Origin of the sequence: Pseudomonas poae RE*1-1-14 (assembly GCF_000336465.1) — a bacterium.
Taxonomy (GTDB): Bacteria; Pseudomonadota; Gammaproteobacteria; order Pseudomonadales; family Pseudomonadaceae; genus Aquipseudomonas; species Aquipseudomonas poae.
Genome location: NC_020209.1, coordinates 3,498,670 through 3,554,702 on the forward strand (window position 1 = coordinate 3,498,670; position 56,033 = coordinate 3,554,702).

Consider the following 56,033-nt stretch of genomic DNA (forward strand, 5'->3'; position numbering starts at 1 on the left):
ATTGGTTTGAAGCGCCGACCCATGAGGCCGCCGTTGAAATGATGCAAGCCGACGCCGTTGTGCCGTTCGGCACCGCGATGTGGCCGTTCTAACACCCGGCAGGCATTCGGCAGGTGCTGTGCACGGCACCTGCCCCCTTACCCAAGGCACAGAAGGACACACGTCATGGACAAGGCCCGCGCCGTCGAACACTTTCTCTACTACCTCGCGCACCATCCGGCCCTTGAAGGCCTGCGCTGCCCTACCGTGCTACTGGGCCACACCGAGCGCTACGACGCCATCGCCCAAGCCATCACCCAAGGCAACAATGCCCGTTTCAACTTCCAGGTGCAGCGCCTGGACCTGGCCGCCAGCGACGCCCTGGCCGAAGCCATCGAAGCCTGCGACCTGTACCTGTTTCTCTATGATTCCTCGACCTTGCCCAACCCGCGCGCCGAAGGCCCGGACTTCATCCGCGCCTTGCAGGGCATGATGGCTGAGCACTGGAAAAAATCCCTGCTGTTCAAGGACTATGGCGACTACTTCTACGACACGTTCAGCGTCGCGCCACAGCGCATTGCCGACCTCAACGCCACGCTGATCCGGCGCATGAGCCAGGCCAACGTGCTGAGTTTTACCGACAAGCACGGTTCACGCATTGAGGCGCCGATGAGCAGCATCAAGAAGTGGACCAATATCAACGGGGTCGGCAACCACGACCTGGCCCCCGGCGAGATCGCCACCCACAGTGAAGCCATCAATGGTCAGGTGCGCTTTGTCGGCACCTTTCTGAGCACCATCCCGTTTGCCCGCAAGTACGGCGTGCTGGAGTCCCCGCTGGAGCTGTGGATCGAGAACTCGACCATCTGCAGCGTGGCCAGCGAGGTGCCGGGGCTGGCAGAAGACTTCAACAAATACCTGAATGCCAACCCGTCCAATCGTCGCGTCGAAGAGCTGGGGATTGGCACCAATGAAGGGGTCAAGGACTTGTATGCACGCAATGCCGGTTTTGAGGAGCGCCACTGCGGTTTGCACTTGGGACTGGGCGGGGGGCAGAAAGGCAGCCACCACCTGGACCTGATCTTTGCCAGCGGCGTGTTGGCGCTGGATGACAAGCCGGTGTTTGATGGCACATTTGCGTTTTAACAGAACGTCAGGATGACGCAGGTCCGTGTGGGAGCCGGGCTTGCCCGCAAAAGCGGTGGATCAGTCAACATCATGTTTGCTGGACTACCGCCTTCGCAGGCAAGCCAGCTCCCACAGTGGAATGCATTGCAAATTCAGATCGAAAAAAAGCCAACCCTGGGGTTGGCTTTTTTATGCGCGGCTTAACGCATCACTGCGGCTTCTTGCGACCAAACCCAGGACGCTGTCCCGAACCAGCCGGGGCGCCACGGCGCTTGCCCGATGGCTCGTCGGCAACCAGTTTCGGGCCGGGCCGTTTGTTCGCCGCCGGCTTGGCCGGGCGCTTGGTGCTGGCGTTGTCGGCCGGACGGTCCGCTTCACCACGGTTACTGCGACCGCCGCTCGGCGCTTCGCCACGGGCTGGACGCGGGGTGCGGGGTGCACGCTCGCCTTCCTGACGCGACGGCGCGGTAGGACGACGCTCACCTTCGATGTGCGGCTGACGGGAGATACGCCCGCCGGTGGCCGGTGCATCCAGCGCCGGACGCAGGGTGCGTGCCACGCGTTCGGTGCGGGGCACCGGGCGCGACGACTTGCGCTGCATGCGCTCAAGCTTGTCTTTGCTCTTGGCGTTCATTTGCGGCATGGCGACCGGCGTCAGGCCGACTTCGGCGCTGAGGATGTCGACTTCGTACTGGCTCATTTCGCGCCAGCGGCCCATCGGCAGGTCGGAGTTGAGGAACACCGGGCCAAAACGCACGCGCTTCAGGCGGCTGACCACCAGGCCCTGGGATTCCCACAGGCGACGCACTTCACGGTTACGGCCTTCCATCACCACGCAGTGGTACCAGTGGTTGAAACCTTCGCCGCCGGGCGCCTGCTTGATGTCGGTGAACTTGGCCGGGCCGTCTTCGAGCACCACGCCCGCCTTGAGGCGTTCGATCATCTCGTCGTCGACTTCACCACGTACGCGCACCGCGTATTCGCGGTCCATCTCGTAGGACGGGTGCATCAGGCGGTTGGCCAGCTCACCGTCGGTGGTGAACATCAGCAAGCCGGTGGTGTTGATGTCCAGGCGGCCGATGTTGATCCAGCGGCCTTCCTTGGGCTTGGGCATCTTGTCGAACACGGTCGGACGGCCTTCAGGGTCGTCACGGGTGCATATCTCGCCGTCGGGCTTGTTGTACATGATCACCCGGCGCACCGATTCGGCGGCCTCTTCACGCTTGATGACCTTGCCATCGATGGTGATTGCGTCGTGCAGATCGACGCGCTGGCCGAGGGTGGCCTCGACGCCGTTGACCTTGATGCGCTTCTGGGTGATCCAGGCTTCGACGTCGCGGCGCGAGCCCACGCCGATACGCGCCAGCACCTTTTGCAGTTTTTCGCCTGCTGGGCCGATTTCCTGGCTGTCGTTCTGGTCTTTGTCGTTCATCTTAAGCACCTCCCGGTGGGTCGATTCAGGCGTGGCCTGAAGAGTGTTGAAAGCGGGGCTTTGCGCGACTGCATCGGCAAAGGGTCGCGAATCATACGCGTATGGCGAGCGTTGCGCATCACAGAGTAGTCGATAAGGACCTGGTCATTTGCTTTTCCGCCGACCGGTGGCGCCCAGCGCGAGCAGACGCAGCTCGGCTTCGGCCAGCACCGTGCGCTTGTCGACCTTGTCGAGTTTCTTCCAGGCCCGGATTTCGCGCTTGCTGCGGCCACAGCCGACGCAGATGTCGTCGCTGAATTTGCAGACACTGATGCAGGGGTCTTTGGTTGAACTCATGGGCAATCCTCCGTGAGCGCTGGCGGCATTCTTGCGCCAGCGACTACCACAGGAGGCACCTTACCCTAGATCACGGCAGAGGTTTGACACTGAATAGTTTGCCGGTCTTCGAGAGTTTGGCTTGCCAGGGCTTTCCATTGCAGTCGAGCTTGACCAGGACAGGGATAGTCGTGCCGTCGTCGTCCTTGAAATCCGTGGGTTTGCACCCAGCCGGCAGCGTGTTGCTGGCCCCAATGAATAACGCATCAGACGAACCCGGGCGGAAATACACGGGGCGCTCCACTCCGGTTGGCCCGGCACTCAAACCAACAGCGCCAGCGGGAGCGGCCCCAGCGATGATCTTGACGCTGACATCACCACCGAGCGGGTTATAGGTCGCCGCAAGCGCTTGAGCAGAAATCAATGCATCCAGGCCCATTAACGCTATCGCGCCCAATGACGCCACGAAGTATCGACGAGTGCTTTTCATAATGGATCATCCTTATCAAAAGGGAGGGACTGCCACCACCGCAGATGAAAAGGCACAAGCGCAATGGCATTTGCCAAGTAAACGCCGGGCACCGGGCTGGAACAACTGTCAGAACTAACAGGTAAAAAGGCGGGAAAATCAGGGCTCGAAAGAACGGCGCTCGTTTTCAATCGCTTCAGCCAAGGCCTGAGCTTCGGCCTCTTCGTCGCTCAATTGAGGGGGTTCCAGCGCCGCAACGGCGGCCAGAAGCTGCTCCCGAGCGGCGGCGACGCCGAGAATGTCTTCTTCGGCTTGTGCCTGGGCTTGAGGCTCAGTGCTCGGCGGGGATTCAGGCTCAACGGCCCCCTCTCGCAACAGGTCATCGAAATCGGTCTTGATGCCCTGCTCCATATCGTCCAGCTCCAGCAGCAAGGTATGGAAACTGGTTTCGTCCTTGGGCTCTTCGGGCTCCGCCGTGGCATCGGCCAGTTCCTGCAAGCTCGCCGGAACCGGCGCGTCGTCGAAATCGAGCACCGGCTCGGCTTCCATCTCGCGCAATTCGGCCAGCGGCGGTAGGTCGTCGAGGTTTTTCAGGTTGAAATGGTCGAGGAACACTTTGGTGGTGGCGAACATCGCCGGTTTACCAGGCACGTCGCGGTAGCCGACGATGCGGATCCATTCACGCTCCAGCAACGTTTTAACGATATGGCTGTTCACCGCCACGCCGCGCACATCCTCGATCTCGCCTCGGGTGATCGGCTGGCGATAGGCGATCAGCGCCATGGTTTCCAGCATCGCCCGTGAATAGCGTTGCGGGCGTTCCTCCCACAGACGGCCGACCCACGGGGAAAACTTCTCACGGATCTGCAGGCGATAACCCGACGCCACTTCGCGCAGTTCAAAAGCGCGGCCGTCGCAAGACTTGCGCAGGATCTCCAGCGCCTTCTTGAACACCGGCGGCTCAGGGCGTTCAGCCTCTTCAAATAATTCGAACAGGCGCTCAAGCGATTGCGGCTTGCCCGAAGCCAGGAGGAAGGCCTCCAGCAGCGGCGCCAGTTCACGGGGTTCAGTCAGATTCATCGATTCAGCTCTTTATTCGGCTCGCGCCCGCACGTGGATAGCCGCAAAAGGCTCATTTTGCACCAGCTCAACCAGCGATTCCTTGACCAGTTCCAGGATCGCCATAAACGTGACCACCACCCCCAGGCGCCCTTCCTCGGCGGTAAACAGCTCGACAAACGGCACAAATCCGCCGCCCTTGAGGCGCTCGAGCACATCGCTCATGCGCTCGCGGGTCGACAGTGCCTCACGGCTGACCTGATGGCTTTCAAACATGTCGCCTCGGCGCAGCACTTCGGCCATGGACATCAGCAATTCCTCCAGGCTCACGTCCGGCAGCAGCTTGCGCGCGCGGGCCTCGGGCGCGTCCAGTTTGGGCACCACCACGTCGCGGCCCACGCGGCTAAGGCCGTCGATGCCTTCGGCGGCCGCCTTGAAGCGTTCGTACTCCTGCAGGCGCCGGATCAACTCTGCGCGCGGATCGTCTTCCTCGGCCTCGACGGTTTCGGAGCGCGGCAGCAGCATGCGCGACTTGATCTCGGCGAGCATGGCGGCCATCACCAGGTACTCGGCAGCCAGCTCCAGGCGTACCGACTGCATCAGTTCGACATAGCCCATGTACTGGCGAGTGATTTCCGCCACGGGGATGTCGAGGATGTTGATGTTCTGCTTGCGGATCAGGTACAGCAGCAAGTCCAGCGGGCCCTCGAAGGCTTCAAGGAAGACTTCCAGGGCGTCCGGCGGGATGTACAGGTCCAGCGGCATTTCCATGACGGCCTGGCCGTAGACCATGGCAAATGGCAGTTCCTGCTGAGCGCCTGCCTGGGGATCGGCGGTTTCCACGGCCGACATTCAGGCCTCGACCATGAAGGGCGTGGGGTCGCCGCAACCGACGCGCACCACCTGCGGCTCACCGTCAGCCAGGTTGATCACGGTGGAGGCCTTGCCGCCGCCGAAGCCGCCGTCGATGATCAGGTCCACCTGCTTTTCCAGGAGCTGACGCATTTCATAGGGGTCTTCCAGCGGTTCAGTGTCGCCGGGCATGATCAACGACACGCTCATCAACGGCTCGCCCAGCTCGGCCAGCAACGCCAGGGCAATCGGGTGCTCGGGCACACGCAGGCCGATGGTGCGCTTCTTCGGGTGCAGCAGCAGGCGCGGCACTTCGCGGGTGGCGTTGAGAATAAAGGTGTAGGGCCCGGGCAGGTGGGCCTTGAGCAGGCGGAAAGTGCCGGTGTCGACCTTGGCGAACAGGCCCAACTGGGACAGGTCGCTGCAGATCAGCGCAAAGTTGTGGTTCTTGTCCAGGTCACGCAGGCGTCGTACACGTTCGACCGCGCTCTTGTCACCGATCTGGCAACCGATAGCGTAGGACGAGTCCGTGGGGTAGATCACCACGCCGCCGGCGCGGATGATCTCGACTGCCTGCTTGATCAGGCGCGCCTGGGGGTTTTCCGGATGAATCTGGAAGAATTGACTCACGTGCTCTACCTGTTCAGACGGTGGCAATAATGGGGTCATGCTTGAATCGCCCCCACAACAGCGGCAAATCTTCCGGGATGGCGCGGTACTCGCCAATCTCGGACCAGCCGCCTGGGCCATGAAAATCACTGCCGGCACTGACCAGCAGACCAAACTCGCGGGCAAGGATCGCCAGGCTGCCCACCTGATCGGCGGGTTGATGCCCGTTGACCACTTCAATCGCGTGGCCGCCGGCGCTTATATAGTCACCAATCAGCTTGCGACGCTTGCTGCGCGTGAAATCGTAATGCCAGGGATGCGCCAGGCTGACCCAGGCCCCGGCGGCCCGCAGGGTCTGCACGGTGTCTTCCAGGGTCGGCCAATGTTGCTTCACATCGCCCAGCTTGCCGGCGCCCAGCCATTTGCGGAACGCTTCGGCGCGGTCCTTCACGAAGCCCTCGCGCACCATCCAGTCGGCGAAGTGCGGCCGGGCCGGCGCATTGCCGCTGTCGCCCAGTTCCTGCTGAATGGCGCGGGCGCCGTCGAGGGCGCCGGGCATGCCCTTGAGGCTCAACTTGCGGCTTATTTCTTCGGACCGCAGCCAGCGGCCATCGTGCAATTGGGCGATGGCGGCGACCAGAGCCGGCGCGTTCTGGTCGAAACCGTAGCCCAGCACATGAATGGTGGCGCCGCCCCAGGTGCACGACAACTCCACGCCATTGACCAGTTGCATGCCCAGGCCCTGGGCTGTCGCGCGGGCCTCGTCGAGGCCTTCGACGGTATCGTGGTCGGTCAACGCCAGGACTCGCACGCCTTTTTCAAACGCACGCGCAACCAGTACCGCAGGCGCCAGGGCGCCGTCGGAGGCCGTGCTGTGGCAGTGCAAATCAACATTCACGGGGGTCTGTAACCTCAAGTCAGCTGGCGCTATCGCAACCAAGGATGTTTGTTATTATGCCGCCACATCCAGCTTCTGGCTCTTACTGTGAAACAATTCATCGACTTCATCCCGCTGTTGCTGTTTTTCATCGTTTACAAACTCGACCCTCGGGTCGTCGATCTGGCTGGCCACGAGCTCACCTTTGGCGGCATCTACAGCGCCACTGCTGTGCTGATCATCAGCTCTGTCGTGGTCTACGGCGCCATCTTCATCTCCCAGCGCAAACTGGAAAAAAGCCAATGGCTGACCCTGATCGCCTGCCTTGTCTTCGGCAGCCTGACCCTGGCCTTCCACAGCGAAACCTTCCTTAAATGGAAAGCCCCGGTGGTGAACTGGCTGTTCGCCCTGGCGTTTATCGGCAGCCACTTCATCGGCGATCGCCTGCTGATCAAGCGGATCATGGGCCACGCACTGACCCTGCCGGAGCCCGTGTGGACTCGCCTGAACGTGGCCTGGATTGTGTTTTTCCTGTTCTGCGGTGCCGCCAACCTGTTCGTCGCGTTCACGTTCCAGGACTACTGGGTCGACTTCAAAGTCTTCGGCAGCCTGGGCATGACCGTGCTGTTCCTGGTCGCCCAGGGCATCTACCTGTCGCGCCATCTGCATGACACCGACCCCACCACGCCGAAAACCGAGGACTGACATGCTCTACGCCATCATTGCCACCGACGTCGCCCACTCGCTGGAAAAACGCCTGTCCGTGCGCCCGGCCCATGTCGAGCGCTTGAAAGTGCTGCAAGCCGAAGGCCGGATCGTACTGGCCGGCCCTCACCCGGCGGTGGACAGCAATGACCCGGGCGACGCCGGTTTCACCGGCAGCCTGATCGTTGCCGAGTTCGCTTCACTGGCCGACGCCCAGGCCTGGGCCGACGCTGACCCGTACGTCACGGCGGGCGTGTATGCGAACGTCAACGTCAAACCATTCAAACAAGTCCTGCCTTGATTCAGGTGACGCCGAGCCTTATCGGTTCGGCGCGCTCCTAATTGCTCATTATTCCCGGTAACCTGCCGACAACTTTCTGAATATTCGTGTGGAATCAGGAGTTCCGATGCGCTTACCTCAGTTGTGTCTGTTGGCAGTGATCATGGCCGGGGCCACGGCCCACGCTGAAGAAACCTCGAACAATGGCAGCTCCACGCCGCTGTCCCTGAGTGCCGCCAGCCAGGTCAGCGAGTTGCAGCAGCGTTTGAAAGAAAGCGAACGGCTGCGTGAAGAATTGAGCAGACAACTGCAAACCGCGGACGCCAACCGCGAAAGCGCGCAACTGAGCCGTTTGCGCCAGGAGAACCAACGCCTGGCCCAGCAGCTCAAAGAAACACAGGGCGGGGCCTTGAGCCGCTGGCTCACCGAGCAGCAGCAGTGGTTTGTCACGGGCGCCGCCGTCGCCCTGATCGCCCTGCTGTGCGGGATCTTTGCCAGCGGTGGGCACCGTCGCCGTCGACAATGGCTAAATTGAGTGAGTCATGAGCGAGCTGTTACTGATAGACGATGACCAGGAGCTCTGTGAGCTGCTGACCAGTTGGTTAAGCCAGGAAGGTTTTCAAGTGCGCGCCTGCCACGATGGCTTGAGCGCCCGTAAAGCCTTGGCCGACAGCGCGCCCGCCGCCGTGGTGCTTGACGTGATGCTGCCCGACGGCAGCGGCCTGGAGCTGCTCAAGCAACTGCGCAACGACCACCCGGATCTGCCGGTGCTGATGCTCTCGGCCCGGGGCGAACCGCTGGACCGCATCCTCGGCCTGGAACTGGGCGCGGATGATTACCTGGCCAAGCCCTGCGACCCCCGCGAACTCACAGCCCGCCTGCGCGCGGTGCTGCGCCGCAGCCACCCGGCCGCCGTGTCCACCCAACTCGAACTCGGCGACCTGTGCTTCAGCCCGATACGCGGCGTGGTCAGCATCGACGAACAGGAATTTGCCCTCACCGTCTCCGAAAGCCGCCTGCTGGAAGCCTTGCTGCGCCAGCCCGGCGAACCGCTGGACAAGCAGGAGCTGGCGCAGATAGCCCTGGGCCGCAAGCTGACGCTGTACGATCGCAGCCTGGACATGCACGTCAGTAACCTGCGCAAAAAAATCGGTCCGCACCCGGATGGTCGGCCACGGATCGTGGCGTTGCGCAGCCGTGGTTACTACTACAGCCTCTAAATGCAACGCCGGTCTCTGTGAATCAGCGAATATCTCTGTGGCGAGCAGGCTTGTCCTGCGTTGGGCTGCGCAGCAGCCCCAAAACCAGGCGCTGAGCCGTATCAGGTACACCGCGTTTTGCTGGATAGGGGGCGCTTCGCACCCCAACGCGGGGCAAGCCCGCTCGCCACAATAAGCCTACAAACTTTCCTTAACTGAACGGCATCAGGGCAAGCCCGCTCGCCACAGGACAAGCCCCACCGCCACGAAACTGCCTCTCGCGCCATTCGCCGTGGCAGTTTTGTCAGGCGCCCGCCAAACTGTCTTTACCGAAGCCTTACCCTGCGCTGACAGCGGCTGACCTTGATCGCCGTACTCTACTCACATCCGGACTCACCGGAATAGAGACAGGAGAATCACCATGCGCAAGACCCTTATCGCTCTGATGTTCGCCACTGCCCTGCCCGCCGTTGCCATGGCTGCCATGCCCGAAGGTCCAGGCCCAGGCGCCGGCCCGATGGGCGGCCCTGAAGGTCGCATGATGGGCGGCCCAGGCCCTGGTGCCGATCATGGCCCACGTGGCCGCGGCGGTCCGTTGCGCGAACTGGACCTGACCCCCGAACAGCATCAGCAGATCGACCGCCTGATGCGCGAGCAGAGGGAAGGCCGTCGTGAGCTGGTTGAGAAGTACCTCGACAAAATGCCGGCCGCCGACCAGAAAGCCATGCAGGATGAGAAGGACGCCAGCCGCAAGAAAACCCAGAGCAGCATTCGCGCCGTGCTGACGCCCGAGCAGCAAAAGCAGTTCGACGAGATCGTCAAAAAGCAGGACCAGCGTCGTGCCGAATGGCGAGAATTCAAAGCCTGGAAAGCGCAACAGCCGCAAAAAGCGCAATAATGCCCTAGTGTTACACCCCCCAGCCCAGCGGCCGTGCGCCGCTGGGCTTTTCCTGTTTGAGGGTTTCCTGTGCGTTCATTGTTCTGGCGCATCCTGGCCAGTTTCTGGCTGGCCATCGCGTTGGTTGCCGGGTTGTCGCTGCTGCTTGGGCACATGCTCAATCAGGACGCCTGGATTCTCAGCCGTCATCCCGGCGTCAGCAACCTGGCCAAAGAGTGGACTCAACTGTACGAAGCCCAGGGCGAGGATGCCGCGCAGCAACTGCTGCAACAGCGCAAGCGCCAGTACCACATCGACGTGCAGGTGCTCAACGAAAGCGGCGAAGCGGTGGTGCGTGGCACCTTTCCAAAACGGGCCGCTGCGTTTGAAGCGCGCCAGACCGACGGACAGGGTGGCCCGCTGCCCTGGCGGCGCCTGACAGCCGAGTACACCAGCGAAAAGACCGGCGACACCTACCTCTTCATCTACCGGATTCCGCACCCCGAACTCGACCAATGGCACCGCAGTAGCCTGGCGTGGCCATTGAGCGCGCTGGCGATTGCCCTGGTGGTGCTGACCCTGTTCAGCCTGTTCGTGACGCTGTCCATCACGCGCCCGTTAAGCCGGCTGCGCGGCGCGGTGCATGACCTGGGCCAGGCCACCTATCAGCAGAACAGCCTGGCGCGCCTGGCCAATCGCCGCGATGAGTTCGGCGTGCTCGCCACCGACTTCAACCGTATGGGCGCCCGCCTGCAAAGCCTGATCGGCAGCCAGCGCCAACTGCTGCGCGATGTGTCCCACGAGCTGCGCTCGCCGCTGGCGCGCCTGCGTATCGCCCTGGCCCTGGCCGAACGTGCCGGCAGCGAAGAACGGGAAAAACTCTGGCCGCGCCTGACCCGCGAATGCGACCGCCTGGAAGCGCTGATCAGCGAGATTCTGGTACTGGCGCGGGTGGATGCCGACAACGCCAGCGTCGAGGACATCGACCTCAACCTGCTGCTCAAGACCCTGCAAAAAGACGCCCAACTGAGCGCGCCGGAACAAACGGTGCAGCTCACCGCCGCCGCCGACCTGCACCTCAAGGGCTGGCCGACCATGATTGAGCGCGCGGTGGATAACCTGCTGCGCAACGCCCAGCGCTTCAACCCGCCCGGGCAACCCATCGAGTTGCAGGCACAGCTTCAGGGCGAGCGCATCCTGATCAGCGTGCGCGACCACGGCCAGGGCGTCGACGCCGCGCACCTGAGCCAGCTCGGCGAGCCGTTCTACCGCGCGCCCGGCCAGACCGCCCAGGGCCACGGCCTGGGCCTGGCGATTGCGCGCCGTGCCGCCGAGCGTCATGGCGGAAACCTGATCCTGGCCAACCATGCCGATGGCGGGTTTATAGCGAGCATCGACCTGCCGTTGGTGCCCGGGGTTGTCACAGCGGTGTGATGATCTTCTATAGTGGCCCTTCTCTTACGGAGGGCCCTTGATGACTGACCTGCTCAACACCATCCAAGCCGCACTCGCACTGCCCGCCACCGCGCCGACCTTCAACGGGGCCGGCGCCCTGCCCTCGGCGTTCGCCGTCACTGACCTGGCCAGCGCCAGCATCGCCGCCGCAGGCCAGGCCATGGCCCGGTTGATCGAGCAACAGACCGGGCGCCTGCCCGGCGTGAGTGTCGATCGACGTCTGGCGTCCTTCTGGTTCGCGTCCTCGATCCGCCCGCAGGGTTGGCAGGTGCCGCCACTGTGGGATGCGGTCGCTGGCGACTACGCCAGCGCCGATGGCTGGATTCGCCTGCACACCAATGCGCCCCATCATCGCGCGGCGGCCGAACGGGTACTCGGCAAGGTGGCTGACCGCGCCGGCATGGCCGCGAACGTCGCCCGCTGGAATGCCGCCGAACTGGAAGAGGCGATTGTGCAGGCCGACGGTTGCGCCGCGCAGATGCGTTCCGTGCAGGACTGGCAACGTCACCCCCAGGGGTTGGCGGTTAACAGCGAGCCACTGGTACAGCGCCAGACCTTCGCCACTGCCCGTGAAACGCCATGGCTCGGCTCCATCGCGCGGCCGCTGGCCGGCATCAAGGTGCTGGACCTGACCCGGGTATTGGCCGGCCCCGTGGCCAGCCGCTTTCTCGCCGGCCTGGGCGCTGATGTGTTGCGCATCGACTCACCCACCTGGAACGAGCCGGGCGTGGTGCCGGAAATGACCCTGGGCAAACGCTGCGCCCGGCTGGACCTCAAACGCAGCGACGATCGCCAGGCGTTCGAAGGTTTGCTCAAGGACGCCGATATCCTGTTCCACGGCTACCGCGCCGATGCCTTGGAGCATTTGGGCTACACGACGGCTGAGTTGCAGATACTGGCCCCCGGCCTGATTGACGTCAGCCTCAACGCCTACGGCTGGAGCGGCCCGTGGCGCAATAGGCGTGGGTTCGACAGCCTGGTGCAGATGAGCTGCGGGATCGCCCAGGCGGGCATGGCCTGGAAACAGGCCGATACACCGGTACCGCTGCCGGTGCAGGCGCTGGATCACGCGACCGGTTACCTGATGGCAGCCAGTGCCCTGCAGGCCTTGAGCGAGCGCTTGCGATCCGGGCGTGGCGGTTCGGCACGCTTGTCGCTGGCACGAACGGCGAAGTGTTTACTGGAAGCGGGGCAAGTATCGGAGCAACCGGCGTTGCGCGCCGAAGAGCCCGGCGATCAAGGCCTCGTGGTGGAGCAGACCGCCTGGGGCCCGGCGCATCGGCTGCTGGCGCCGCTGAACATCAGCGGCACACCGTTGCAATGGGATTTGCCAGCGCAGGAATTGGGCTCGCACCGGGCGCAGTGGTAAATCAGGATCTGCTCCTATCGAATATCGACTGCGCATGAGTTATTTCAGGCAACCACATCCCTGTGGCGAGCAGGCTTGTCCTGCGTTGGGCTGCGCGGCAGCCCCAAAACCAGGCGCGCCGTATCAGGTACACCGCGGGGCAAGCCCGCTCCCCACAGAGTCTCTCTGTTTGGCGCGCGACAGCGTTAAGTCCAAACTTAGCGGAGAGTCCCACCTTCGGATCGCATTTCAATGGCCGTACGCGGTCACAACTGTGGGAGCGGTTCACCTATCTGTGACATAGAGGAGAGATGCCGATGGCTACCTTTGAACCCGGACACTTGCATGTCGAGCGCCATGCGCTCAACCAGGACGACTACAGCTACAACCTGCATATCGAATACACCGTCAGTCAGGACCCCAAGGAAGGCACGGGCATGCTGTTCAAGCTGCACGGTTCGGTGCAGGGCAAGGACCTCAACGAGGAATTCTTCCTGCCCAAAGACCAGGCCTTCGATTTTGCCCGGCACGCCATGCACATCACATACAAGTACGGCATGCCGAAAACGGCGGTCCTGAATGGCACGATGCATAAGCAATACGACCAGATGTTCGAGGATGTGCGCCATCAACTGGACCTGAAATCCGGTGACCCGGTCAAGCCCGAACACTTGGAGTAAGCACACCGCCGCTCCCACATTTTGATCTCCATCATCTGCAAGGCATACTTGCCGCCTCCCGCTCTCAAGAATTACTAGCGCCCCATGCGTATCCACGTCAGCTTTATCGACCGCGTCGGTATCACCCAGGAAGTCCTGGCCCTGCTCGGTGGGCGCAATCTCAATCTGGACGCGGTAGAGATGGTGCCGCCCAACGTGTATATCGACGCACCGACCCTCAGCGCCGCGGTGCTGGAAGAGTTGCGCGACGCGCTGTTCAGCGTGCAGGGCGTGCAGGCCGTGACGGTGGTCGACATCCTTCCCGGCCAGCGTCGGCACCTGCAGCTCGATGCCTTGCTGGCCGCCATGACCGACCCGGTGCTGGCCCTGGACAGCGCGGGCAAGATCCTGCTGGCCAACCCGGCGTTGATCGCGCTGTATGGACGCGAACCCGCCGGCGATAGCATCAGTGAGCTGTTCAATGACCCCGCGCTGCTCGACACCTTGCTCGAACACGGCTTTCGCCTGCCTTTGCGCGAGATCAGCGTGAACGGCCAGACCCTGCTGCTGGACGCCACGCCGATCACCGATGCGGGCGCGCTGCTGACCCTTTACCAGCCCAACCGCATCGGCGAGCAACTGTCGGCGCTGCACCATGACCATGCCGAAGGGTTCGATGCACTGCTGGGCGAATCCCCAGTGATCCGCACCCTGAAGGCGCGGGCGCAACGGGTGGCGGCGCTGGATGCACCGCTGCTGATCCAGGGCGAAACCGGCACCGGCAAGGAGCTGGTGGCCCGTGCCTGCCATGCGATCAGTGCGCGGCACAGTGCGCCGTTCCTGGCACTCAACTGCGCGGCGCTGCCGGAGAACCTCGCCGAAAGCGAGCTGTTCGGCTACGCCCCCGGTGCCTTCACCGGCGCCCAGCGCGGTGGCAAACCGGGACTGATGGAGCTGGCGAACCAGGGCACGGTATTTCTCGATGAGATCGGCGAAATGTCGCCGTATCTACAGGCCAAGCTGCTGCGTTTTCTCAATGACGGCAGCTTTCGCCGGGTGGGCGGTGATCGCGAAGTGAAGGTCAATGTGCGCATCCTCAGCGCCACGCACCGCGACCTGGAAAAAATGGTCGGCGAGGGCACCTTTCGCGAAGACCTGTTCTACCGCCTCAATGTGCTCAACGTCGAAGTGCCGCCATTGCGTGAGCGCGGCCAGGACATCCTGCTGCTGGCGCGCTACTTCATGCAGCAGGCCTGCGCGCAGATCCAGCGCCCGATGTGTCGCCTGGCGCCCGGCACCTACCCGGCCCTGCTCGACAACCGCTGGCCGGGTAACGTCAGGCAATTGCAGAACGTGATCTTTCGCGCTGCGGCCATTTGCGAAAGCAGCCTGGTGGACATCGGCGACCTGGATATCGCCGGCACGTCCGTGGCACGCCAGAGCGACGGCGAGGTGGAGAGCCTGGAACAGGCGGTGGAAGACTTCGAGCGCGACCTGCTGGACAAGCTGTACAGCCGCTACCCCTCGACCCGCCAACTGGCGAGCCGGTTGCAGACCTCCCACACGGCTATCGCCCATCGCCTGCGCAAGTACGGCATTCCCAACAAACCCTGAAGCCGCGCACCGATCAGACTGTGGGCGCTGTCAGTGCACTTGGGCGCTTCAATTTTTGGTCCAGGAACGACATCCAGTGTACTGAAAGCGCTACAGCGGAACGATATCGCTACAGTCATCGCTTAAACGCGTCCTGCAAGGCTTTGATCCACATAGGCTTTTTTTCACGGGCCGAGCCGTAACGATATCGCTACACACGTACCCTTTAACGTTATATCCATATTTATCAAGCCATTGATTTATATGAGCTTATTAACATTGGCCGCAATATTGCTAATCAACGCTCATCATTCCGATTCTGGCCCCAGGAGTTTCCATGAGCGAGTTGCGTTTCACTGAAGATCACGAATGGCTGCGCGCCGAAGCCGACGGCAGCGTCACCGTGGGTATCACCGCGTTCGCGCAGAACGCGCTGGGTGATGTGGTTTTCGTGCAACTGCCGGAGTTGCAGGCCTACGCCAAAGGCGCTGAAGCCTCCACCGTGGAGTCGGTAAAAGCGGCGAGCGGCGTGTACATGCCGCTGGACGGCGAAGTGCTGCAAGTGAACGACCAGCTCGATGGCAGCCCGGAGCTGGTCAACGAAGACCCGATGGGCGAAGGTTGGTTCTTCCGCTTCAAACCGGCCGATGCCGAAGCGGTCGCCAAATTGCTCGATCAGGACGCGTACGATCGCCTGATCAAAGCCAACGCTGAAGCTTGAGGAGCGCACCATGACCATCACTCTCGGCACTGCCAACGAATTCATCGCCCGCCATATCGGCCCGCGCCCGCAAGACGAGCAGCACATGCTCGCCAGCCTCGGTTTTGATTCCCTTGAAGCCCTGAGCGCCAGCGTGATCCCGGAAAGCATCAAGGGCACCAGCGTGCTCGGCCTGGAAGACGGCCTGAGCGAAGCCGAGGCCCTGACCAGGATCAAGGCCATCGCCGGCAAGAACCAGCTGTTCAAGACTTACATTGGTCAGGGCTACTACAACTGCCACACGCCGTCGCCGATCCTGCGCAACCTGCTGGAAAACCCGGCCTGGTACACCGCCTACACCCCTTACCAGCCGGAGATTTCCCAGGGCCGCCTGGAAGCGCTGCTGAACTTCCAGACCCTGATCAGCGACCTCACCGGCCTGCCGATCGCCAACGCCTCCCTGCTCGACGAAGCCACCGCCGCCGCCGAAGCCATGACGTTCTGCAAGCGCCTGAGCAAGAACAAGGGCAGCAACGCCTTCTTCGCGTCGATCCACAGCCACCCGCAAACCCTGGATGTGCTGCGCACCCGTGCCGAGCCACTGGGCATCGACGTGGTGGTGGGCGATGAGCGCGAGCTGAGCGACGTCAGCGCCTTCTTCGGCGCGCTGCTGCAATACCCCGCCAGCAACGGCGATGTGTTCGATTACCGTGAGCTGACCGAGCGCTTCCACGCCGCCAATGCGTTGGTGGCCGTAGCCGCCGACCTGCTGGCGCTGACCCTGCTGACCCCGCCGGGCGAGTTCGGCGCCGACGTCGCCATCGGCAGCGCGCAGCGCTTTGGCGTACCGCTGGGCTTTGGCGGCCCGCACGCGGCGTACTTCTCTACCAAGGATGCGTTCAAGCGCGACATGCCAGGCCGTCTGGTGGGTGTTTCCGTCGACCGCTTCGGCAAGCCGGCCCTGCGCCTGGCCATGCAGACCCGCGAGCAACATATTCGTCGCGAGAAAGCCACCAGCAACATCTGCACCGCCCAGGTGCTGCTGGCCAACATCGCCAGCATGTACGCCGTGTACCACGGGCCCAAAGGCCTGACCCAAATCGCCCAGCGCATTCATCACCTCACCGCGATTCTCGCCAAAGGCCTGACCGCCCTGGGCCTGACGGTGGAGCAGCAACACTTCTTCGACACCCTCACCCTCCGCACCGGCGCCAACACTGCCGCCCTGCACGACAAGGCGCACGCGCAGCGCATCAACCTGCGGTGGGTGGATGCCGAGCGTGTGGGCATTTCGGTCGACGAAACCACCACCCAGGCCGATATCGAAACCCTGTGGTCGCTCTTCGCCGACGGCAAGGACCTGCCGGTTTTCGCCCAGGCTCAAAGCACCCTGCCAGCAGCCTTGCTGCGCCAGTCACCGATCCTCAGCCATCCAGTGTTCAACCGTTATCACTCGGAAACCGAGCTGATGCGCTACCTGCGCAAACTGGCCGACAAGGACCTGGCACTGGACCGCACCATGATCCCGCTGGGCTCGTGCACCATGAAGCTCAACGCCGCCAGCGAAATGATCCCGGTGACCTGGGCCGAATTCGGTGCCCTGCACCCGTTCGCCCCGGCCGAGCAAAGCGCCGGCTATCTGGAGCTGACCTCCGACCTGGAAGCCATGCTCTGCGCGGCCACCGGCTACGACGCGATTTCGCTGCAACCGAACGCCGGCTCCCAGGGCGAATACGCAGGCCTGCTGGCCATTCGTGCCTATCACCAGAGCCGTGGCGATGAACGCCGCGACATCTGCCTGATCCCCTCGTCCGCCCACGGCACCAACCCCGCCACCGCCAACATGGCCGGCATGCGCGTGGTGGTCACCGCCTGCGACGCGCGCGGCAACGTCGATATCGACGACCTGCGCGCCAAGGCCATCGAGCACCGCGAGCACCTCGCCGCGCTGATGATCACCTACCCGTCCACCCACGGCGTGTTCGAGGAAGGCATCCGCGAAATCTGCGGCGTCATTCATGACAACGGCGGCCAGGTGTACATCGACGGCGCCAACATGAACGCGATGGTCGGCCTCTGCGCGCCAGGCAAATTCGGTGGCGACGTGTCCCACCTGAACCTGCACAAGACGTTCTGCATCCCCCACGGCGGCGGCGGTCCGGGCGTTGGCCCGATTGGCGTCAAGTCGCACCTGGCGCCGTTTTTGCCGGGCCACGCGGCCATGGCGCGCAAGGAAGGCGCGGTGTGCGCGGCGCCGTTCGGCAGCGCGAGCATTTTGCCGATCACCTGGATGTACATCAGCATGATGGGTGGCGCAGGCCTCAAGCGGGCTTCGCAGCTGGCGATCCTGAATGCCAACTACATTTCCCGTCGCCTCGAAGAGCACTATCCGGTGCTCTACACCGGCAGCAACGGACTGGTGGCCCACGAATGCATCCTTGACCTGCGTCCGCTCAAGGACAGCAGCGGCATTAGCGTGGATGACGTGGCCAAGCGCCTGATCGACTTTGGCTTCCATGCGCCAACCATGTCGTTCCCGGTGGCGGGCACGTTGATGATCGAGCCGACCGAAAGCGAATCACGGGAAGAACTGGACCGTTTCTGCGAGGCCATGATCGCCATCCGTGAAGAAATTCGCGCGGTGGAAAACGGCACGCTCGACAAGGACGACAACCCCCTGAAAAACGCCCCGCACACAGCGGCGGAGCTGGTTGGCGAATGGACCCACCCGTACAGCCGCGAACAGGCGGTGTACCCGGTTGCGTCGCTGATCGATGGCAAATACTGGCCGCCAGTTGGGCGCGTGGACAACGTGTTCGGCGATCGCAACCTCGTGTGCGCCTGCCCGTCAATCGAAAGCTACGCCTGAGATGAGAGGGAGCTTGCTCCCTCTCACACTTCGCCCTTTTTCAGGAGCTGAACATGTCCACTGACACTCTATTGAAAACCCCTTTGCACGCCCTGCACCTCGAACTTGGCGCGCGCATGGTGCCTTTCGCCGGCTACGACATGCCGGTGCAATACCCGCTGGGCGTGATGAAGGAACACCTGCACACCCGCGAACACGCCGGGTTGTTTGACGTGTCCCACATGGGCCAGATCCGCCTCAGCGGCGCCAATGCCGCCAAGGCCCTCGAAAGCCTGGTGCCGGTCGACATTATCGACCTGCCGGTGGGGATGCAGCGCTACGCGATGTTCACCAACGAACAGGGCGGCATTCTTGACGACCTGATGGTGGCCAACCTGGGCAATGACGAATTGTTCCTGGTGGTCAACGCCGCGTGCAAGGATCAGGACCTGGCACACCTGCGCAAACACATCGGTGAGCAATGCAGCATCGAGCCTCTGTTCGAAGCGCGCGCGCTGCTGGCCCTGCAAGGCCCGGCGGCGGTAAAGGTACTGGCACGCCTGGCGCCGGAAGTCACTCGGATGACGTTCATGCAGTTCGCCAGCGTTCGCCTGCTGGGGGTTGACTGCTATGTAAGCCGCTCGGGATACACCGGTGAGGATGGGTTTGAGATCTCCGTACCCGCCGCCAATGCCGAAAGCCTCGCGCGCAGTCTGCTGGCCGAAACCGAAGTGCAGCCGATTGGCCTCGGCGCCCGCGACTCCCTGCGCCTGGAAGCCGGCCTGTGCCTTTATGGCCATGACATGAACACCGAGACCACGCCGATTGAAGCGAGCCTGCTATGGGCCATCTCCAAGGCACGTCGTAGCGAAGGCGCACGCGCTGGCGGCTTCCCGGGCGCCGAGAAAATCTTCAGCCAGCAACAAACTGGCGTGACCCGCAAGCGTGTCGGCCTGCTGCCCCAGGAACGTACACCCGTGCGTGAAGGTGCAGAGGTCGTCGACGAACAGGGCTCCGTTATCGGCACCATCTGCAGCGGCGGCTTTGGGCCGAGCCTCGGTGGCCCTCTGGCAATGGGTTACCTGGACAACGCGTTCACCGCACTGGATACCGAGGTGTCTGCCTTGGTGCGTGGGAAAAAGGTGCCATTACGTGTAAGTAAAATGCCATTCGTACCGCAGCGTTACTACCGTGGCTGACTGGCTGTTTCTATAAGTAACGCGGCTGCGTTAACGTGCACTAAACTGTCACGCAGCCGCCATAAAACAGTGCATCACTGATAGGCTTTTTTATAGGCAAGCGCCTATAACAAGTGAACTTATCTATCGAATAAGACAGCAATACGTGGCGGGTCAAAGTGCCACAAAGCCGAGTAAACGCTGGGGGTTTTGCAGGACTTGTTTTTTCTGCGTTAGTTGGCGTAGAGTTTGTCCACTGTGTTTGCATGGGTCGCTTGGAACCTGGACCTGGGCAGTAGCTGAGGTAGTTTGCTACAACCCGTTCGACGTCTCTTACTTTCCTGCAACCCAGCCCAGTGCTCTTTCATGTGAAAGGGGCTGTCATTAATTTTTAGCGTCAAAGGAAAGAAGAAATGTCCACACGTCAGAGCGGTACCGTCAAGTGGTTCAATGACGAAAAAGGGTTTGGTTTTATCACACCAGAAAGCGGTCCGGATCTGTTCGTGCATTTCCGCGCTATCCAGGGCAACGGCTTCAAGAGCCTGAAAGAAGGCCAGAAAGTGACCTTCGTTGCCGTGCAGGGCCAGAAGGGCATGCAGGCTGACGAAGTACAAGCGGAAGGCTGATCCTTCCTGCAACAAAAAGCCCCTGATATGACATCAGGGGCTTTTTTATGGGCGCGATTCCGTAAACTGCGTATTTTCGTGCGAGAGCCCTGCCATGGCCCACCCCCTGCTGAGCCCTCAGGGCGCGTTCCCCGCTGCCAGCCTGGGTCGTCGCCTGGCAGCGATGCTTTATGACGCGTTGTTGTGTACCGCGCTGCTGATCGTCACCGCCTTTACCTACAAGCTGGTGTGGATCGCCTTCGTGGGTGAAGCACACATGCGCACCCTCACCGAATCCGGCACGCTGGACGGTGACCCAATACTGTCGACCCTCCTGCTGTTTGTGCTGTTCGGCTTCTTTGCCACGTTCTGGACTCACTCCGGGCAGACCCTGGGCATGCAGGTCTGGGGCGTGCGCGTGCAAAACGCCGACGGCTCGCGTATCAGCCTGTGGCAAGCGCTGCTGCGCTTTATGGTGTCGATTGCATCGTGGCTGTGCGTGGGGCTCGGGTTTGTGTGGTCATTGTTCGATAAGCACAAACGCTGCTGGCATGACATCTACTCGGATACGCAGCTGGTGCGAATCGCGCAGCAGAAAAAATAACCCTCATCAGGCATTGCCTGCCAGCTTGAGACGCGCAGCCTGGGTGAAATCCAGCATGCGCTTGAGCGGGCGCACCGCATGCGGGATCACTGACGGCTCAACGAATATCTCGTTACTGCCCTCACGCAGGCATTGCAACGTGCGCTCCAGGGTGTTCATCGCCATCCATGGGCAGTGCGCGCAACTGCGACATGCGGCGCCGTTACCGGCGGTGGGCGCTTCGACAAACACCTTGTCCGGGCACAGCTGCTGCATCTTGTAGAAAATGCCGCGATCCGTCGCCACGATGAAGGTCTTGTTCGGCAGGCGCTGCGCGGCGGCGATCAGTTGGCTGGTGGAACCCACCGCATCCGCCAGTTCGATCACGGCGGTAGGCGACTCGGGGTGCACCAGGATAGCAGCGTCCGGGTACAGCGCTTTCATGTCTTCGAGCTGCTTGGACTTGAACTCTTCGTGGACGATGCAGGCACCGTCCCACAGCAGCATGTCGGCGCCGGTCTGACGCTGAATATAGGTGCCCAGATGCTTGTCCGGGCCCCAGATGATGGTCTCGCCGTTGTCCATCAGGCTCTCGACGATTTCCAGCGCACAACTGGAAGTCACCACCCAGTCAGCCCGGGCCTTGACCGCCGCCGAGGTGTTGGCATACACCACCACGGTGCGCTCGGGATGCTGGTCGCAGAACGCCGAAAACTCATCCACCGGGCAGCCAAGGTCCAGGGAGCAGGTGGCTTCCAGGGTCGGCATGAGGATGCGTTTTTCAGGGGTAAGGATCTTCGCGGTCTCGCCCATGAAGCGCACGCCGGCCACCAGTACGGTTTTGGCCGGATGGGCCGCGCCGAAGCGGGCCATTTCCAGGGAATCGGAGACACAGCCACCGGTTTCTTCGGCCAGGGCCTGAATCACTGGATCGCAGTAAAAGTGGGCAACCAGCACCGCGTCCTGAGCGTTGAGCTCGGCGGCGATGGCAACGCGCAGGCCGGCTTCTTCTTCGGCGCTGAGGGCCTTGGGCTGCTTGGCGTCGAGATGGGCTTGAACCAGTAGGCGTTCGGAAATGTGCGTCATGTTCGCAAGACCTGCAGGCGCAGTTGCGCGAAAGTCGAGTGTACCACCGGCTCTGGAGCCCTTCGGGCGCCGCCGGACGAAGTGATTGTATTCATCAAGCACGGGTGAAGCTGCGCAAGGCTACAGAATATCGAATGGATTCAAAAGCCTAATCTGGGGCTGGCGTGCGTATCTGCCGGGCAAAAAACAGGAAAACCGGTTTTCTGTTTTTAAGGACACTGTCAGCGCGACAGTGCGCAGGGATCTTCCTGCAGCAGCACAGCAGCATGCATAGTTGTCAGTGCCTCCTTGAGCGTGGACTCCTCCAGCGCCTGCCTGGACTTAGTGCTTTCCCTTGCGGCGTGCTCCAGCAACGCCACGTAGTCATGCCTGGCCGAGGCGTGCCGGGGCACAAACGTCTCATCGACCTGCTTGCCCATCACGTATTTTTGCGTCCGGGTATCCTCGCTCGCGGACTGCGAGACAGAGGCATGGGTCAGCATGCCTTCCTTATACCCCAAGTGAGTCGAACTGCTGGCCTTGTCCTCGACCTGCACATACAGGTAATTCTGCGATTCGGCCGTGGTGCCAAGCGCCGGGTTTCTTGCGCCGGTCAGATCCTTGTGGAAACTGGCGGACAGGCTCGATTGCTGATACTGGGTCACAGTGCGATCCAACGTGCTGCTGCCGCCCACGCGGGTGTTCTGCGCCACGTCGTAGGCAAAGCTGTCGACTTCGGACGGACGCATTGGATTGGAAGCCTCGCGGGTCTGCTTGATCGACGCCTTGAAGTCGGCCAGGCCGCTCAGCAGGCGCTGGTCCGCCGCACTGCGGGTCAGCGCCTCGGGTGCGGCGCCGCCCTGAGGATAGTGGCTGTTCATGGCGCTGAACGCGTCCTTGAGCATGTCCATCAACGGTGCCTTGGCATTGCCTCGCTCCTGCACTCGATCAAACTGCGCCAGGTAGCTTTCCAGCGCTTTGGCCTGTTGTTGAGCTTCGCCAAGGATGGCCGCGTTTTTCAGGTCCACCGCCAGACTCAACTCGCCGTCCGCCCCGCTCATGCGGGTGGTGCGGCTCTGATTGTCGGCGTGAAACGCAAGGGTCTGCTGCTGGGCGTCCGCTAACTCCAATTTGGCGTCAAGGTCGACGGACGCCAATATTTTGGAGTCGAAACGGGTCAGGCCGCCCAGGTCGAGCTTGGGCGGCACAGCGGTGAGCCCGTCGACCGCTGCCTGGAAGGCGCTGCTCAATTGACCGACGGCCTTGAGCTCATCGTCGCTCAAGGTGCCGCCATCCACAGTGGCCTGAACGCCCAGGCCATCGTTCTGGCTGGATAAACTGAAGGTGATGGTCTTGCCGCTGGCGGTCTTGATGTTGAGGCTGACCAGATTGTCGGCCTTGCTGTGCAACAGCGCCTGACTGAGCTTGAGCTCGCCAGCATTGTCTGCGCCTGCATAGCGTACCGACTGGGAGATATCCGTATCGACCTCGGCAAACTGTGCCATCAGACTTTCGCCCAGGCCTTTGAAGCGGTTGGCAATGGATAATGCGTTGAAGTTGGTATTGATCGCCTTGCTCAGGGTGTCATGACTGTCACTTTCCCAAGCCAGCACCGGCGCCTGGCCGGGCAGTTGCCCACGCGGAGAGTAGGTGTTGGAGAGTGTGTCGGATGCCACGTTGCCCAGGCTGACGACGGATGAAGGTCGATCGGCAACAGGGGTATCGCGTGGCTGGGCGGCAAGTGGTTGACCCGGAGGACGCAGAATCTGGACGAGGCTGGAGCTGAGGGGTGAAAGCGTAGTCATGACGATCCCTGTCGTGAGTGAGCAGCCTCCAATTTAATCAAGATGGGGAGCGATTGACAGTGGGTTTACTTTGAGTTTTCAAGCACGCAAAAAAAAACCCGGAAATCCTCACTTTCGTGGGCCTTCCGGATTTTCTAAACCGCCAAATATGGTGGGTCGTGTGGGATTCGAACCTACGACCAATTGGTTAAAAGCCAACTGCTCTACCAACTGAGCTAACGACCCGCTGTGTGGTGGCGCGTATAATACTGATTTCTAAGGATTATTCAACACCTTATTTGAAATAAATCAGAAATACCGCGTTGCATCTGCAATTGTCGCCGTTTTCAGGCCCTCTCAGCGGCCAGGCTCGTCGTTCCACAGGTACTTGTGCAACTGCAATTGCAGACGCACCGGCAGGTTGTCCGCCACCACCCAGTCTGCCAGGTCGCGGGCGTTCAGGTCGTGATGGCTGGGGGAGAACAGCACCTCGCCAGCGCGACGGTCCAGGCCATATTGGATCAGCTTGGAGTTGGCCCAGTCATAGTCTTCGCGGGAACAGATAACGAATTTGACCTGATCATTGGCCGTCAGCAAATCCAGGTTCTCGTAGAGGTTACGATGTACTTCCCTGGAGCCCGGTGTTTTGAGGTCGACCACACGGCTTACACGCGGATCAACAGCCGAGATATCCAACGCACCACTGGTTTCCAGAGACACCTCATAACCGGCATCGCACAACTGCTTGAGCAAGGGAATGGCATTGGGTTGGGCCAGGGGCTCGCCGCCCGTCACACAGACATAGCGCGGTCGATAGCTGGCAACCTGTTCGAGAATGTCGTCAAGGGTACGCACAGTGCCGCCACTGAAGGCGTAAGCGCTGTCGCAGTACTGGCAACGCAACGGGCAACCGGTGAGTCGCACAAAAACCGTGGGCAGGCCGGCGGTTCGCGTTTCACCCTGCAACGAGTAAAAAACTTCGGTAATACGTAATGTGTCTTGCATAGTCGCCACGGGCGTAACAGCTAAACAGGCTGTCCGCCTCCGTCAGGCACTTCAAGGGGTTGCGCCAATGCGCCGACCCCAAAAAGCGGGTGTCATAAAAGGGCGTGGAGTCTAACGAAAAAACCCGCGCCAGGCGCGGGTTTCTTCTAAACGGGCTGCATGGCTTACAAGCGCTGCAAGTCCCGTTGGGCCAACTGTGCCGCTGAAGTACCCGGATATTGGGCCACTACTTGCTGCAGAATGCCTTTGACCTTGTCGGTATGACCCAGGCGGCGCTCCACGTCAGCGAGTTTGTACAGCGAATCCGGCACCTTGGCGTGCTTGGGGTACAGCTGGCTGACCTTGGCAAACGCCTGGCCGGCACCTTGCAGATCACCCTTGGCCAGGTTGACCTCACCCAACCAGTATTGGGCATTGCCCGCGTACTGGCTGTTTGGGTATTTGCGCAGGAAAGCGGCAAATGCCTGGCTGGCCTTGTCAAAATCCTTGGCCTTGATCAGGTCGAAGGCTGCATCGTAATACAGTTTTTCCTTCGCCGGATCGCCCGGTTCACTGCTCGCGGCAGGGGCCTGGCTGGCGGCCGCCCCTGCTGCTGCACCACCGGCAGCGGCGCTTGGCGCGCCACCGGCAGAAGAATTATCAGGAGTAGCGGCAGGTGTTACGCCGGCTCCAATACGTCGATCAAGATCCTGGTAACGCTCCAGGCCTTCTTGCTTGAGCTGATTCACTTGATTCTGCAGAACTTCAATGGTGCCTTGTTGCTGCGCCAGTTGATCCTGCATGCGTTGCAACTGATTGAACAGTTCGCCCTGTGCCGAAGGGGCGGACGTCGCCGCCCCCCCGGCATAGGCGCCGTTCGTGCCATAACCCGCTGGCGGATAGCTGCTCCCGCTATTGTTATAGCCTGAGTTGCTGTCCGTTACAGGAACCGCAGCCCACACCGCAAGCGGTGCGAGGCTGAGAGCCAATACAGTTAGAGCACGACGGCACGTTCGCATGACGAATTACTTACGCAGTTCGACGCGACGGTTTTGAGCCCAGGACTGCTCGTCGTGGCCAGTAGCAACTGGACGCTCTTTACCGTAGGAAACCAGTTCCAGTTGGCCTGGAGCAACACCTTGCAGTACCAGGTAGCGCTGAACGGCTTTCGCACGACGCTCGCCCAGTGCCATGTTGTACTCACGAGTACCACGTTCGTCGGTGTTACCTTCCAGAACAACGCGAGCGCCGTTAGCTTTCAGGTCCTTGGCGTGAACGTCCAGAGCGCGCATGGCTTCTGGTTTCAGGTCCGAACTGTCGTATTCGAAGTAGAAAGTGGTGATAGCGCGCAGAGCAGCTTCTTCGCTCAGGGAGCCGTCAACTGCACCTGTGTTAGCGCCGTAACCAGCGTTTGGATCAACAGCTGCGCCTTCACCGGCGTTGTCGCCGCCTTTGGACGAGCAACCAACGGCTACGGACAGAGCCAGAGCCAGAGCAGCAAACTTACCAAACTTCAGCATTTCCATCGTGAAACTCCTAATGAACCCCAGTGTGTTAAGCAAATCTCTTTTTTTGTAGCGCCGCGTCAGTTCAGGTAAGGGGACCAGGATGGTTCTCTGACTTCGCCTTGTGCGGTAGGAAGCGGGAGCCTTACGCGTCCATTAATGGACACGAGCATCAAGACTCCCCGGCCCTGCTGGCGGGTGGCGTAGATTACCATGGTGCCGTTGGGCGCAACAGTGGCTGACTCATCAAGGTTGGTATCTGTAAGGATTTTTACGGTTCCGCGCTGCAAATCCTGGGCCGCAACCCGGAAATTAGTGAAACCATCCTGACGGTGAATCATTACCAACGTCTTTTCATCGGCCGAAAGCTTCGGATTGGCATTGTAGTTGCCAATGAAGGTTACGCGTTCCGCACCACCACCACCCACGCTTGTTTTATAGATCTGTGGCTTGCCGCCCCGATCGGAGGTGAAGTAGATGGTCGAACCATCCTTGCCCCAGAACGGTTCAGTGTTGATGCCAGGACCGCTGGTCACGCGACTGATCTGGCGCGACGCCATGTTCATCACGTAGATATCCGGGTTGCCGTCCTTGGACAGCACGAATGCCAGGCGAGAACCATCCGGCGACCAGGCCGGTGCACCATTGAGGCCTTCGAAGTTGGTGATCTGCTCACGACGTCCTGTATCAATGTGCTGGACGAAGATGCGCGGGCGCTTCTGTTCGAACGACACATAGGCAATACGCTTGCCATCCGGCGCAAAACGCGGCGACAGGATCGGCTCACGCGATTGCAGCAGGGTCACGGCACGTGCACCGTCGTAATCCGAGCGCTGCAGCGTGTAACGGGTGTTGTCGACCGAAAAACGCTCCGCCGTGACATACAACAGGCGCGTGGAGAACGCCCCTTTGATGCCGGTGAGCTTTTCAAACGACTGGTCCGAGATGTAGTGGGCCATGTCACGCAGTTGCTCGGCGGTCCCCGACACGCTGCCGGTCAAGACCTGCTGCTCGGTGGCCACGTTGAACAACGTGTATTGGATCTGCAGGCGACCGCCGGCCGGCGTGATGCTGCCGACCATCAGGTACTGCGCGCCCACGGCCTTCCAGTCACGGAAGCTGACTTCGCTGGCCTGGGTCGGCTGGCTGATCATGTTGCCTTTTGGAATCGGTGCGTAGTAACCGGAGTTGCGCAGGTCGTCGCTGACGATCTGTGCCATGTCATCCGGCAGCACGCTGCCGCCCTGCCAGCCAAACGGTACTACTGCGATCGGGGTGGCCCGATCACTGCCGCTGGTTACCAGGATGTTCTTTTCATCCGCCGCCGCTATCCCTGCCATACAGCAAATAACGACAAGCATTCCTCGAAGAAGGTTTCTCACAAGGCTAGATCCTCAGGTGTGAATGTCATCTTGAATGAACGATAGGGAGCGAAGTCGCTTGGTTTCATTCCCTGCATCTCGGTCAACCGGCCAATGTTCTTGACCGCGGCAACCGCCGAACTGTCGAACGAACCGTCACCACTGGACTTGGCCACGCTGACCGAAGTCACCGTACCGTCCGGCAACATGCCGATCTGCAGCACTACTGTCATGCCTTTACGTGCCGAAGGTGGACGTGTCCAGCCTTCTGCTGCCCGTGCCCGAATCAGGTCATCGAAACTGCCCGCTACTTCATCACCACGCTCATCGGCCAAGGCTTGCTGACGCTGCGGCGTGTCGGAGAGCAAATCTGCCAGGGCCTGAGCCTTTTTCTCTTCGGCGGATTTACGCGCTGCTTCCTGGGCCTTTTTCTTGGTGGCATCGGCGGCAGCTTTCTTCTTCGCGTCGTCGGCGACTTTCTTCTTCGCCTCGTCTGCTTCAGCTTTTTTCTTGGCGTCTTCGGCGGCTTTCTTCTTCGCGTCTTCGACTATCTTCTTCTTGGCTTCTTCAGCGGCCTTTTTCTTGGCCTCTTCTTCAGCAGCTTTTTTCGCTTCTTCTTCAGATTTCTTCTTGGCTATATCAGCCAATTGTTTCTCTTCGGCTTTTTTAGCTTCGGCAGCCTTGTCGGCCTTTTTGGCTTCATCAGCCTTTTTGGCCTCGTCGGCTTTCTTCGCTTCGTCAGCCTTTTTCGATTCCTCGGCCTTTTGAGCCGCCTCTTCTTTCTTTTGTTCCGCAGCCGCCTTCACCGCTTCCTGCTCGACCTTCTTCTGTTCCATCTGCTCGACTTCGGTCTGGCGCGCGGCAGACTTCTGGGCCTCACCCGCAATCTTCTGATTGGTCTGGGTGGTGGCCTGACTTTTCGATTTCAGTTGATACAGGGTCGCCTGCACGATCGGCTTGGCCGGCGGCAGGTCCGGGGTCATGGCAAAGCTGACGAACAGCATGCCGAACACCAGAACGTGCAGGGCTATTGCCCACACGCCAGGCCAGAAGAAGCTTTCCGAGGCGGACGGCTCTCGCTGTTGCTGCATCAGGGCGCCTCGGTGATCAGGCCAACGTTACCGACGCCGGCCTTCTGCAGCCCGCCCATGGCGCCCATGACGGAGCCGTAGTCGACCGATTTGTCGCCGCGAATGAAGACCTGGGTGTGCTTGCCGCCTTCGTTGCCGGAGCGAATGATCTTGGTCACCGCATCAGTCATCGCCGGCAGGGTCAGGGCCTTGTCTTGCTGTTTCTGAGTGTCGACTTCGCTGCCAAGGTTCCAGTAATAGGTCTTGTCGGACTTGATCGAAATGGTCAGCACCTGCGTGTTGTTGTCCTGCGGCAAGGCTTCACTGGAAACCTTGGGCAGATCAACCTTCACGCCCTGGTTGAGCATCGGCGCAGTCACCATGAAAATTACCAGCAGCACCAGCATCACGTCGATGTAGGGCACTACGTTCATCTCGGCGACCGGCTTGCGCTTTTTGCGCGCTCGAGCGATTAAAGCCATTGGGAATTACCTGCTTATTCTTCGCTGGTGTGCACTTTACGGTGCAGGATCGCCTGGAATTCATCGGCGAAGGTGTAGTAACGGCCGATCAGCGTTTCGCTGGTGGCAGCAAAACGGTTGTAGGCAATCACTGCCGGGATCGCCGCGAACAGGCCAATCGCGGTGGCGATCAGGGCTTCGGCGATACCCGGGGCCACGGTGGCCAGGGTCGCTTGCTGGGCCTGGGCCAGACCGCGGAACGAGTTCATGATGCCCCACACGGTGCCGAACAGACCGATGTACGGGCTGACGGAACCCACGGTGGCCAAAAACGGCAAGCTTTGTTCAAGCTTCTCTTCTTCACGGGAAATGGCGACACGCATGGCACGCGCCACGCCTTCCATCACGGCTTCCGGGTCCACGCCAGGCTGCTGACGCAGACGGGAGAATTCCTTGAAACCGGCACGGAAGATCTGCTCCACGCCCGAATCCGGGTCCGGATTGCTGCCGGCCTGGCGGTACAGCTTGGACAGGTCGATACCCGACCAGAAGCGCTCCTCGAAGCTCTCCAGGGCACGTCGACCGGCACGCAGCATGTTGCTGCGCTGGAAAATCATGACCCAAGAGGTAACCGATGCGGCTACCAGGGTCAGCATGACCAGTTGAACCACAACACTGGCATTGCTGACCAGGCTCCACATGGAGGAATGGTCGACGACGGTAGGTTCCACGCTAAATCTCCTGCTCTGATTGTTTACCCGCGCCGCTCACGGCGGCAAAGGCCGCACGTAGAGTTTCGGGAATGGCCCGAGGTTTCAAACTGTTGGTGCGCACACACGCCACCAGAAACTGCCCCTCACAGAGCAGCGTTGCATCCGTTGCCCGCCTGACCTGCTGCTTGAAACGCAGGCTGGCACGGTTCAATTCGATTACTTGCGCACTGACCAGCAACTCATCGTCCAATCGCGCAGGTGAGTGGTAACGCGCCTCGCTGGAATGCACGACGAATAACAGGTCCTCCCCTGCCAGCTGGGATTGGGCAAAGCCCAGCTCCCTTAGCCGCTCGGTTCGAGCCCGCTCCATGAACTTGAGGTAATTGACGTAATACACGATGCCGCCGGCATCGGTGTCCTCGTAATAAACGCGACAGCGATGTACGAACGACTGATCCCCGTTTTGCGCGCGCATACTCTAGTGCTTACTCCTCAGGTTGCCAATCCGGCCCGCCACTGTTTTTTCATTCCTGTTCTTCATCCTGAAGAATATTTACAACGACTGAATGACGACGCCAGACACTGGGACAGCACAAACATCAGATAAATCGTGCGGCGCAAGCTTTTAATCGTCCACTGCATCGAGGAATTCGTCTACCACGGGCATCTCGCCCAATCGTGACGGAATATTTAGCCCGAAGTGCAGATAAGCATGACGCGTCACCACCCTACCCCTCGGCGTGCGCATGATGTAGCCCTGCTGGATAAGGTACGGCTCCAACACATCCTCGATGGTATGACGCTCCTCGCTGATGGCCGCGGCAAGGCTGTCCACCCCTACCGGGCCACCGTCGAACTTCTCGATCATGGTCAGCAGCAGGCGCCGATCCTGGTGATCGAAGCCGTGCTCGTCCACATCCAGCAGGTTCAGCGCCAGGTCCGCCACGGCCTTGGTGATATGCCCCTTGGCGCGCACCTCGGCAAAGTCGCGCACGCGGCGTAGCAGACGGTTGGCGATACGCGGCGTGCCGCGAGCCCGGCGGGCGATTTCAAACGCACCCTCAGGGTCCAGCGGCAGGCCGAGAATGCCTGCCGAGCGCATCACAATCGTCGCAAGGTCGGCCGTGCTGTAGAACTCCAGACGCTGAACGATACCGAAACGGTCGCGCAGCGGGTTGGTCAGCATGCCGGCACGGGTGGTCGCACCCACCAGGGTAAAGGGCGGCAGGTCGAGCTTGATCGAACGGGCAGCCGGGCCCTCGCCGATCATGATGTCGAGCTGGAAGTCCTCCATGGCCGGGTACAGCACTTCCTCGACAATCGGCGACAACCGGTGAATCTCGTCGATAAACAGCACGTCATGGGGTTCGAGGTTGGTCAGCAGCGCTGCCAGATCGCCGGGACGCTCCAGCACCGGGCCGGAGGTGGACTTGATCGACACGCCCATTTCATTGGCGATGATCATGGCCAGAGTGGTTTTACCCAGCCCCGGCGGACCGAAGATCAAGGTGTGGTCCAGGGACTCGCTGCGCCCGCGCGCGGCCTGGATGAATAGTTCCATCTGCTCGCGCACGGTGGGCTGGCCGATGTAGTCGGCCAGACTCAGCGGGCGGATGGCGCGATCCTGAACTTCTTCACGGTCGCGCGGGCCAGTGGCCGCAATCAGACGATCAGCTTCAATCACTTAAATCATTCCCTTCAGGGCTCGGCGGATCATGTCTTCGCTGCTCAGGTTCTTGTCCTTGATGGCCGATACCGCCTTGCTGGCCTCCTGCGGCTTGTAGCCCAGGGAAATCAGCGCACTGACTGCATCGCTTTCGGCGCTGGCGACCTGGCCTGCCGGCATGTCCGGCTGGTTCGGCACCAGCGCGAACATGCTCGGCACGACTTCCCAGGCCTTGAAGCGGTCCTTGAGTTCCACCAGCAGGCGCTCAGCGGTCTTCTTGCCCACCCCCGGCACCTTGGTCAGCGCCGAGGTGTCCTGGGCCGATACTGCACGTACCAGCTCATCCACTTCCAGGCTGGACATCAACGCCAGCGCCAGTTTCGGCCCTACGCCATTCAAACGAATCAGTTCACGAAAAAAGTCGCGGTCGCGCTTGCCGATGAAACCATAGAGCAATTGCGCGTCTTCGCGCACCACCAGATGAGTGTGCAGCGTAATCGGCTCGCCGACCGACGGTAGGCGGTACAAGGTGGTCATGGGCACTTCAAGCTCATACCCAAGCCCGTTTACATCCAGAATCAGGTGCGGCGGCTGTTTCTCAGCCAGGGTGCCGCGCAAGCGTCCAATCACGGTTCGGATCCTTAAAAAGCATAGGGTCAGATAGGCGCCTGACCGGAAATAACGCTGATGCTATCAGAGACGCAGGCGCCCGCCACGACTGCGTGCCGTGCCAAGCCCGTGGGGCAATAGACTGGATCGGGTGTGCGCATGGCAAATGGCAATGGCCAGGGCGTCGGAGGCGTCGATCTGCGGCTTGGCCGTGAGTTTGAGCATGTGCATCACCATCATCTGCACCTGCTCTTTATTCGCCCCACCCGTGCCGACCACGGCCTGCTTGACCTGGGTCGCGGTGTATTCGGCGATCTCCATACCCTCCTCGGCCCCCGCCACGATGGCGGCGCCACGAGCCTGACCAAGCTTGAGCGCGGAGTCGGCATTCTTGGCCATGAACACTTTCTCGATGCCCATGGTGACCGGGCCGTAGGTCTGGATGACTTCACGTACGCCGCGATAGACGATCTGCAGCCGCTCGGCGAGCTCGCCGGCACCGGTGCGGATGCAGCCCGAGGCGACATACACACAGCCGCGTGGAGTCTGCTGCACCACACCAAAACCGGTGATGCGCGAACCGGGGTCGATACCAAGGATTAAAGTCATAGCGCCTGCGGGTTGGATTTACAACGGTATGTGCCAGGCACACATTTGTGTAACAGCATAGAACCCTTGTGGGAGCTGGCTTGCCTGCGATGCGGACACCTCGGTGCTTCTGTCAAATCGAGGTGATGCTATCGCAGGCAAGCCAGCTACCACAGTGGATGTTCATCGTTCTCAAGTGAGCTGTTCGGCGACCGACTCAGGGATGTCGGCATTCGAATACACATTCTGCACATCATCCAGGTCTTCGAGCATGTCGAGCATCTTCAGCACCTTTTGCGCACCGTCCAGGTCCAGCTCGGCGCTTGTGGTCGGCAGCATCACGATTTCTGCGTCGGTGCCCTTGAAGCCGGCCGCCTCCAGCGCAGTGCGCACGGCATAGAAGCTGGCGAAGGAGGTGAAGACATCGATGGAACCGTCTTCGTTGGTCACCACGTCGTCGGCATCGGCCTCCATTGCAGCTTCGATCAGTGCATCTTCATCCACACCCGGCGCAAAGGATATCTGGCCCTTGCGCTCGAACAGGTAGGCCACCGAACCGTCGGTACCCAGATTGCCCCCGCACTTGCTGAACGCATGGCGCACGGCAGCGGCGGTACGGTTGCGGTTATCGGTCATGCACTCGACCATCACCGCCACGCCGCCCGGTCCGTAGCCTTCGTAGGTCAGTTCGACCATGTCGTCGGTATCGGCAGCTCCGGCGCCACGGGCCACGGCGCGGTCGATGATGTCGCGGCTCATGTTGGCGCCCAGCGCCTTGTCCAGCGCCAGGCGCAGGCGCGGGTTGGAGCCCGGATCGCCGCCGCCTTGGCGAGCAGCGACGGTCAGCTCACGGATCCACTTGGTGAAAATCTTGCCTTTCTTGGCATCCTGACGCTCTTTGCGGTGCTTGATGTTCGCCCACTTGGAATGGCCAGCCATAACACAACTCCAAAAATTCTCTAGAAACCTTATCAATCACGCTTCTGGCGCAATACAACCCTTGTAACGCAAAGGCGCATCCGAAGATGCGCCTTTTTTGACTGCGTAAACTTCAGTGCGCTTGCACGCAGCAACCTTACTCAGCCTTCGGCGTCTCGCGCAGACGAATGTGCAATTCGCGCAGTGCCTTGGCATCCACCACACCCGGCGCCTGGGTCATGACGTCGGCAGCGCTCTGGGTTTTCGGGAAGGCGATCACTTCACGAATCGACTGGGCGCCGGTCATCAGCATCACCAGGCGGTCCAGACCGAAGGCCAGGCCACCGTGGGGCGGCGCGCCGTACTTGAGGGCGTCGAGCAGGAAGCCGAACTTCTCTTCCTGTTCCGCTTCGTTGATGCCCAGCAGACGGAACACCGCTTGCTGCATCTCCTTGCGGTGGATACGGATCGAACCGCCCCCCAACTCGGTGCCGTTCAATACCATGTCGTAGGCACGGGACAAGGCGCCTGCCGGGTTGGCTTCCAGCTCGGCGGGCGAGCACTTGGGCGCGGTGAACGGGTGATGCAAGGCGCTGAAGCTGCCGTCGTCGTTCTCTTCGAACATCGGGAAGTCAACGACCCACATCGGGGCCCATTCGCAGGTCAGCAGGTTCAGGTCGTGACCGAGCTTGATACGCAATGCGCCCAAGGCTTCGCTGACGATCTTGGCCTTGTCGGCACCGAAGAACACGATGTCGCCATCGACGGCACCGACGCGGTCCAGAATCGCGTTGAGGTTGTCCATCGGAATGTTTTTCACGATAGGCGATTGCAGACCATCAACACCGTTGGCGCGCTCGTTGACCTTGATGTACGCCAGGCCCTTGGCACCGTAGATGCCGACGAACTTGGTGTAGTCGTCGATCTGCTTGCGCGGCATGCTTGCGCCGCCAGGCACACGCAGCGCGGCGATGCGGCATTTAGGGTCATTGGCCGGGCCGCTGAACACCTTGAAGTCGACTTCCTTGAGCTGATCGGCCACGTCCACCAGTTCCAGCGGGTTGCGCAGGTCCGGCTTGTCGGAACCGTAGCGGCGCATGGCTTCTTCGAAGGTCATGTGCGGGAACTCGCCGAATTCCAGGTCCAGCACTTCCTTGAACAGGTTGCGGATCATCTGCTCGGTCAGGCCCATGATCTCTTTCTCATCGAGGAAGCTGGTCTCGATGTCGATCTGGGTGAACTCGGGCTGGCGGTCGGCGCGCAGGTCTTCGTCACGGAAGCATTTGGCGATCTGGTAGTAACGGTCGAAGCCGGCCACCATCAGCAGTTGCTTGAACAGCTGCGGCGACTGCGGCAGGGCAAAGAACGAACCGGCGTGGGTACGGCTGGGCACCAGGTAGTCACGCGCGCCTTCCGGGGTGGCCCGGGTGAGGATCGGCGTTTCGACGTCGAGGAAGCCGTTTTCGTCGAGGAAGCGACGGATGCTGGTGGTCATGCGCGAACGCAGACGCAGCTTCTCGGCCATTTCCGGGCGACGCAGGTCAAGGAAGCGGTAGCGCAGGCGAGTTTCTTCGCCCACGTCGGAGTATTCATTGAGCGGGAACGGCGGGGTTTCCGACTCGTTCAGCACTTCGAGTTCATAGCCCAGCACTTCGATGCCGCCGGACGCCATGTTCTTGTTCACGGCACCGGCCGGACGCAGGCGTACCTTGCCGGTGATCTTCACGACGTATTCGCTGCGCACGCGATCGGCGGCGGCGAAGCTCTCGGCGCGATCCGGGTCGAACACCACCTGGGCCAGACCATCACGATCACGGATATCGAGGAAGATCACCCCGCCGTGGTCGCGGCGACGGTGAACCCATCCGCAAAGGGTGATTTCCTGACCTTCCAGGGTCTCGTTCAATTGGCCGCAATAGTGGCTGCGCATCATGGTCGTGGTTTCACTTCTCGTAATTCGAAATTCGGTGGAGGCCTGCCTCGTCACCGCACATTAAAGCAGGGGACGGATAATGCAGGAGCCTGCGCGTAGAGTTCAACTCAGTCTGCCTTGTCGCCGCCCGCCAGGTTCTTCTTGGCGCCGGTCTTGAAATCGGTCTCGTACCAACCGTTTCCGCTGAGGCGGAAGCCTGGCATGGACATCATTTTTTTCAATTCAGGTGCCTGGCAGGCTGGGCAATCGACCAACGGCGCGGCGCTGATCTTTTGAATGGCTTCCAACTGATGACCACAGGAAGCGCATTGATAGTCGTACATGGGCATTGGGATGTCTCGGCGGTCAAAACCTAATGCGCCACGCCCTGCCCTTGTGCATAAAGCCCGGCATGCGCAGCAAAGCGCGGGATTATATCTGGTAAATCGAGGCAGCGCAGCCGGCATTCTCCCCATGCGCCGACCCGCCTGAATGGCGGGCCGGTGCAAGGCACGCACGAACTATCCTGAGCAGGAGGGGGTGACGCAGCCGTTCAATACATGCACCACGCACACCACCCTCACCAGACCGCTGAAGTTCTTCACGCCGCCGTAGCGCAAATGCACTTCCCGATCGACATAGGACAACAGCGCGCTGACCGAGCAGGTATTGATCCTGGCAATTTCCGTGAGGATATTCCAATAGATCTGTTCGAGCCGCAGGCAGGTGGAAAACCCGTTGAGCCTCACTGACCGCGACAATGGCTTGGCCAGCCCCATATCGAACCCTTTTGCAAACGGGTCGACCTTTATCTTGTGAAAACCAGGGGTTTCCATCACTCCATTACCGAATCCACGTGACATACACCTGACACTCCATTGCCAAACAGCAGTCCATGGGACTTCCCATTGGACAGTGGCTCTATAAAACAGCAGGGCGCGGGAGGCAGCCAGAAGACGGGACGTAGATGGGCGTAGGACAACGCCAGGAAGTGCGTGGAAACACGCAGGTGGCGCCAGCACGGCGCCACCGGTGTACGACGTTTACTGATTTTCGAGCAGGGAACGCAGCATCCACGCGGTTTTCTCGTGCACCTGCATGCGCTGGGTCAACAGGTCTGCCGTCGGCTCATCGCTGACTTTGTCGAGCAACGGGAAAATGCCACGAGCGGTACGCGTGACGGCTTCCTGGCCTGCGACCAACTGCTTGATCATCTCCTCGGCGCTGGGCACACCCTCTTCTTCCTTGATCGAGGACAGGCGAGCGTAGATCGAGTAGGCTCCCGGCGCCGGGAAACCCAGGGCGCGGATACGCTCGGCAATGGAATCCACCGCCAGCGCCAGCTCGTTGTACTGCTCTTCAAACATCAAGTGCAGCGTGCGAAACATGGGGCCGGTGACGTTCCAATGGAAATTGTGGGTCTTCAGATACAGTACGTAGGTATCGGACAGCAGCCGTGAAAGACCGTCGACGATGGATTTACGATCTTCTTCACTGATACCAATATCGATTGCCATGTGTTTCCCCTTCAATTGACGAGTATTCGTTGATCAAATGAACGGCCACTCTAGCAAGAAATGCCTGAGCGCCGCTCGAAAAGCCTGCATCCGTCTAGCACAAGCGTTTGATGCAGAAATGCCGTGCTACCCGCAAGCCCCCGACAGGCTTGATTTGAGTAGGCACAGCCTTTGCTGTTAAATAGGCGCCGTGTGGCTGCCGTTCATCTGTGCGGCACGTCACATAGGCTGATCCCCGCGCACGTGCTCAACGCCTCCCATTGTTCAGAAGCGAACCGTGCCAGTCAGCTCTTCCTCGTGATCCGTCTTAAAGTGAGTTAATCAAAATGTTGAAAATCGTCCACCTGCTAACGGGCGTTGCAGCGTTGCTGCTGTCCTTTATCCCGAGCCTGCAGCCTGAAAGCCTGCCCTACCTGCAACAGCATGATGCTCTGTACCTGGCCTTGTTCGGCCTGCTCAACCTGACGCTCGCACCGGTAGTGCCTTACTGGAACAAAGGCACGCGTCATCAACTGCAAAACCTGGTCAGCGCACTGCTGGTGCTGGCTGTTGTCGTGCAAACCCTCACCCTCCTGGCCCCCATGCCTGAAGTCGGCGGCCACCCGGCCATCCTGCTCAGCCTGGTCATCGCTGTGGTCGCCATCGTTCTTCACCTGGCCATCAGCTTCTACCGTTCGTCCCCAGCGGCCGCGTCGCAAAATTACGACATGACCAACCGGGATACCGGGACCGTCAAGTGGTTCAATACCTCCAAGGGCTTCGGCTTTATTTCCCGCGATTCGGGCGATGATATTTTCGTCCACTTCCGGGCCATCCGTGGCGAAGGCCATCGCGTTCTGGTCGAAGGCCAGCGTGTGGAATTCTCGGTAATGAACCGCGACAAAGGCCTGCAAGCCGAAGATGTGATCGCCGCGCTGCCGCGTCGCTGATTCACAAGCCTTCGCAGCAAAAAAACCGCGATCCGGCATTGGCCGGGTCGCGGTTTTTTATTGCATGCCCATTAATAGTGAGGCGGCGGTGCCTCTTCTTCGGATGATTCGAACTGGCCGCCCATTTCTTCCTGGCGCTTGAGCAGGGCAGCTATCTGCAGTTGCAGGCGCTCGACGGCGCGTTGCTGGCTGACCAGGATGTCGTTGAGGGTCTCGATGGTGTCGTCCTGGAAGGCCAGGCGGCTTTCCAGGTCGGTGACGCGGTCTTGCAGGTCCATGATTCAGTCCTGGGTGAAGATGAAGTCGGCAGGCAGCAGGTCGCGAAGCCGCGCACGAATGGCCGTCACTTGCTCAGGTGTGTAAGGGAGCGCCGGATGCTTGCCCCAAACCGGCGCGGGCCAGGCGGCGTCATCACGCTTGCGCACGATGACGTGCACATGCAGCTGGCTGACGACATTACCCAATGCGCCAATATTCATCTTGTCGGCGCCAAGGCCCTCATTCAGCAATTGCGCCAGGGCTGTGGTTTCCTGCCACAGCACCTGCTGGTCAGCGACATCCAGCTGAAACACTTCACTGATACCGTCGATACGCGGCACCAGAATGAACCAGGGGTAGTTCGAGTCATTGGACAGCAGTAGCCGGCACAGCGGGAAATCCCCGAGGGTCAGCGTGTCTTGTTGCAGGCGTTGATCCAGTGCGAACACCGCAGGCACTCCATTGAACAGGTCAGGTTTTGCGCGCCAGCATACCTTCGATTGCGCAAGGCTTCACGGCGAATGCGGGAAGGCGGCGGCGCAGGACGGTAAAAAACACGCACCCTTTCGAGGCAAGCCCGGATGCGAGCTACGCTGGAACGGGCCTCCACAGGACGCACCAAAATGGTCCGCCTGTGCTTCAAAGAGATCCACCGAGTACCCACTCGTTGGGGTGAACCGGTAACGTTTTGCCACGATTCGGGTTTCGTGTAACGCACAACGCGGGCGAGCGATGCGCACTTGGCCCAAGCCAAACCGCCCAAGAAGCCCGTCTTTATGCAGCGTTTACAGGCTTTTCACCTTTTTCACGAAAAAATGACATTCGATCACCGGTTTGTGCACGCTTGTTGCAAGCTCCTGCCTATCGTCGGCAACGACACCCTTGGATGCGGGTGTTTCGCGATAAGAACAGCAGCGATTCAATGCGCATCAGGGAAGGGTTCAAACTTTGAACCGGTTTGAAGGAAGACAGTATTGAAGTTGTCAGTCCAGTTACAGTTGGACTGTGAATTTGCGACAGGGAGCTAGCGATTTACGACAGCCTCGTAAAGAAGCTGAAAGGAAAGTTGGGTAAGTATCGTCAATAGAGTCTGCGTGATATAACTTTGCGCCGACACAAAAAAGAAAGAGCCGCCCAGATAAAAATACAGGTGGGACGGCAGTACTCTTCCTAAAACCAAAGGAGCAAATCACGATGCGCGTGATGAAGTGGAGCATGATGGCCCTCGCTGTTTCAGCAGGCACCTCGCAGTTCGCAATGGCGTCCGCCCAGGACGATTCCAAGGGCTTTGTTGAAGACAGCACGTTCAGCATCAATACTCGCGCCCTGTACTTCAGCCGCGATTTCCGTAACAACCCGTCGGGTCCAGGCTCCAAGAGCCGTGCAGAAGAATCCGGCCTTGGCTTCAACGCCCTGTACGAATCGGGCTTCACCCAAGGCACCATAGGCGTCGGTGTTGATGTGATCGGTCTGATGGGCCTCAAACTCGACAGCGGCAAGGGCCGTGCCGGCACCGGCCTGTTCCCGACCGGCTCCGATGGTCGCTCACAGGACGAGTATTCCAAAGGCGGCGGCGCGGTCAAGTTCCGCATCTCCAACACTGTGCTAAAGATTGGTGACCAGTACACCACAGCGCCTGTGTTCGCCTCCGACGACAGCCGCCTGTTGCCAGAGCTGCCACAAGGTATCTCGATCACCAGCAACGAAATCAAGGGCCTGAAACTCGAGGGTGGTCACTTCACCTCCAGCGTGGCGCAGAACCAGACCTTCCATGACAGCCTGGGCCTGACCAAGACAGACTTCGTGGGCGGCGTCTACTCCTTCACGCCAGAGTTCACCGGTAGCCTGTACTACGCGAAGACCGAAGACTACTTCCGTAAGTACTACAACAACCTGAACTGGACCCACGCGCTAGGTGACAATCAGTCCTTCGCCCTGGACTTCAACCTCTACGACACCAAGAGCGAAGGCGCCGGCCTGCAGCGCGCCGAGAAAGATGGCACCACCAAGCTCGACAACCGCGCGTTCAGCTTGCAGGGTGCCTACACCATTGGCGCTCACACCTTTACGCTGGCAGCCCAGAAGGTCACCGGCGACGGCGACTACGGCTACGGTGTAGACGGTGGCGGCTCCGTATTCCTGGCCAACTCCGTGGCGCGTTCCGACTTCAACGCCGAAGGCGAGAAGTCCTACCAGGCTCGTTACGATATCAACATGGCAACCTTCGGCGTTCCTGGTCTGAGTTTCATGACCCGTTACGTAACCGGCAGCGGCGCCAACACCGCCACCACCTCGAACGGTAAAGAGTGGGAACGCGATATCGAAGCCAAGTATGTGGTCCAGAGCGGTCCGGCCAAAAACCTGAGCCTGCGCCTGCGTCAAGCGACGTATCGTTCGGGTGATGGCGTTTACTACGGTTCGCCCTCGATCGACGAACTGCGCCTGATCGCAAACTACCCGTTGAACATCTTGTAATTCGCCGTTTGATTACAACGATGATTTGAGGCTTCTGCCTTAAACAAAAAAGCCGCTCCCTTTTATTGAAGGGAGCGGCTTTTTTATTGCACTATTATTTCAGATGAATATAACTAGCAAGCTAAGCAACTAAGGTCGGCTGTCGCATTTAACCTGACCTAACGGCCAAGTTAAACGCAACACTTCCCTATTACTTCGCCGGCGCTTCCTGCATCACACGAATAACCCGCTGTGGAAACGGAATATCAATCCCCGCCCCTTTCAAACGGTCGCGCGCCAGTTCATTGAGCATGAACACCACATCCCAATAATCCGGCGTGTTGGTCCAGCAGCGCAGCGAAACAGTGATCGAGCTGTCACCCAAGGTCGAAACCACCGCCGCCGGCGCAGGATCAGCCAGCACACGCGGATCCTTTGCCAGCTCCAGCAGCACTTCACGGGCTTTCTGCAGGTCGGCCTCATAGTCCACGCCCACGTCGAACACCACCTTGCGGGTCGGTTGGCGGTTGGTGTTGGTAATGATGCCGTTGGACAAGATGCCATTGGGCACGATCACGGTCTTGTTGTCACCGGTGCGCAACACGGTGTGGAAGATCTGGATGCTGTCCACCGTGCCGGAGGTGCCCTGGGCTTCGATCCAGTCGCCGATGCGAAACGGACGGAACAGCAGAATCAGCACACCACCGGCAAAGTTGGCCAGGCTGCCTTGCAAGGCCAGGCCGATGGCCAGGGTTGCGGCACCGATGGCAGCAACGAACGAGGTGGTCGCCACGCCGATCATCGAGGCCACGCTGACCACCAGCATCACTTTCAGCGCGATGTTCGCCAGGCTGGTGATGAAGTGCTGCAGCGCCAGGTCCGCTTTACGCAGGGCCAGCAAGCGCCCGACGCGATTGGTAAAGACATTGATCAGCCACCAGCCAATGGCCAGGGTAATCACGGCCAGCAACACGCGGCTGCCGTATTCCATGATCATCGGGATCCAGGACTGCGAGGTCTTGATCAAGTGATCCATTTCAGCGTTCAAATCCATCTATCTTCTCCTTTGCAATCAGTCGCGGAAGTTATTGAACTGCAGCGGCATGTCGAACGTCTTGGCGCGCAGGGCCGCAATGGCCTCTTGCAGGTCGTCACGTTTCTTGCCGGTGATCCGCACCTGCTCACCCTGAATGGCGGCCTGCACCTTGAGCTTGGCATCCTTGACGTGAGCGACGATCTTCTTCGCCAGCTCCTTGTCGATGCCTTCCTTGAGCACAGCTTCCTGTTTCATCAGCTTGCCGGAGGCGTAGGCGTCCTTGATTTCAAGGCACTGCGCGTCGATCTTGCGCTTGACCAGCGACAGCTTGAGGATCTCGATCATCGCTTCCAGCTGGAAATCGGCTTCAGCGGTCAGGTTGACGGTCAATTCCTTTTCCTTGAACTCGAAGCTGCCCTTGCCTTTCAGGTCATAGCGGCGGTCCAGTTCCTTGACGGCGTTCTCGACGGCGTTGGTGACTTCGTGTTTGTCCAGTTCGGATACCACGTCGAACGAAGGCATGTCATTTCTCCAATATAAGGGGCAGACTCAGTAAAGATGGAGCGCGCCCGAGCTAAAATGCCGGGGCATTATAGCGACTCTTTCGTCCCGTTCATCGCAGTCGACCCAATGGAGCACAAACCGATGCCAACCACCTGGCACATTCTCGGCGCGGGCAGTCTTGGCACCCTCTGGGCCACACGCCTGGCGCGTGCCGGCGTGCCGGTGCGGTTGATTCTGCGCAACAAGGAGCGACTGGAAAGCTACCAGGCAGGGCCTGGACTCACCCTGGTCGAGCAAGGTGTTGCGCACATTTACCCGGTGGGCGCCGAAACGCCCGACAGCCCTGAGCCAATCCATCGCCTGCTGGTGGCATGCAAAGCCTACGACGCACCACGCGCTGTCGCACAACTGCAACACCGTCTTGCGCCGCACGCCGAGCTGATCCTGCTGCAGAACGGCCTGGGCAGCCAAGACACGGTGGCCGCTCAGCAGCCTCACGCCCACTGCATATTCGCCTCCAGCACCGAGGGCGCGTTTCGCGACGGTGAGTGGCGCGTGGTATTCGCCGGGCATGGCTACACCTGGTTGGGGGACGCGGCCAGTCCGACAGCGCCGCCATGGCTGGATGACCTGCACGCTGCCGGTATCCCCCATGAATGGAGCGCCGATATTCTCACGCGCCTGTGGCGCAAGCTGGCGCTCAATTGCGCGGTCAACCCGCTGACAGTGCTTCATCAATGTCGCAACGGTGGCCTGCAGGCGCACCCGCGTGAAGTCGCAACACTGTGCACCGAGTTGGCCGAGCTGCTTGAGTGCTGCGGTCAGCCAGCGGCCGCGCAGGATCTTCACGCTGAAGTGCAACGGGTGATCCAGGCCACTGCCGCCAATTTTTCCTCCATGTATCAGGACGTGGCCAACCTGCGCCGTACCGAAATCAGCTACCTGCTGGGTTACGCCTGCCAGGCTGCCGCCCGCCATCAGTTGCCCGTGCCCCATCTGCGCGCCGTGCAGGCGCGCCTGGTCGAGCAGTTGGTGTCCCGCGGATTGCCCAGCGACTGAGGCACGCGCTACCCTGCCTGCCTGTCTCTTAACGGCGAACACCCTGATGCCCCTGCGCCAGCGTCTTGAAAACCTTCCGGTCGGCCAGAAACTGCTGGCCGCGCTGTTGGTGCTGCTGACCACCGTATTGCTGGTGGCCAACCTCACCTTTATCAGCGCCGCCTACTGGATTTCCCAGGAAAGCATGGCGCCGCAGGCGTTACAGGCCATTGGCCGGTTAGTGTCCAACCCGGCCCTTGCCGCCGAGGCCCTCGAATCGCCGGCCAAGGCCGATGCCCTGCTCAACGAATTGACCAGCTATTCACCACTGCGCGCCGCTGCGCTGTACGACGGCGAAGGTAATCGTCTGGCACAGATGCAACATGGCGACCGCCTGCACCTGCCGGACACCTATCGGCATATCGAGGCGTGGCGCGTCACCGAGTTTCGCAGCAACCAGGTCATCACCCTGCCCCGTCCCGGCCAGGCATCCGGGCATTTGCTGCTGGTGGCCAGCAGCGAACTGCCCGTGGCGTTCTACACCGGCACCCTGACCGCCAGCCTTGGCATCCTGATTTTCAGCGTGCTGTTGTGGCTGGTGATCGCCCGTCAGATCAAGCGGCTGATCACCCGGCCCATTTATGAGCTGGAAGAACTGTCCCGCCAAGTGACGCGCGAAGAGAACTACGCATTGCGCGCCGGGCGCGGCAACCACGACGAAATCGGCAGCCTGGCGGAAGCCTTCAATACCATGTTGTCGCGCATCGAAGCGCGCGAACAGCAGCTCAAGCGCGCCCGGGACGACTCCCAGGCGGCCTATGACCAGGCGCAAGGTCTGGCCGAAGAAACGCGTCACACCAACCGCAAGCTCGAACTGGAAGTGCAGGTTCGCAGCAAGATCGAGAAAAAACTTACCGGTTTCCAGAATTATCTCAACAGCATTATCGACTCAATGCCCTCGGCGCTGATTGCGCTGGATGAGCAACTGTATGTCACCCAATGGAACCAGGAGGCCAGCGCGCTTTCCGGTACGCGCCTGGATGAAGCGCTGAACCAGCCGATCTTCCTCGCGTTCGAGCCGCTCAAGCCGTTTCTGCCGCAGATCAAGGCCACGATCGAGCAGCACGTGGTGGAGCGCATCGAACGCGTCACCTGGATAAAGGATGACGAGCCCAAGCATTACGCCCTCACCTTCTACCCGCTGACGGGCGGCGCGGGACGCGGTGTGGTGATCCGCATCGACGACATCACTCAGCGCCTGTCCCTGGAAGAAATGATGGTGCAGTCGGAAAAAATGCTTTCCGTCGGCGGTCTCGCGGCCGGCATGGCCCATGAAATCAATAATCCGCTGGGCGCGATTCTGCACAACGTGCAGAACATCCGCCGCCGGCTGTCGGCGGACTTGCCGAAAAACCAGGAACACGCCGAACAGGCCGGCATCGAGCTGGCAACGGTCAATCGCTACCTCGAAGGCCGCGAAGTGCCGCAATTGCTCGACGGCATCCAGCAAGCCGGGGCGCGGGCGGCGAAGATCGTCACCCATATGCTCAGCTTCAGCCGCCGCAGCAACCGGCAAATGGCGCCCTGCGACTTGCCCGCGCTGATCGATCAGGCCGTGGAAATCGCCGGCAATGATTTTGACCTGACCATTGGCTTCGACTTCAAGGGGCAGGCGATCATTCGTCAATTCGACCCGCACTTGGGCCCGGTGCCCGGTACTGCCAACGAACTGGAACAAGTGCTGCTCAACCTGCTGAAAAATGCCGCCCAGGCCATTCACCTGCGCGACGACGGCGAGCCGGGGCGGATCATCCTGCGCACCCGCCTCAACCCGCCGTGGGCCGAAATCCAGGTGGAAGATAACGGCATCGGCATGAGCGAAAGCGTGCGCAAGCGCACTTTCGAACCGTTCTTCACCACCAAGGAAATCGGTCAGGGCACCGGGCTTGGGCTGTCGGTGTCGTATTTCATCATCACCAACAACCACAAGGGCCAGATGGAAGTGCATTCCACCTTGGGCCAGGGCACCTGCTTTACCTTGCGCTTGCCTCTGGCCGGCAGCCAATTGTCCCCCACTGCACTTACTCAACTGGAGCAATGACCATGGGCTTTCGCCTGTCGAAGATCTACACCCGCACTGGCGACCAGGGCGAAACCGGCCTGGGCGACGGCCGCCGCGTGCCCAAGGATCACCCGCGCGTGGAGGCCATTGGTGAAGTCGATACGCTGAACAGCCAGTTGGGCCTGCTGCTGGCCACTCTGGAAGAGCAGAGCGGCAAGCACCCGGAACTCAGGGAGGTGATTGAAGTACTGACGCCTTGCCAGCATCGCCTGTTCGACCTCGGCGGCGAGCTGGCGATGCCGGTGTACAAAGCATTGAATGCGGCCGAGGTGGACCGGCTGGAAGCAGCCATTGACCGCTGGAACGAAGAAGTCGGGCCGCTGGAAAACTTCATCCTGCCCGGTGGCTCAGCCTTGATTGCCCAGGCACACGTATGCCGCAGTCTGGCACGCAGCGCGGAGCGTCGGTGTCAGCACCTGAACGCGGTTGAGCCGCTTGAAGGGGTGGGGCTTGCGTATATCAATCGGCTGTCGGATCTGCTGTTTGTGGCGGCGCGAGTGATTGCCAGGCGCCAGAGTGTGGCTGAGGTGCTGTGGCAGGCGGCGGCCAAGCCGCACTGATTATGCAGTGGGTTGTCTGGGGACTGTCATAAATTTTGTGTTCGGGCATAACATGTTGATAGAGGTGCATGTATGCCGACCAAAAAGAAACCGGCCCGTGAGGCCCCGCGAGACCTTCCATCCATTCCCCAAGAGCTGATCGACCAGTTCGTCAGCGGCCCGATGAGTGCCGAAGCCATTCAGGATGCCTCGATGGCGTTCAAAAAGGCGCTGATCGAGCGAGCTCTTGGTGCCGAGTTGGGCCACCACCTTGGCTATCCTCAGGGCGCGGAGCGCCCTGAGGAATCGAGTAACCAGCGCAACGGCAAGAGCGGAAAAACGGTGCTAACCGATGACGGTCCGCTGCGTTTGGACATTCCCAGAGACCGTGATGGAAGCTTTGCTCCGATTCTGATCCCCAAACACGAACGGCGTTTTACCGGCTTCGATGACAAGATTATCGCGATGTATGCCCGAGGCATGACGGTTCGCGAAATCCGGGCGTTTCTCTCTGAACAGTACGGAACAGACGTCTCTCACGATTTCATCAGCTCAGTCACTGACGCAGTGTTGGAGGAGGTTACCGCCTGGCAACAGCGACCGCTTGAACCGATGTACCCGGTAATTTTCTTCGATGCATTGCGAGTCAAAATTCGCGACGAAGGCCTGGTTCGCAACAAAGCGATCTACTTGGCACTGGGAGTATTGCCGGACGGAACGCGAGATATTCTGGGCATTTGGATTGAAACAACCGAAGGCGCCAAATTTTGGATGAAGGTCTTTAACGACCTGAAAACCCGAGGCGTCGAAGACGTCTTGATCGCCGTAACTGACGGTCTCAAAGGCATGCCCGAAGCGCTGAGTGCTGTGTTTCCTGAGACGACGTTGCAGACCTGCATCGTCCACCTGATCCGTAACAGCCTCGATTACGCCCCGTGGGATAAGCGCCGTGAGCTGGCCAAGGCACTGAAACCGATCTATCAAGCACTTAATGCTGACGCCGCAGAACAAGCGCTACTGGCTTTCGAAGCCGGGCCTTGGGGTAAGCAATATCCGACAGTCGTATCGGCTTGGAAGCGTGCTTGGGATCGAGTTATCCCGTTCTTCGTGTTTCCCCCGGCGATACGCAAAGTGATCTACACAACCAATGCCATCGAGAGTATCAATGCCCAGTTGCGCAAGGTCATCAAGACGCGAGGCCACTTCCCAACGGATGAAGCCGCGACAAAGCTAATCTGGCTGGCATTACGAAATATCACCGCGAACTGGGGCAGTGCAGCTCATGATTGGAAGAACGCAATGAATCAATTTGCGATTCTGTACGGAGATCGATTTATCAGGCCGACCTGGTAAAGATAGGGCCTGCCTGACGGCAGGCCTTAACCGGCCCGAACACAAAAAATCTGACACTCTCGTTGTGGCCTCATCGGGAGCAAGCCCCCTCCTGCCACCCCTCAAATCTGTGGCCAGAACGCCCTGATACCCGCCACACCCTGAGCCCCTGCCGCCCACGCCTGCTCCCGCTCGGCAGGCCCTACCCCGCCCAACAGAAATACCGGCTTGCTGAACCCGGCAATCAACTGTGCCGCCTGTTCCCAGCCCAGAGGCTGCGCATCCGGGTGGGTCTGGGTCGGTTGCACGGGCGATAACGTCACAAAATCCACGTCCATCAATTCCGCCAACGCCAGTTCCTCGGCGTTATGGCAGGACGCAGCCAGCCAACGGTCCTTGGGCAACGGCCTTCCTTTGCTCGCGTATTTGCGCAGTTGCGCCGAGGTCACGTGCCAACCCGCCGCAGGAAAATCCCCCAGCCATTCAAATGGCCCCTTGAGCATCAGTTGCGCTTTACCGGCGCACAGCCCCACCGCATCCACCGCCAGGTCGCGGTATTTGGGGTCGTAACCATTGGGGGCGCGCAGTTGAATCAGCTTGATGCCGGAGGCGACAGCCTGCTGGATGCCACGCAACAGCGTCGGGGTTTCCAGCTCGCCGGGGGTGATCAGGTAGTCGGCAGGCAGGCGCGCGGCCGCGACAATCGGCGTGTTGGCTGCGGGAAACGCATAGTTGAGCAGATCCCGAGGAGCCACCCACTCCAGCGGCTGCCCTTCGACGCCGTGAGGCTCGCCGGTAAACGCCGAGACTTCCCAGACATCCAGCAACACCTGCTTGTCCGGATAGTCATGCTGCACCTTGATCAATGGCCGCGCCGTCGTGACCTGAATACCCAACTCTTCCTGCAGTTCGCGGGACAGCGCGGTGGTGACCGACTCTTCAGTCTCCACCTTGCCACCGGGAAACTCCCACAAACCGCCCTGATGCTGGGTGTCGGCACGGCGCGCCAGCAGGATTCTGCCGTCGGCACCGCGGATCACCGCCGCTGCTACATGTACTCGTTTCACGCCACGGCTTCCTCGTGTGGTAACCCCTGCAAGAGCAAGCGCTTACAGGGGGAGGGTCATTTTCAAGTGCGATATTCCGCGTTGATCTTCACGTACTCGTGGGACAGATCAGTGGTCCAGATGGTTTCGCTGCAATCGCCGCGGCCCAGCTCGATGCGGATGGTGATTTCTTCCTGCTGCATCACTGCCGAACCCTGCGCCTCGGTGTAGGTTTCGGCCCGCGCGCCACGGCTGGCGATGCACACTTCACCAAGAAACACGTCGATCTTGCTCACGTCCAGTTCCGGCACGCCGGCGCGGCCGACGGCGGCGAGGATGCGCCCCCAGTTCGGGTCGGAGGCGAACAGTGCAGTCTTGATCAGCGGCGAATGGGCCACGGTGTAACCCACGTCCAGGCATTCCTGATGATTGCCGCCACCATTGACTTCAACGGTGACGAACTTGGTCGCACCTTCACCGTCACGCACGATGGCCTGGGCGACGTCCATGCACACTTCAAACACCGCCTGTTTCAACGCTGCGAACAGCGGGCCGGTGGCGTCGGTGATTTCCGGCAGGTTGGCCTGGCCGGTGGCAATCAGCATGCAGCAGTCGTTGGTCGAGGTATCGCCATCGATGGTGATGCGGTTGAACGACTTGTTGGCGCCGTCCAGGATCAGGCTGTGCAGAACGTTGCGCGACACCTTGGCGTCGGTGGCAATGTAGCCGAGCATGGTGGCCATGTTCGGGCGGATCATGCCCGCGCCCTTACTGATGCCGGTGACCGTGACGGTCACGCCGTCATGCACGAACTGGCGGCTCGCGCCCTTGGGCAGGGTGTCGGTGGTCATGATGCCGGTGGCTGCTGCCGCCCAGTTATCCACAGACAAATCATCCAGCGCGGCCTGCAAGGCTCCTTCGATTTTCTCGACCGGCAGTGGCTCGCCGATCACGCCGGTGGAGTAAGGCAGCACCTGGCTGGCATCCACGCCGGTCAATTGCGCAAGCTTTGCGCAGGTGCGCGCAGCGGCAACCAGGCCGGGCTCGCCCGTACCGGCATTGGCATTGCCGGTGTTGGTCAGCAGGTACCGAATCGGGCCGGCTACGCGCTGTTTGGCCAGAATGACGGGCGCTGCACAAAACGCATTGAGGGTAAACACGCCAGCGACGGTCGAACCCTCGGCACAGCGCATCACTACCACATCCTTGCGACCCGGACGCTTGATGCCGGCCGAAGCAATACCGAGCTCAAAACCGGCCACCGGGTGCAATGTGGGCAAAGGACCAAGACCAACAGCCATGAATGCGCTCCTCAACAATAGATGATGTCTGTGCCGTCTTGATTGACGGTGAGATTAATTGCAAAACGCCGCGACGGCAGAGGCCGGTCGCGGCGCGGGGTGCTGCAGCGTCAGGCGCAAATCCTAGTTGATTTCGCCGTGGCAGTGTTTGTACTTCTTGCCCGAACCGCACCAGCACAGTTCGTTGCGGCCCAGCTTCTGATCGTTGCGCACCGGGGTTTGCGCCAGGGCTACATCGATCTCTTCGCCAAGCACTTGCGGCGCGTCCAGGCCCGGTGCCTCGTCATGCTGGAACTGCATGCGCGCGGCCAGTGCCTCGGCTTCCTCGCGCAGACGCGCCTCCTCTTCGATCGGGTCTTCGCGACGCACCTGAACGTGGGACAGCACGCGAATCGAATCGCGCTTGATCGAATCGAGCAACTCGGAGAACAGCGTGAACGACTCGCGCTTGTACTCCTGCTTCGGGTTCTTCTGGGCATAGCCGCGCAAGTGGATACCGTGACGCAGGTGGTCCATGGTCGACAGGTGGTCTTTCCACAGGTCGTCCAGCACGCGCAGTACTATCTGTTTCTCGAACGTGCGCAGGGCTTCGGCGCTCGCCTGCTCTTCTTTCTCGTTATACGCGGCCAAAAGCTCTGTCATCAGCTTCTCGCGCAGCGTCTCTTCGTACAGGTGATCGTCTTCGTCCAGCCATTGCTGAACCGGCAGGTCGACACCGAAGTCGCTCTTGAGCGCCGCTTCCAGACCGGCAACGTCCCACTGCTCAGGCAGGGACTGTGGCGGAATGTGTGCGGCCACGGTGGCGTTGAGCACATCCTGACGGAAGTCGGCAATGGTCTCGCCAATGTTGTCGGCGGCCAGCAACGTGTTACGCATGTGATAAATCACTTTACGCTGTTCGTTGTTGACGTCGTCGAACTCGAGCAGTTGCTTGCGGATGTCGAAGTTGCGCCCTTCAACCTTGCGCTGGGCCTTCTCGATGGCGTTGGTCACCATGCGGTGCTCGATCGCCTCGCCGGATTGCATGCCCAGGGCCTTCATGAAGTTTTTCACGCGGTCCGAGGCGAAGATACGCATCAGGCTGTCTTCCAGGGACAGGTAGAAACGGCTGGAACCGGCGTCACCCTGACGACCGGCACGGCCGCGCAACTGATTGTCGATACGACGCGATTCATGACGCTCGGAAGCGATCACCTGCAGGCCACCGGATTCCAACACGGCCTGATGGCGTTTCTGCCAGTCGGCCTTGATCTGGGCGACCTGCTCGGGCGTCGGGTCGTCCAGCGAAGCCACTTCCACTTCCCAGTTGCCGCCCAACAGGATGTCGGTACCACGACCGGCCATGTTGGTGGCGATGGTCAGCGCGCCTGGGCGACCGGCCTGGGCGATGATCTCGGCCTCCTTTTCGTGGAATTTGGCGTTGAGGACCTTGTGCTCGATGCCTTCCTTGTTGAGCAGGTTGGACACATGCTCGGACGTCTCGATGGTCGCGGTGCCCACCAGGATCGGGCGGCCCTGGGCCATGCCGTCCTTGATGTCGTTGATGATCGCCGCGTATTTCTCTTCGGCGGTCAGGAACACCAGGTCGTTGAAGTCCTTGCGCGCCAGCGGCTTGTTCGGCGGGATAACCACCACCGACAGACCGTAGATCTGATGGAATTCGAAGGCTTCGGTGTCGGCCGTACCGGTCATGCCGGACAGCTTGTTGTACAGACGGAAGTAGTTCTGGAAGGTGGTGGACGCCAACGTCTGGCTTTCGGCCTGGATGTTGAGCACTTCCTTGGCCTCGATGGCCTGGTGCAGGCCCTCGGACAGGCGACGACCCGGCATGGTACGGCCGGTGTGTTCGTCAACCAGCACGACCTGGCCGTCCTGGACGATGTATTCGACGTTGCGGTGGAACAGTTTGTGGGCACGCAGGCCGGCATACACATGGGTCAACAGGCCCAGGTTGTGCGCCGAATAGAGGCTCTCGCCTTCAGCCAGCAGGCCGATCTGGGTCAGCATGTCTTCTACATACTGGTGACCGGCTTCATTGAGTTCGACCTGGCGGGTCTTCTCGTCGATGGTGAAGTGACCTTCTTTGGTCACCACGCCTTCCACTTCCTCGATGTGTTGTTCCAGGCGCGGGATCAACTTGTTGATCTCGGTGTACAGACGCGAGCTGTCTTCGGCCTGGCCGGAGATGATCAGCGGGGTACGGGCTTCGTCGATCAGGATGGAGTCGACTTCGTCGATCACGGCAAAATTGAGTTCGCGCTGGAATTTTTCTTCCATGCTGAACGCCATGTTGTCGCGCAGGTAGTCGAACCCGAATTCGTTGTTGGTGCCGTAGGTGATGTCGGCGGCGTAGGCGGCGCGCTTCTCTTCCGGCGGCTGGAACGGCGTGACTACGCCGACGGTGAGGCCGAGGAATTCATACAGCGGACGCATCCAGTTGGCGTCCCGGCGGGCCAGGTAGTCGTTCACGGTCACAACGTGCACGCCCTTGCCGGACAGTGCGTTGAGGTAAACGCCCAGTGTCGCCACCAGGGTCTTGCCTTCACCGGTACGCATTTCGGCGATCATGCCTTCATGCAAGGTCATGCCGCCGATCAACTGGACGTCGAAGTGGCGCATGCCCATTACGCGCTTGCCAGCTTCACGGGCAACCGCAAAGGCTTCGGGCAGCAGTTTGTCGAGGGTTTCACCTTTGGCTATGCGGGCCTTGAACTCTTGGGTCTTGGCGCGCAATTGCTCGTCGGAAAGGGCAACCATCTGCTCTTCGAAAGCATTGACCAGCTGCACCGTCTTGAGCATGCGTTTGACTTCGCGCTCATTCTTGCTTCCAAAAAGTTTCTTTAACAAAGGCGCAAACATATCGGCAGGTTCTTCCACACATAGGGATGGAGGGCGCACCGTCAGTGGCCCGAGCAGCCCTCACGGCCGCATGCGAACGCGCATTCTACCCGGAAACGTGGGTGAGGAAAGTGGCGTTGTTCCCAGATGCTGGCATGAGGCTGTGAGAGGGCCTGTTTAAAATAAGGGCTTTTGCGCGAACTTCAACCCGTCAGGTGCAGAAGTTACTTATTGATTTCACGGGAAAAGCCGTGCATCGGCATTGCCCGGGGCCGCCTGGGTGCTTTCTGTTAAGATGGCCGCTCTGTTACTTAAGGTGTCCGCTCATGGCATTTCGCCCTCTCACAGCCCGCGCACCCAGCGTGTTGCTTCGCGAAGCCAAGCCGTTGAAAGCCATCTTCGGCCACGCCCAACGCCTGGGCCACCTGCAACGCCTGCTCGAAAGCCAACTGCAACCGGCCGCACGCGAACATTGTCACGTGGCGTCCTGGCGTGAAGGCAATTTGCTGCTGATCGTCACCGACGGCCATTGGGCGACCCGCCTGCGCTACCAGCAAAAACGCCTGCAGCGGCAATTGATGGTATTTGATGAGTTCGCCAGCCTGACGCGCATCCAGTTCAAGGTACAGCCGCCTACCGTGCAGCAAGGTGCGGTCGGCCATACGATGGATCTGTCGGAGAATGCCGCCGAAACCATCCAGGCCACGGCCGACGGGATCAGCGATCCAGGCTTGCGCGCGGCGCTGGAACGGCTCGCCGCCCACGCCAGGCCCAAGGCCTGAGCCGCTACTTGCGCTTGCTGCCGCCGAGCAACGAGCCCAGTAAACCGCGCACCAACTGCCGCCCTATTTGATTGGCGGCCTGCTGCATCGCGGATTTGAGCGCCTTGCCTGCCGCCGTTCCCAGAAACGCGCCGGCCTTGTCGGTGAAGCTCGGTTCCTGAGCTGCAGGCGCAGACGCTGCGCCTGGCCCCAGCGCCTTGCGTGCCATCAGCACTTCATAGGCGGATTCGCGATCAATCGGTTTGTCATAGCGGCCTTGCAGGGGCGAACTGGCGATCAGCGCCGCACGCTCGACCTCGCTGAGCGGGCCGATCCGCGATTGTGGCGGCGCCACCAGCACCCGCTGGACCACCTCCGGCGTGCCCTTTTCCTGCAAGGTGCCGACCAACGCCTCACCCGTGCCCAGCTCCGTCAGCACCGTTAAGGCATCGAACGCCGGATTCGCACGGAAACCCTCAGCCACGGCGCGCAGCGATTTCTGCTCTTTAGTGGTGAACGCACGCAGGCCGTGCTGGATACGCAGGCCGAGCTGCGCGAGCACGGTGTCAGGCAGATCCCCTGGGGACTGCGTGACGAAATACACGCCAACGCCTTTGGAGCGAATCAACCGCACCACTTGCTCCAGGCGATCCTGCAAGGCCTTGGGGGTATCGGCAAACAACAAATGGGCCTCATCGAAGAACAGTGCCAGCAACGGCTTTTCGGCATCGCCGCGCTCCGGCAATTGTTCGAACAGTTCCGCCAGGAGCCATAACAGGAACGTGGCGTACACCTTCGGTGCTTCATGCACGAGGCGGCTGGCATCCAATAGATGAATACGGCCACGGCCATCTGCTGCGGGCTGCAAGATATCTTCAAGTTGCAACGCGGGCTCGCCGAACAAGGCGTCGGCGCCCTGCTGTTCCAGCACCGCCAGACGTCGCAGCAGCGCCTGGCTGGAGCCCGTGTTCATCAATGCCGCGTCATCGCCCAGCAGTTGCGGGTGATAGTGCAGGTGATTGAGCAGCGCCTTGAGATCCTTGAGGTCCAGCAGCAACAGGCCTTCGCGGTCGGCCACCTTGAACGCGGCGTACAGCGCCGACTGCTGGCTGTCGGTGAGTTCCAACAGGCTGCCGAGCAGGAGCGGGCCCATTTCGCTGATGGTGGTGCGCAATGGATGACCGGACTGGCCGTGGATATCCCACAGCGTGACGGGGTAAGCCTTGGCGGTGTAATTAATGAAAGGCATGCCGGCGATACGCTCGGCCACCTTGCCCTGGGGATTGGCGGCGGCGCCCAGGCCACAGAGGTCACCTTTGATGTCGGCGGCAAATACCGCCACACCCGCATCGCTGAACGCTTCCGCCAGGCGCTGCAAGGTGACGGTCTTGCCAGTGCCCGTGGCTCCGGCAATCAATCCGTGACGATTGGCCAGGCGCATGGGCTGGGCGATGGGCTGGCCGTCTGAGTCGGCACCGATAAGCAGTTGTGTGGAATCAGGCATTTCGTCACCCATGGTTGATCTCCAATGCCGCAGGTAGGCGCTTGGAATATTAAGACATTAGCGGCCCCTTCAAGCGATGAATAAAAATCTGCGCTTGAAGGGTGGGCAACGTTCGACCCTCATCAGTCTTTTTCAGGCTCGGGCTTGCTGCGCTCGCGTTCCCATAACTGGGCGGCACCGGGAAAATCCGTGCCGTCTTCACTGTTCAGTTCATCCGGGTCATAACGGCTCAAACAGCCTTCGCCCAGGGTCGCCGGGGCCTTTGCGGTGGCTTTGTCCAAAGGGTCATTCATGACTCAATCCTCGACGTTCAGGCAAAGAAAAAGGGCCTGGGACGATTTAACGCCCAGGCCCTCGATTCTTCAATCGCCGTGATCAGAACACGACCGTCTTGTTGCCATGCACCAGCACGCGATCTTCCAGGTGATAACGCAGGCCACGGGCCAGCACCATCTTCTCGACGTCACGGCCGAAACGCACCATGTCTTCAATGCTGTCGCTGTGGCTGACACGCACCACGTCCTGCTCGATGATCGGGCCAGCATCCAGCTCTTCGGTGACGTAGTGACAGGTTGCGCCAATCAACTTCACGCCGCGCAGGGATGCCTGATGATAAGGCTTGGCACCCACAAACGAGGGCAGGAAGCTGTGGTGAATGTTGATCACCCTGCCGGCGTATTCACGGCACAGTTCCGGCGGCAGGATTTGCATGTAGCGCGCCAGCACCACCACGTCGGCTTCATGCTGCCCAACCAGACGGGAAACCTCGGCGAACGCCGGCTCCTTGTCCTGCGGGTTGACCGGCACGTGGTAATACGGGATGCCATGCCACTCGACCATGCTGCGCAGGTCGTCATGGTTGGAGATCACGCAGGCAATCTCGCAGTCCAGCTCATCGCTGTGCCAGCGGTGCAGCAAGTCGGCCAGGCAGTGGGACTCACGGCTGGCCATCAGCACCACACGTTTTTTCTGCTCGGTGTCCGTGATATGCCAGGTCATCGAAAACTCTTCGGCAATCGGCGCAAACGCCTCGCGGAAGGCTTGCAGACCAAAGGGAAGCGTGTCGGCACGTATTTCGTGACGCATGAAAAACCAACCGCTGAGATCGTCCGAGTGATGGCTCGCCTCGGTGATCCAACCGTTATGGGAGGCCAGAAAGTTACTGACTTTGGCAACGATGCCAACCCGGTCCGGGCAAGCAATCACCAGCCGAAAAGTGCGCATTAGGGGGAAACTCCAGAACTTCGCAAAGGCCGCCATTCTAGCGATTGCGCAGAAAAACTGCAGTATTCCTTCACGCTTATTCTGCGCTACGCTCTGCCGGTGCCCCTTAATTGTGTAAGGTTTTACCGCATTTACTTAAATCTACAACCTCACGCGTGGGCAGTAAGCGGGACATTAATCAGAAGGTCGTTGCGCATACCGCTACTTATTAACTCGATTGCATCGCGTGGCTGCTTACATTCAG

General features: G+C 60.5%; 58 protein-coding genes and 1 tRNA gene (1 of these 59 running past the window's edge). 23 read left to right on the forward strand and 36 right to left on the reverse strand.

Going from position 1 to position 56,033, the window contains the following annotated elements; genetic code table 11:
* Positions 1–92 carry the 3' portion of a hypothetical protein gene (locus H045_RS25285; protein WP_003237751.1) on the forward strand. It extends 46 nt beyond the left edge of the window, so the window shows 92 of its 138 coding nt (coding positions 47–138); the start codon falls outside the window, past its left edge; the stop codon is at positions 90–92.
* 73 nt (positions 93–165) lie between these two features.
* Complete coding sequence (locus H045_RS15230; RefSeq protein ID WP_015372829.1) at positions 166–1,125, forward strand: CgnE/CgnB domain-containing protein; 960 nt, start codon at positions 166–168, stop codon at positions 1,123–1,125.
* A 190-nt stretch (positions 1,126–1,315) separates the two neighbouring features.
* Here the strand turns inward: H045_RS15230 and rluB are convergent, their stop codons facing one another.
* The 7 genes from rluB to H045_RS15265 form a co-directional block, all read right to left on the reverse strand.
* Complete coding sequence (rluB, locus tag H045_RS15235; RefSeq protein WP_015372830.1) at positions 1,316–2,539, reverse strand: 23S rRNA pseudouridine(2605) synthase RluB; 1,224 nt, start codon at positions 2,537–2,539, stop codon at positions 1,316–1,318.
* A 144-nt stretch (positions 2,540–2,683) separates the two neighbouring features.
* Positions 2,684–2,875 carry a DUF1289 domain-containing protein gene (locus H045_RS15240; protein ID WP_003237744.1) on the reverse strand — a complete coding sequence of 64 codons (192 nt, stop codon included), beginning with the start codon at positions 2,873–2,875 and terminating at the stop codon, positions 2,684–2,686.
* Between the two features lie 70 nt (positions 2,876–2,945).
* Positions 2,946–3,344: a hypothetical protein gene (locus H045_RS15245; protein WP_015372831.1), complete on the reverse strand. Its 399-nt coding sequence runs from the start codon at positions 3,342–3,344 to the stop codon at positions 2,946–2,948.
* 138 nt (positions 3,345–3,482) lie between these two features.
* Positions 3,483–4,403 (reverse strand): SMC-Scp complex subunit ScpB, encoded by a 921-nt coding sequence (gene scpB, locus H045_RS15250; protein WP_015372832.1) that lies wholly within the window; start codon positions 4,401–4,403, stop codon positions 3,483–3,485.
* Between the two features lie 12 nt (positions 4,404–4,415).
* The gene (locus tag H045_RS15255; protein WP_164365898.1) at positions 4,416–5,114 is read right to left on the reverse strand and encodes a segregation and condensation protein A; all 699 of its coding nucleotides are present in this window, start codon (positions 5,112–5,114) and stop codon (positions 4,416–4,418) included.
* Between the two features lie 120 nt (positions 5,115–5,234).
* The gene (locus H045_RS15260; protein ID WP_003237737.1) at positions 5,235–5,864 is read right to left on the reverse strand and encodes an L-threonylcarbamoyladenylate synthase; all 630 of its coding nucleotides are present in this window, start codon (positions 5,862–5,864) and stop codon (positions 5,235–5,237) included.
* Between the two features lie 13 nt (positions 5,865–5,877).
* Complete coding sequence (locus tag H045_RS15265; RefSeq protein ID WP_015372833.1) at positions 5,878–6,741, reverse strand: PHP domain-containing protein; 864 nt, start codon at positions 6,739–6,741, stop codon at positions 5,878–5,880.
* A gap of 87 nt (positions 6,742–6,828) precedes the next feature.
* On the opposite strand from H045_RS15265, the gene H045_RS15270 reads away from it, so the two are divergent.
* The 14 genes from H045_RS15270 (at position 6,829) to H045_RS15335 (ending at position 20,771) form a co-directional block, all read left to right on the forward strand.
* The gene (locus H045_RS15270; protein ID WP_003237732.1) at positions 6,829–7,425 is read left to right on the forward strand and encodes a septation protein A; all 597 of its coding nucleotides are present in this window, start codon (positions 6,829–6,831) and stop codon (positions 7,423–7,425) included.
* A 1-nt stretch (position 7,426) separates the two neighbouring features.
* Positions 7,427–7,726, forward strand: coding sequence for a YciI family protein (locus H045_RS15275; RefSeq protein ID WP_003237731.1), 300 nt, complete (start codon positions 7,427–7,429; stop codon positions 7,724–7,726).
* A 106-nt stretch (positions 7,727–7,832) separates the two neighbouring features.
* Complete coding sequence (locus H045_RS15280) at positions 7,833–8,240, forward strand: SH3 domain-containing protein (protein WP_003237729.1); 408 nt, start codon at positions 7,833–7,835, stop codon at positions 8,238–8,240.
* Positions 8,241–8,247: 7 nt separating this feature from the next.
* On the forward strand, positions 8,248–8,925 hold the full coding sequence (locus H045_RS15285) for a response regulator transcription factor (protein WP_003237727.1): 678 nt from the start codon (positions 8,248–8,250) through the stop codon (positions 8,923–8,925).
* 400 nt (positions 8,926–9,325) lie between these two features.
* Complete coding sequence (locus H045_RS15290) at positions 9,326–9,802, forward strand: Spy/CpxP family protein refolding chaperone (RefSeq protein ID WP_015372834.1); 477 nt, start codon at positions 9,326–9,328, stop codon at positions 9,800–9,802.
* A gap of 69 nt (positions 9,803–9,871) precedes the next feature.
* The gene (locus H045_RS15295; RefSeq protein WP_015372835.1) at positions 9,872–11,215 is read left to right on the forward strand and encodes a sensor histidine kinase; all 1,344 of its coding nucleotides are present in this window, start codon (positions 9,872–9,874) and stop codon (positions 11,213–11,215) included.
* A 40-nt stretch (positions 11,216–11,255) separates the two neighbouring features.
* The gene (locus H045_RS15300) at positions 11,256–12,605 is read left to right on the forward strand and encodes a CoA transferase (protein WP_015372836.1); all 1,350 of its coding nucleotides are present in this window, start codon (positions 11,256–11,258) and stop codon (positions 12,603–12,605) included.
* A gap of 296 nt (positions 12,606–12,901) precedes the next feature.
* Entirely contained in the window at positions 12,902–13,264 is a 363-nt protein-coding gene (locus H045_RS15305; protein WP_015372837.1) for a DUF5064 family protein, read from the forward strand.
* Between the two features lie 84 nt (positions 13,265–13,348).
* Positions 13,349–14,857 carry a sigma-54-dependent transcriptional regulator gene (locus H045_RS15310; RefSeq protein WP_003237717.1) on the forward strand — a complete coding sequence of 503 codons (1,509 nt, stop codon included), beginning with the start codon at positions 13,349–13,351 and terminating at the stop codon, positions 14,855–14,857.
* A gap of 316 nt (positions 14,858–15,173) precedes the next feature.
* On the forward strand, positions 15,174–15,557 hold the full coding sequence (gene gcvH / locus H045_RS15315; protein ID WP_003237716.1) for a glycine cleavage system protein GcvH: 384 nt from the start codon (positions 15,174–15,176) through the stop codon (positions 15,555–15,557).
* 10 nt (positions 15,558–15,567) lie between these two features.
* On the forward strand, positions 15,568–18,405 hold the full coding sequence (gcvP, locus tag H045_RS15320) for an aminomethyl-transferring glycine dehydrogenase (protein WP_015372838.1): 2,838 nt from the start codon (positions 15,568–15,570) through the stop codon (positions 18,403–18,405).
* A 53-nt stretch (positions 18,406–18,458) separates the two neighbouring features.
* Positions 18,459–19,583, forward strand: a complete 1,125-nt coding sequence (gene gcvT / locus H045_RS15325) for a glycine cleavage system aminomethyltransferase GcvT (RefSeq protein ID WP_015372839.1) — start codon at positions 18,459–18,461, stop codon at positions 19,581–19,583.
* A 392-nt stretch (positions 19,584–19,975) separates the two neighbouring features.
* Complete coding sequence (locus H045_RS15330) at positions 19,976–20,188, forward strand: cold-shock protein (protein WP_003237709.1); 213 nt, start codon at positions 19,976–19,978, stop codon at positions 20,186–20,188.
* A 94-nt stretch (positions 20,189–20,282) separates the two neighbouring features.
* Positions 20,283–20,771 (forward strand): RDD family protein, encoded by a 489-nt coding sequence (locus H045_RS15335; protein WP_015372840.1) that lies wholly within the window; start codon positions 20,283–20,285, stop codon positions 20,769–20,771.
* A 6-nt stretch (positions 20,772–20,777) separates the two neighbouring features.
* On the opposite strand, the gene nadA is transcribed toward H045_RS15335, so the two are convergent.
* From nadA to H045_RS15430, 19 genes are all read right to left on the reverse strand, one after another.
* Complete coding sequence (gene nadA, locus H045_RS15340; RefSeq protein WP_015372841.1) at positions 20,778–21,836, reverse strand: quinolinate synthase NadA; 1,059 nt, start codon at positions 21,834–21,836, stop codon at positions 20,778–20,780.
* Between the two features lie 221 nt (positions 21,837–22,057).
* Complete coding sequence (locus H045_RS15345; RefSeq protein WP_236277666.1) at positions 22,058–23,620, reverse strand: lactate dehydrogenase; 1,563 nt, start codon at positions 23,618–23,620, stop codon at positions 22,058–22,060.
* Between the two features lie 149 nt (positions 23,621–23,769).
* Positions 23,770–23,845 (reverse strand) — tRNA-Lys (locus tag H045_RS15350).
* 111 nt (positions 23,846–23,956) lie between these two features.
* Complete coding sequence (gene queE, locus H045_RS15355; protein WP_003237699.1) at positions 23,957–24,604, reverse strand: 7-carboxy-7-deazaguanine synthase QueE; 648 nt, start codon at positions 24,602–24,604, stop codon at positions 23,957–23,959.
* Between the two features lie 164 nt (positions 24,605–24,768).
* Positions 24,769–25,602, reverse strand: coding sequence for a tol-pal system protein YbgF (gene ybgF, locus H045_RS15360; RefSeq protein ID WP_003237697.1), 834 nt, complete (start codon positions 25,600–25,602; stop codon positions 24,769–24,771).
* Between the two features lie 6 nt (positions 25,603–25,608).
* Positions 25,609–26,109, reverse strand: a complete 501-nt coding sequence (gene pal, locus H045_RS15365; RefSeq protein WP_003209827.1) for a peptidoglycan-associated lipoprotein Pal — start codon at positions 26,107–26,109, stop codon at positions 25,609–25,611.
* A 59-nt stretch (positions 26,110–26,168) separates the two neighbouring features.
* A complete protein-coding gene (gene tolB, locus H045_RS15370; RefSeq protein ID WP_032871425.1) occupies positions 26,169–27,449 on the reverse strand; it encodes a Tol-Pal system beta propeller repeat protein TolB in 1,281 nt (426 codons plus the stop codon).
* A 17-nt stretch (positions 27,450–27,466) separates the two neighbouring features.
* The gene (gene tolA, locus H045_RS15375; protein ID WP_003237694.1) at positions 27,467–28,540 is read right to left on the reverse strand and encodes a cell envelope integrity protein TolA; all 1,074 of its coding nucleotides are present in this window, start codon (positions 28,538–28,540) and stop codon (positions 27,467–27,469) included.
* Complete coding sequence (gene tolR, locus H045_RS15380) at positions 28,540–28,992, reverse strand: protein TolR (protein ID WP_162276129.1); 453 nt, start codon at positions 28,990–28,992, stop codon at positions 28,540–28,542. The genes tolA and tolR overlap by 1 nt, the downstream gene beginning before the upstream one ends.
* Before the next feature lie 23 nt (positions 28,993–29,015).
* The gene (gene tolQ / locus H045_RS15385; protein ID WP_003237690.1) at positions 29,016–29,711 is read right to left on the reverse strand and encodes a protein TolQ; all 696 of its coding nucleotides are present in this window, start codon (positions 29,709–29,711) and stop codon (positions 29,016–29,018) included.
* Position 29,712: 1 nt separating this feature from the next.
* Positions 29,713–30,168, reverse strand: a complete 456-nt coding sequence (ybgC, locus tag H045_RS15390; RefSeq protein WP_003237688.1) for a tol-pal system-associated acyl-CoA thioesterase — start codon at positions 30,166–30,168, stop codon at positions 29,713–29,715.
* A 150-nt stretch (positions 30,169–30,318) separates the two neighbouring features.
* Positions 30,319–31,377 (reverse strand): Holliday junction branch migration DNA helicase RuvB, encoded by a 1,059-nt coding sequence (ruvB, locus tag H045_RS15395; RefSeq protein ID WP_003237685.1) that lies wholly within the window; start codon positions 31,375–31,377, stop codon positions 30,319–30,321.
* On the reverse strand, positions 31,378–31,989 hold the full coding sequence (gene ruvA, locus H045_RS15400; RefSeq protein WP_003175802.1) for a Holliday junction branch migration protein RuvA: 612 nt from the start codon (positions 31,987–31,989) through the stop codon (positions 31,378–31,380).
* Positions 31,990–32,052: 63 nt separating this feature from the next.
* The gene (gene ruvC, locus H045_RS15405) at positions 32,053–32,577 is read right to left on the reverse strand and encodes a crossover junction endodeoxyribonuclease RuvC (protein WP_015372843.1); all 525 of its coding nucleotides are present in this window, start codon (positions 32,575–32,577) and stop codon (positions 32,053–32,055) included.
* A 171-nt stretch (positions 32,578–32,748) separates the two neighbouring features.
* Positions 32,749–33,495, reverse strand: coding sequence for a YebC/PmpR family DNA-binding transcriptional regulator (locus H045_RS15410; protein WP_015372844.1), 747 nt, complete (start codon positions 33,493–33,495; stop codon positions 32,749–32,751).
* Positions 33,496–33,631: 136 nt separating this feature from the next.
* The gene (aspS, locus tag H045_RS15415) at positions 33,632–35,407 is read right to left on the reverse strand and encodes an aspartate--tRNA ligase (RefSeq protein WP_032871421.1); all 1,776 of its coding nucleotides are present in this window, start codon (positions 35,405–35,407) and stop codon (positions 33,632–33,634) included.
* Between the two features lie 107 nt (positions 35,408–35,514).
* Positions 35,515–35,736, reverse strand: coding sequence for an FmdB family zinc ribbon protein (locus H045_RS15420; protein ID WP_003237677.1), 222 nt, complete (start codon positions 35,734–35,736; stop codon positions 35,515–35,517).
* A 171-nt stretch (positions 35,737–35,907) separates the two neighbouring features.
* Positions 35,908–36,249, reverse strand: coding sequence for a ribbon-helix-helix domain-containing protein (locus H045_RS15425; protein WP_032871418.1), 342 nt, complete (start codon positions 36,247–36,249; stop codon positions 35,908–35,910).
* Positions 36,250–36,429: 180 nt separating this feature from the next.
* Positions 36,430–36,903, reverse strand: a complete 474-nt coding sequence (locus H045_RS15430; RefSeq protein WP_003193874.1) for a Dps family protein — start codon at positions 36,901–36,903, stop codon at positions 36,430–36,432.
* Positions 36,904–37,229: 326 nt separating this feature from the next.
* On the opposite strand from H045_RS15430, the gene H045_RS25645 reads away from it, so the two are divergent.
* Positions 37,230–37,832 carry a cold-shock protein gene (locus tag H045_RS25645; RefSeq protein WP_003237673.1) on the forward strand — a complete coding sequence of 201 codons (603 nt, stop codon included), beginning with the start codon at positions 37,230–37,232 and terminating at the stop codon, positions 37,830–37,832.
* A 71-nt stretch (positions 37,833–37,903) separates the two neighbouring features.
* Here H045_RS25645 and H045_RS15440 read toward each other — a convergent pair whose 3' ends face one another.
* Positions 37,904–38,110, reverse strand: coding sequence for a SlyX family protein (locus H045_RS15440; RefSeq protein WP_003237671.1), 207 nt, complete (start codon positions 38,108–38,110; stop codon positions 37,904–37,906).
* A gap of 3 nt (positions 38,111–38,113) precedes the next feature.
* A complete protein-coding gene (locus H045_RS15445) occupies positions 38,114–38,539 on the reverse strand; it encodes an HIT domain-containing protein (protein ID WP_003237669.1) in 426 nt (141 codons plus the stop codon).
* 745 nt (positions 38,540–39,284) lie between these two features.
* Between H045_RS15445 and H045_RS15450 the strand changes: the two genes are divergently transcribed.
* Entirely contained in the window at positions 39,285–40,565 is a 1,281-nt protein-coding gene (locus H045_RS15450; protein WP_015372845.1) for an OprD family porin, read from the forward strand.
* A gap of 190 nt (positions 40,566–40,755) precedes the next feature.
* Here the strand turns inward: H045_RS15450 and H045_RS15455 are convergent, their stop codons facing one another.
* Both H045_RS15455 and H045_RS15460 read right to left on the reverse strand, forming a co-directional pair.
* The gene (locus H045_RS15455; RefSeq protein ID WP_003237665.1) at positions 40,756–41,598 is read right to left on the reverse strand and encodes a mechanosensitive ion channel family protein; all 843 of its coding nucleotides are present in this window, start codon (positions 41,596–41,598) and stop codon (positions 40,756–40,758) included.
* An 18-nt stretch (positions 41,599–41,616) separates the two neighbouring features.
* Positions 41,617–42,102, reverse strand: a complete 486-nt coding sequence (locus H045_RS15460) for a YajQ family cyclic di-GMP-binding protein (protein ID WP_003209785.1) — start codon at positions 42,100–42,102, stop codon at positions 41,617–41,619.
* A gap of 123 nt (positions 42,103–42,225) precedes the next feature.
* Between H045_RS15460 and H045_RS15465 the strand changes: the two genes are divergently transcribed.
* The 4 genes from H045_RS15465 (at position 42,226) to H045_RS15480 (ending at position 47,136) form a co-directional block, all read left to right on the forward strand.
* Positions 42,226–43,143 (forward strand): putative 2-dehydropantoate 2-reductase, encoded by a 918-nt coding sequence (locus tag H045_RS15465; RefSeq protein ID WP_015372846.1) that lies wholly within the window; start codon positions 42,226–42,228, stop codon positions 43,141–43,143.
* A 46-nt stretch (positions 43,144–43,189) separates the two neighbouring features.
* Positions 43,190–45,223, forward strand: a complete 2,034-nt coding sequence (locus H045_RS15470) for a sensor histidine kinase (RefSeq protein WP_015372847.1) — start codon at positions 43,190–43,192, stop codon at positions 45,221–45,223.
* 2 nt (positions 45,224–45,225) lie between these two features.
* Positions 45,226–45,804, forward strand: a complete 579-nt coding sequence (locus H045_RS15475) for a cob(I)yrinic acid a,c-diamide adenosyltransferase (RefSeq protein WP_003237658.1) — start codon at positions 45,226–45,228, stop codon at positions 45,802–45,804.
* Between the two features lie 72 nt (positions 45,805–45,876).
* Positions 45,877–47,136, forward strand: coding sequence for an IS256 family transposase (locus H045_RS15480; protein WP_015372597.1), 1,260 nt, complete (start codon positions 45,877–45,879; stop codon positions 47,134–47,136).
* A 101-nt stretch (positions 47,137–47,237) separates the two neighbouring features.
* Here H045_RS15480 and H045_RS15485 read toward each other — a convergent pair whose 3' ends face one another.
* The 3 genes from H045_RS15485 to secA form a co-directional block, all read right to left on the reverse strand.
* Positions 47,238–48,182, reverse strand: a complete 945-nt coding sequence (locus H045_RS15485) for a Nudix family hydrolase (RefSeq protein WP_015372848.1) — start codon at positions 48,180–48,182, stop codon at positions 47,238–47,240.
* Between the two features lie 62 nt (positions 48,183–48,244).
* On the reverse strand, positions 48,245–49,462 hold the full coding sequence (gene argJ / locus H045_RS15490; protein ID WP_015372849.1) for a bifunctional glutamate N-acetyltransferase/amino-acid acetyltransferase ArgJ: 1,218 nt from the start codon (positions 49,460–49,462) through the stop codon (positions 48,245–48,247).
* Between the two features lie 123 nt (positions 49,463–49,585).
* Complete coding sequence (gene secA, locus H045_RS15495) at positions 49,586–52,321, reverse strand: preprotein translocase subunit SecA (protein WP_015372850.1); 2,736 nt, start codon at positions 52,319–52,321, stop codon at positions 49,586–49,588.
* Between the two features lie 305 nt (positions 52,322–52,626).
* Here secA and H045_RS15500 point away from each other — a divergent pair, with 305 nt between their 5' ends.
* Complete coding sequence (locus H045_RS15500; protein ID WP_003237650.1) at positions 52,627–53,082, forward strand: DUF721 domain-containing protein; 456 nt, start codon at positions 52,627–52,629, stop codon at positions 53,080–53,082.
* A 4-nt stretch (positions 53,083–53,086) separates the two neighbouring features.
* On the opposite strand, the gene H045_RS15505 is transcribed toward H045_RS15500, so the two are convergent.
* From H045_RS15505 to purU, 3 genes are all read right to left on the reverse strand, one after another.
* Positions 53,087–54,565, reverse strand: coding sequence for a helicase HerA-like domain-containing protein (locus H045_RS15505; protein ID WP_015372851.1), 1,479 nt, complete (start codon positions 54,563–54,565; stop codon positions 53,087–53,089).
* Between the two features lie 122 nt (positions 54,566–54,687).
* On the reverse strand, positions 54,688–54,858 hold the full coding sequence (locus H045_RS25290; RefSeq protein WP_003237646.1) for a hypothetical protein: 171 nt from the start codon (positions 54,856–54,858) through the stop codon (positions 54,688–54,690).
* An 82-nt stretch (positions 54,859–54,940) separates the two neighbouring features.
* Positions 54,941–55,789: a formyltetrahydrofolate deformylase gene (purU, locus tag H045_RS15510; RefSeq protein WP_003237644.1), complete on the reverse strand. Its 849-nt coding sequence runs from the start codon at positions 55,787–55,789 to the stop codon at positions 54,941–54,943.
* Between the last annotated feature and the right edge of the window lie 244 nt (positions 55,790–56,033).

Excerpts from the sequence above, each read along its gene's own strand:
- H045_RS15230 (WP_015372829.1), top strand. The coding sequence starts at position 166 with ATGGACAAGGCCCGCGCCGTCGAACACTTTCTCTACTACCTCGCGCAC.
- rluB (WP_015372830.1), bottom strand. The coding sequence starts at position 2,539 with ATGAACGACAAAGACCAGAACGACAGCCAGGAAATCGGCCCAGCAGGC.
- H045_RS15240 (WP_003237744.1), bottom strand. The coding sequence starts at position 2,875 with ATGAGTTCAACCAAAGACCCCTGCATCAGTGTCTGCAAATTCAGCGAC.
- H045_RS15245 (WP_015372831.1), bottom strand. The coding sequence starts at position 3,344 with ATGAAAAGCACTCGTCGATACTTCGTGGCGTCATTGGGCGCGATAGCG.
- scpB (WP_015372832.1), bottom strand. The coding sequence starts at position 4,403 with ATGAATCTGACTGAACCCCGTGAACTGGCGCCGCTGCTGGAGGCCTTC.
- H045_RS15275 (WP_003237731.1), top strand. The coding sequence starts at position 7,427 with ATGCTCTACGCCATCATTGCCACCGACGTCGCCCACTCGCTGGAAAAA.
- H045_RS15280 (WP_003237729.1), top strand. The coding sequence starts at position 7,833 with ATGCGCTTACCTCAGTTGTGTCTGTTGGCAGTGATCATGGCCGGGGCC.
- H045_RS15285 (WP_003237727.1), top strand. The coding sequence starts at position 8,248 with ATGAGCGAGCTGTTACTGATAGACGATGACCAGGAGCTCTGTGAGCTG.
- H045_RS15290 (WP_015372834.1), top strand. The coding sequence starts at position 9,326 with ATGCGCAAGACCCTTATCGCTCTGATGTTCGCCACTGCCCTGCCCGCC.
- H045_RS15300 (WP_015372836.1), top strand. The coding sequence starts at position 11,256 with ATGACTGACCTGCTCAACACCATCCAAGCCGCACTCGCACTGCCCGCC.
- H045_RS15305 (WP_015372837.1), top strand. The coding sequence starts at position 12,902 with ATGGCTACCTTTGAACCCGGACACTTGCATGTCGAGCGCCATGCGCTC.
- H045_RS15310 (WP_003237717.1), top strand. The coding sequence starts at position 13,349 with ATGCGTATCCACGTCAGCTTTATCGACCGCGTCGGTATCACCCAGGAA.
- gcvH (WP_003237716.1), top strand. The coding sequence starts at position 15,174 with ATGAGCGAGTTGCGTTTCACTGAAGATCACGAATGGCTGCGCGCCGAA.
- gcvP (WP_015372838.1), top strand. The coding sequence starts at position 15,568 with ATGACCATCACTCTCGGCACTGCCAACGAATTCATCGCCCGCCATATC.
- gcvT (WP_015372839.1), top strand. The coding sequence starts at position 18,459 with ATGTCCACTGACACTCTATTGAAAACCCCTTTGCACGCCCTGCACCTC.
- H045_RS15330 (WP_003237709.1), top strand. The coding sequence starts at position 19,976 with ATGTCCACACGTCAGAGCGGTACCGTCAAGTGGTTCAATGACGAAAAA.
- H045_RS15335 (WP_015372840.1), top strand. The coding sequence starts at position 20,283 with ATGGCCCACCCCCTGCTGAGCCCTCAGGGCGCGTTCCCCGCTGCCAGC.
- nadA (WP_015372841.1), bottom strand. The coding sequence starts at position 21,836 with ATGACGCACATTTCCGAACGCCTACTGGTTCAAGCCCATCTCGACGCC.
- H045_RS15345 (WP_236277666.1), bottom strand. The coding sequence starts at position 23,620 with ATGACTACGCTTTCACCCCTCAGCTCCAGCCTCGTCCAGATTCTGCGT.
- queE (WP_003237699.1), bottom strand. The coding sequence starts at position 24,604 with ATGCAAGACACATTACGTATTACCGAAGTTTTTTACTCGTTGCAGGGT.
- ybgF (WP_003237697.1), bottom strand. The coding sequence starts at position 25,602 with ATGCGAACGTGCCGTCGTGCTCTAACTGTATTGGCTCTCAGCCTCGCA.
- pal (WP_003209827.1), bottom strand. The coding sequence starts at position 26,109 with ATGGAAATGCTGAAGTTTGGTAAGTTTGCTGCTCTGGCTCTGGCTCTG.
- tolB (WP_032871425.1), bottom strand. The coding sequence starts at position 27,449 with ATGCTTGTCGTTATTTGCTGTATGGCAGGGATAGCGGCGGCGGATGAA.
- tolA (WP_003237694.1), bottom strand. The coding sequence starts at position 28,540 with ATGCAGCAACAGCGAGAGCCGTCCGCCTCGGAAAGCTTCTTCTGGCCT.
- ybgC (WP_003237688.1), bottom strand. The coding sequence starts at position 30,168 with ATGCGCGCGCAAAACGGGGATCAGTCGTTCGTACATCGCTGTCGCGTT.
- ruvC (WP_015372843.1), bottom strand. The coding sequence starts at position 32,577 with ATGACTTTAATCCTTGGTATCGACCCCGGTTCGCGCATCACCGGTTTT.
- H045_RS15410 (WP_015372844.1), bottom strand. The coding sequence starts at position 33,495 with ATGGCTGGCCATTCCAAGTGGGCGAACATCAAGCACCGCAAAGAGCGT.
- aspS (WP_032871421.1), bottom strand. The coding sequence starts at position 35,407 with ATGATGCGCAGCCACTATTGCGGCCAATTGAACGAGACCCTGGAAGGT.
- H045_RS15420 (WP_003237677.1), bottom strand. The coding sequence starts at position 35,736 with ATGCCCATGTACGACTATCAATGCGCTTCCTGTGGTCATCAGTTGGAA.
- H045_RS15425 (WP_032871418.1), bottom strand. The coding sequence starts at position 36,249 with ATGTCACGTGGATTCGGTAATGGAGTGATGGAAACCCCTGGTTTTCAC.
- H045_RS15430 (WP_003193874.1), bottom strand. The coding sequence starts at position 36,903 with ATGGCAATCGATATTGGTATCAGTGAAGAAGATCGTAAATCCATCGTC.
- H045_RS25645 (WP_003237673.1), top strand. The coding sequence starts at position 37,230 with ATGTTGAAAATCGTCCACCTGCTAACGGGCGTTGCAGCGTTGCTGCTG.
- H045_RS15440 (WP_003237671.1), bottom strand. The coding sequence starts at position 38,110 with ATGGACCTGCAAGACCGCGTCACCGACCTGGAAAGCCGCCTGGCCTTC.
- H045_RS15450 (WP_015372845.1), top strand. The coding sequence starts at position 39,285 with ATGCGCGTGATGAAGTGGAGCATGATGGCCCTCGCTGTTTCAGCAGGC.
- H045_RS15455 (WP_003237665.1), bottom strand. The coding sequence starts at position 41,598 with ATGGATTTGAACGCTGAAATGGATCACTTGATCAAGACCTCGCAGTCC.
- H045_RS15460 (WP_003209785.1), bottom strand. The coding sequence starts at position 42,102 with ATGCCTTCGTTCGACGTGGTATCCGAACTGGACAAACACGAAGTCACC.
- H045_RS15465 (WP_015372846.1), top strand. The coding sequence starts at position 42,226 with ATGCCAACCACCTGGCACATTCTCGGCGCGGGCAGTCTTGGCACCCTC.
- H045_RS15470 (WP_015372847.1), top strand. The coding sequence starts at position 43,190 with ATGCCCCTGCGCCAGCGTCTTGAAAACCTTCCGGTCGGCCAGAAACTG.
- H045_RS15475 (WP_003237658.1), top strand. The coding sequence starts at position 45,226 with ATGGGCTTTCGCCTGTCGAAGATCTACACCCGCACTGGCGACCAGGGC.
- H045_RS15480 (WP_015372597.1), top strand. The coding sequence starts at position 45,877 with ATGCCGACCAAAAAGAAACCGGCCCGTGAGGCCCCGCGAGACCTTCCA.
- argJ (WP_015372849.1), bottom strand. The coding sequence starts at position 49,462 with ATGGCTGTTGGTCTTGGTCCTTTGCCCACATTGCACCCGGTGGCCGGT.
- secA (WP_015372850.1), bottom strand. The coding sequence starts at position 52,321 with ATGTTTGCGCCTTTGTTAAAGAAACTTTTTGGAAGCAAGAATGAGCGC.
- H045_RS15500 (WP_003237650.1), top strand. The coding sequence starts at position 52,627 with ATGGCATTTCGCCCTCTCACAGCCCGCGCACCCAGCGTGTTGCTTCGC.
- H045_RS15505 (WP_015372851.1), bottom strand. The coding sequence starts at position 54,565 with ATGCCTGATTCCACACAACTGCTTATCGGTGCCGACTCAGACGGCCAG.
- H045_RS25290 (WP_003237646.1), bottom strand. The coding sequence starts at position 54,858 with ATGAATGACCCTTTGGACAAAGCCACCGCAAAGGCCCCGGCGACCCTG.
- purU (WP_003237644.1), bottom strand. The coding sequence starts at position 55,789 with ATGCGCACTTTTCGGCTGGTGATTGCTTGCCCGGACCGGGTTGGCATC.